The organism is Pseudomonas sp. TH04, assembly GCF_016651355.1.
Classification (GTDB): domain Bacteria; phylum Pseudomonadota; class Gammaproteobacteria; order Pseudomonadales; family Pseudomonadaceae; genus Aquipseudomonas; species Aquipseudomonas fluorescens.
Genome location: NZ_JAEKEA010000001.1, coordinates 5,773,749 through 5,831,419 on the forward strand (window position 1 = coordinate 5,773,749; position 57,671 = coordinate 5,831,419).

46 protein-coding genes, 1 tRNA gene and 1 pseudogene (2 of these 48 cut by a window edge) are annotated in these 57,671 nt (G+C 61.4%); 27 read left to right on the plus strand and 21 right to left on the minus strand.

Going from position 1 to position 57,671, the window contains the following annotated elements; all coding sequences use genetic code 11:
- The 9 genes from thrS to JFT85_RS26135 form a co-directional block, all read left to right on the plus strand.
- Positions 1 to 17, plus strand: partial view of a threonine--tRNA ligase gene (gene thrS / locus JFT85_RS26095; protein ID WP_053257053.1) — the 3' portion only. It extends 1,906 nt beyond the left edge of the window; the window shows 17 of its 1,923 coding nt (coding positions 1,907–1,923); its start codon lies beyond the left edge, outside the window; the stop codon is at positions 15 to 17.
- Positions 17 to 568, plus strand: a complete 552-nt coding sequence (infC, locus tag JFT85_RS26100) for a translation initiation factor IF-3 (protein WP_169875357.1) — start codon at positions 17 to 19, stop codon at positions 566 to 568. The genes thrS and infC overlap by 1 nt, the downstream gene beginning before the upstream one ends.
- A gap of 60 nt (positions 569 to 628) precedes the next feature.
- Entirely contained in the window at positions 629 to 823 is a 195-nt protein-coding gene (gene rpmI / locus JFT85_RS26105) for a 50S ribosomal protein L35 (protein ID WP_002553160.1), read from the plus strand.
- Positions 824 to 853: 30 nt separating this feature from the next.
- Positions 854 to 1,210 carry a 50S ribosomal protein L20 gene (rplT, locus tag JFT85_RS26110; RefSeq protein WP_053257052.1) on the plus strand — a complete coding sequence of 119 codons (357 nt, stop codon included), beginning with the start codon at positions 854 to 856 and terminating at the stop codon, positions 1,208 to 1,210.
- Positions 1,211 to 1,319: 109 nt separating this feature from the next.
- Positions 1,320 to 2,336, plus strand: a complete 1,017-nt coding sequence (pheS, locus tag JFT85_RS26115) for a phenylalanine--tRNA ligase subunit alpha (RefSeq protein ID WP_034099107.1) — start codon at positions 1,320 to 1,322, stop codon at positions 2,334 to 2,336.
- A gap of 26 nt (positions 2,337 to 2,362) precedes the next feature.
- A complete protein-coding gene (gene pheT / locus JFT85_RS26120; RefSeq protein ID WP_201230682.1) occupies positions 2,363 to 4,741 on the plus strand; it encodes a phenylalanine--tRNA ligase subunit beta in 2,379 nt (792 codons plus the stop codon).
- Between the two features lie 3 nt (positions 4,742 to 4,744).
- Positions 4,745 to 5,047, plus strand: a complete 303-nt coding sequence (ihfA, locus tag JFT85_RS26125) for an integration host factor subunit alpha (protein ID WP_002553164.1) — start codon at positions 4,745 to 4,747, stop codon at positions 5,045 to 5,047.
- Positions 5,028 to 5,384 carry a MerR family transcriptional regulator gene (locus JFT85_RS26130; RefSeq protein ID WP_003174972.1) on the plus strand — a complete coding sequence of 119 codons (357 nt, stop codon included), beginning with the start codon at positions 5,028 to 5,030 and terminating at the stop codon, positions 5,382 to 5,384. The genes ihfA and JFT85_RS26130 overlap by 20 nt, the downstream gene beginning before the upstream one ends.
- A 90-nt stretch (positions 5,385 to 5,474) precedes the next feature.
- Positions 5,475 to 5,551: transfer RNA gene (locus JFT85_RS26135), tRNA-Pro, on the plus strand.
- 68 nt (positions 5,552 to 5,619) lie between these two features.
- Here the strand turns inward: JFT85_RS26135 and JFT85_RS26140 are convergent.
- The gene (locus JFT85_RS26140) at positions 5,620 to 6,249 is read right to left on the minus strand and encodes a CatB-related O-acetyltransferase (RefSeq protein WP_053257050.1); all 630 of its coding nucleotides are present in this window, start codon (positions 6,247 to 6,249) and stop codon (positions 5,620 to 5,622) included.
- A gap of 178 nt (positions 6,250 to 6,427) precedes the next feature.
- Between JFT85_RS26140 and JFT85_RS26145 the strand changes: the two genes are divergently transcribed.
- The 11 genes from JFT85_RS26145 (at position 6,428) to JFT85_RS26195 (ending at position 20,219) form a co-directional block, all read left to right on the plus strand.
- Positions 6,428 to 8,833 carry a TonB-dependent receptor gene (locus JFT85_RS26145; RefSeq protein WP_201230684.1) on the plus strand — a complete coding sequence of 802 codons (2,406 nt, stop codon included), beginning with the start codon at positions 6,428 to 6,430 and terminating at the stop codon, positions 8,831 to 8,833.
- A gap of 170 nt (positions 8,834 to 9,003) precedes the next feature.
- On the plus strand, positions 9,004 to 9,918 hold the full coding sequence (locus tag JFT85_RS26150) for a Fe(3+) dicitrate ABC transporter substrate-binding protein FecB (RefSeq protein ID WP_371850817.1): 915 nt from the start codon (positions 9,004 to 9,006) through the stop codon (positions 9,916 to 9,918).
- Between the two features lie 2 nt (positions 9,919 to 9,920).
- Positions 9,921 to 10,910 (plus strand): iron-dicitrate ABC transporter permease FecC, encoded by a 990-nt coding sequence (gene fecC, locus JFT85_RS26155; RefSeq protein ID WP_053257047.1) that lies wholly within the window; start codon positions 9,921 to 9,923, stop codon positions 10,908 to 10,910.
- Positions 10,907 to 11,875, plus strand: coding sequence for a FecCD family ABC transporter permease (locus JFT85_RS26160; RefSeq protein WP_201230686.1), 969 nt, complete (start codon positions 10,907 to 10,909; stop codon positions 11,873 to 11,875). The genes fecC and JFT85_RS26160 overlap by 4 nt, the downstream gene beginning before the upstream one ends.
- 4 nt (positions 11,876 to 11,879) lie before the next feature.
- Positions 11,880 to 12,671, plus strand: coding sequence for a Fe(3+) dicitrate ABC transporter ATP-binding protein FecE (gene fecE / locus JFT85_RS26165; RefSeq protein WP_053257045.1), 792 nt, complete (start codon positions 11,880 to 11,882; stop codon positions 12,669 to 12,671).
- A 406-nt stretch (positions 12,672 to 13,077) separates the two neighbouring features.
- Positions 13,078 to 15,471, plus strand: coding sequence for a TonB-dependent receptor plug domain-containing protein (locus JFT85_RS26170; RefSeq protein WP_069551297.1), 2,394 nt, complete (start codon positions 13,078 to 13,080; stop codon positions 15,469 to 15,471).
- A gap of 25 nt (positions 15,472 to 15,496) precedes the next feature.
- Positions 15,497 to 16,468 (plus strand): amino acid ABC transporter permease, encoded by a 972-nt coding sequence (locus JFT85_RS26175; RefSeq protein WP_201230688.1) that lies wholly within the window; start codon positions 15,497 to 15,499, stop codon positions 16,466 to 16,468.
- On the plus strand, positions 16,461 to 17,234 hold the full coding sequence (locus JFT85_RS26180; RefSeq protein ID WP_069551296.1) for an amino acid ABC transporter ATP-binding protein: 774 nt from the start codon (positions 16,461 to 16,463) through the stop codon (positions 17,232 to 17,234). The genes JFT85_RS26175 and JFT85_RS26180 overlap by 8 nt, the downstream gene beginning before the upstream one ends.
- An 18-nt stretch (positions 17,235 to 17,252) precedes the next feature.
- A complete protein-coding gene (locus JFT85_RS26185; protein WP_069551295.1) occupies positions 17,253 to 18,179 on the plus strand; it encodes an ABC transporter substrate-binding protein in 927 nt (308 codons plus the stop codon).
- A 10-nt stretch (positions 18,180 to 18,189) separates the two neighbouring features.
- The gene (locus tag JFT85_RS26190) at positions 18,190 to 19,773 is read left to right on the plus strand and encodes a flavin monoamine oxidase family protein (RefSeq protein ID WP_073637864.1); all 1,584 of its coding nucleotides are present in this window, start codon (positions 18,190 to 18,192) and stop codon (positions 19,771 to 19,773) included.
- 11 nt (positions 19,774 to 19,784) lie between these two features.
- Positions 19,785 to 20,219 (plus strand): RidA family protein, encoded by a 435-nt coding sequence (locus JFT85_RS26195; RefSeq protein ID WP_073637863.1) that lies wholly within the window; start codon positions 19,785 to 19,787, stop codon positions 20,217 to 20,219.
- Positions 20,220 to 20,271: 52 nt separating this feature from the next.
- On the opposite strand, the gene JFT85_RS26200 is transcribed toward JFT85_RS26195, so the two are convergent.
- Both JFT85_RS26200 and JFT85_RS26205 read right to left on the minus strand, forming a co-directional pair.
- Positions 20,272 to 21,429, minus strand: a complete 1,158-nt coding sequence (locus tag JFT85_RS26200) for a hypothetical protein (protein WP_201230690.1) — start codon at positions 21,427 to 21,429, stop codon at positions 20,272 to 20,274.
- Positions 21,430 to 21,567: 138 nt separating this feature from the next.
- Entirely contained in the window at positions 21,568 to 22,125 is a 558-nt protein-coding gene (locus tag JFT85_RS26205) for a hypothetical protein (protein WP_201230691.1), read from the minus strand.
- A 138-nt stretch (positions 22,126 to 22,263) separates the two neighbouring features.
- On the opposite strand from JFT85_RS26205, the pseudogene JFT85_RS26210 reads away from it, so the two are divergent.
- Positions 22,264 to 22,515, plus strand: a pseudogene (locus JFT85_RS26210) (Hcp family type VI secretion system effector); the annotation flags it as partial.
- A gap of 113 nt (positions 22,516 to 22,628) precedes the next feature.
- Here the strand turns inward: JFT85_RS26210 and JFT85_RS26215 are convergent.
- The 9 genes from JFT85_RS26215 to JFT85_RS26255 all read right to left on the minus strand — a co-directional run bounded on the left by JFT85_RS26215 (position 22,629) and on the right by JFT85_RS26255 (position 36,483).
- Positions 22,629 to 25,139: a fimbria/pilus outer membrane usher protein gene (locus JFT85_RS26215; protein ID WP_053257036.1), complete on the minus strand. Its 2,511-nt coding sequence runs from the start codon at positions 25,137 to 25,139 to the stop codon at positions 22,629 to 22,631.
- An 85-nt stretch (positions 25,140 to 25,224) separates the two neighbouring features.
- The gene (locus JFT85_RS26220; protein WP_053257035.1) at positions 25,225 to 25,956 is read right to left on the minus strand and encodes a fimbrial biogenesis chaperone; all 732 of its coding nucleotides are present in this window, start codon (positions 25,954 to 25,956) and stop codon (positions 25,225 to 25,227) included.
- Positions 25,957 to 26,030: 74 nt separating this feature from the next.
- Complete coding sequence (locus JFT85_RS26225) at positions 26,031 to 26,633, minus strand: fimbrial protein (protein ID WP_053257034.1); 603 nt, start codon at positions 26,631 to 26,633, stop codon at positions 26,031 to 26,033.
- A 195-nt stretch (positions 26,634 to 26,828) separates the two neighbouring features.
- Positions 26,829 to 27,476, minus strand: coding sequence for a response regulator (locus JFT85_RS26230; protein WP_053257033.1), 648 nt, complete (start codon positions 27,474 to 27,476; stop codon positions 26,829 to 26,831).
- A 23-nt stretch (positions 27,477 to 27,499) separates the two neighbouring features.
- Positions 27,500 to 30,673 carry a hybrid sensor histidine kinase/response regulator gene (locus JFT85_RS26235; RefSeq protein ID WP_073637858.1) on the minus strand — a complete coding sequence of 1,058 codons (3,174 nt, stop codon included), beginning with the start codon at positions 30,671 to 30,673 and terminating at the stop codon, positions 27,500 to 27,502.
- Positions 30,674 to 30,756: 83 nt separating this feature from the next.
- Positions 30,757 to 31,950: an EAL domain-containing response regulator gene (locus tag JFT85_RS26240; RefSeq protein ID WP_053257031.1), complete on the minus strand. Its 1,194-nt coding sequence runs from the start codon at positions 31,948 to 31,950 to the stop codon at positions 30,757 to 30,759.
- Positions 31,937 to 34,735, minus strand: coding sequence for an ATP-binding protein (locus JFT85_RS26245; protein ID WP_073637857.1), 2,799 nt, complete (start codon positions 34,733 to 34,735; stop codon positions 31,937 to 31,939). The genes JFT85_RS26240 and JFT85_RS26245 overlap by 14 nt, the downstream gene beginning before the upstream one ends.
- Before the next feature lie 57 nt (positions 34,736 to 34,792).
- Complete coding sequence (locus JFT85_RS26250) at positions 34,793 to 35,773, minus strand: fimbrial protein (RefSeq protein ID WP_053257029.1); 981 nt, start codon at positions 35,771 to 35,773, stop codon at positions 34,793 to 34,795.
- Between the two features lie 23 nt (positions 35,774 to 35,796).
- On the minus strand, positions 35,797 to 36,483 hold the full coding sequence (locus JFT85_RS26255; RefSeq protein WP_242486557.1) for a fimbrial biogenesis chaperone: 687 nt from the start codon (positions 36,481 to 36,483) through the stop codon (positions 35,797 to 35,799).
- A 206-nt stretch (positions 36,484 to 36,689) separates the two neighbouring features.
- On the opposite strand from JFT85_RS26255, the gene JFT85_RS26260 reads away from it, so the two are divergent.
- A complete protein-coding gene (locus JFT85_RS26260; protein ID WP_069551287.1) occupies positions 36,690 to 37,211 on the plus strand; it encodes a chemotaxis protein CheY in 522 nt (173 codons plus the stop codon).
- Positions 37,212 to 37,218: 7 nt separating this feature from the next.
- Here the strand turns inward: JFT85_RS26260 and JFT85_RS26265 are convergent, their stop codons facing one another.
- Both JFT85_RS26265 and JFT85_RS26270 read right to left on the minus strand, forming a co-directional pair.
- On the minus strand, positions 37,219 to 38,424 hold the full coding sequence (locus JFT85_RS26265) for a DUF1835 domain-containing protein (protein WP_201230693.1): 1,206 nt from the start codon (positions 38,422 to 38,424) through the stop codon (positions 37,219 to 37,221).
- Positions 38,425 to 38,691: 267 nt separating this feature from the next.
- Complete coding sequence (locus JFT85_RS26270) at positions 38,692 to 39,768, minus strand: aldo/keto reductase (protein ID WP_201230695.1); 1,077 nt, start codon at positions 39,766 to 39,768, stop codon at positions 38,692 to 38,694.
- Between the two features lie 132 nt (positions 39,769 to 39,900).
- On the opposite strand from JFT85_RS26270, the gene JFT85_RS26275 reads away from it, so the two are divergent.
- Together JFT85_RS26275 and JFT85_RS26280 are read left to right on the plus strand one after the other, a co-directional pair.
- The gene (locus JFT85_RS26275) at positions 39,901 to 40,578 is read left to right on the plus strand and encodes an ABC transporter ATP-binding protein (protein ID WP_187601342.1); all 678 of its coding nucleotides are present in this window, start codon (positions 39,901 to 39,903) and stop codon (positions 40,576 to 40,578) included.
- Positions 40,575 to 41,366 (plus strand): ABC transporter permease, encoded by a 792-nt coding sequence (locus tag JFT85_RS26280; protein WP_053257023.1) that lies wholly within the window; start codon positions 40,575 to 40,577, stop codon positions 41,364 to 41,366. Before JFT85_RS26275 ends, JFT85_RS26280 begins: the two co-directional genes overlap by 4 nt.
- A 3-nt stretch (positions 41,367 to 41,369) precedes the next feature.
- Here the strand turns inward: JFT85_RS26280 and JFT85_RS26285 are convergent, their stop codons facing one another.
- Positions 41,370 to 42,422 carry an L-idonate 5-dehydrogenase gene (locus tag JFT85_RS26285; protein WP_073637855.1) on the minus strand — a complete coding sequence of 351 codons (1,053 nt, stop codon included), beginning with the start codon at positions 42,420 to 42,422 and terminating at the stop codon, positions 41,370 to 41,372.
- A gap of 13 nt (positions 42,423 to 42,435) precedes the next feature.
- Positions 42,436 to 43,209 (minus strand): glucose 1-dehydrogenase, encoded by a 774-nt coding sequence (locus JFT85_RS26290; protein WP_069551282.1) that lies wholly within the window; start codon positions 43,207 to 43,209, stop codon positions 42,436 to 42,438.
- 134 nt (positions 43,210 to 43,343) lie between these two features.
- Between JFT85_RS26290 and JFT85_RS26295 the strand changes: the two genes are divergently transcribed.
- Entirely contained in the window at positions 43,344 to 44,216 is an 873-nt protein-coding gene (locus JFT85_RS26295) for a LysR family transcriptional regulator (RefSeq protein WP_073637853.1), read from the plus strand.
- Between the two features lie 38 nt (positions 44,217 to 44,254).
- On the opposite strand, the gene JFT85_RS26300 is transcribed toward JFT85_RS26295, so the two are convergent.
- The gene (locus JFT85_RS26300) at positions 44,255 to 45,724 is read right to left on the minus strand and encodes an efflux transporter outer membrane subunit (RefSeq protein WP_201230696.1); all 1,470 of its coding nucleotides are present in this window, start codon (positions 45,722 to 45,724) and stop codon (positions 44,255 to 44,257) included.
- Complete coding sequence (locus tag JFT85_RS26305) at positions 45,724 to 46,518, minus strand: helix-turn-helix transcriptional regulator (protein WP_053257019.1); 795 nt, start codon at positions 46,516 to 46,518, stop codon at positions 45,724 to 45,726. Before JFT85_RS26305 ends, JFT85_RS26300 begins: the two co-directional genes overlap by 1 nt.
- A gap of 486 nt (positions 46,519 to 47,004) precedes the next feature.
- Here JFT85_RS26305 and JFT85_RS26310 point away from each other — a divergent pair, with 486 nt between their 5' ends.
- The gene (locus tag JFT85_RS26310; RefSeq protein WP_201230697.1) at positions 47,005 to 53,274 is read left to right on the plus strand and encodes a non-ribosomal peptide synthetase; all 6,270 of its coding nucleotides are present in this window, start codon (positions 47,005 to 47,007) and stop codon (positions 53,272 to 53,274) included.
- Positions 53,275 to 53,329: 55 nt separating this feature from the next.
- Here JFT85_RS26310 and JFT85_RS26315 read toward each other — a convergent pair whose 3' ends face one another.
- The 3 genes from JFT85_RS26315 to pmrG all read right to left on the minus strand — a co-directional run bounded on the left by JFT85_RS26315 (position 53,330) and on the right by pmrG (position 57,393).
- On the minus strand, positions 53,330 to 54,847 hold the full coding sequence (locus JFT85_RS26315; RefSeq protein ID WP_053257017.1) for an ArnT family glycosyltransferase: 1,518 nt from the start codon (positions 54,845 to 54,847) through the stop codon (positions 53,330 to 53,332).
- A gap of 26 nt (positions 54,848 to 54,873) precedes the next feature.
- Positions 54,874 to 56,529 (minus strand): lipid IV(A) 4-amino-4-deoxy-L-arabinosyltransferase, encoded by a 1,656-nt coding sequence (arnT, locus tag JFT85_RS26320; protein WP_053257016.1) that lies wholly within the window; start codon positions 56,527 to 56,529, stop codon positions 54,874 to 54,876.
- 189 nt (positions 56,530 to 56,718) lie between these two features.
- Positions 56,719 to 57,393, minus strand: coding sequence for a lipopolysaccharide core heptose(II)-phosphate phosphatase PmrG (gene pmrG, locus JFT85_RS26325; protein WP_053257015.1), 675 nt, complete (start codon positions 57,391 to 57,393; stop codon positions 56,719 to 56,721).
- 274 nt (positions 57,394 to 57,667) lie between these two features.
- Here pmrG and JFT85_RS26330 point away from each other — a divergent pair, with 274 nt between their 5' ends.
- Positions 57,668 to 57,671 carry the 5' end (the start) of an ABC transporter ATP-binding protein gene (locus tag JFT85_RS26330; RefSeq protein WP_053257014.1) on the plus strand. Its footprint extends 665 nt past the window's final position, so the window shows 4 of its 669 coding nt (coding positions 1–4); it begins with the start codon at positions 57,668 to 57,670; its stop codon lies off the right edge, out of view.

The window sequence follows — 57,671 nt, forward strand, 5'->3', positions numbered from 1 at the left end:
GCCCAGATTCGGAGTAATTATTATTAAGCGTGAAATGAGACAAGATAAACGAGCTGCACCGAAAGCCCCGATCAACGAGAATATCTCGGCACGCGAGGTTCGGTTAATTGGCGCTGACGGCGAGCAGATTGGCATCGTCTCGATTGATGAAGCGCTTCGTATTGCTGAAGAGTCCAAATTGGACCTGGTGGAAATTTCCGCCGATGCAATCCCACCCGTTTGCCGGGTGATGGACTACGGCAAGTCGATCTTCGAGAAGAAGAAGCAGATTGCTGCAGCGAAGAAGAACCAGAAGCAGATTCAAGTAAAAGAAATCAAGTTTCGTCCAGGGACGGAGGAAGGGGATTACCAGGTAAAACTGCGCAACCTGGTACGTTTCCTGAGTGATGGGGACAGGGCCAAGGTATCCTTGCGATTCCGCGGCCGTGAGATGGCCCACCAGGAGCTGGGGATGGAACTCCTCAAGCGGGTTGAAGCTGACCTGTTGGAGTACGGTTCTGTCGAGCAGCATCCTAAGATGGAAGGACGCCAGCTGATTATGGTCATCGCCCCGAAAAAGAAGAAGTAATCAACAGGGCACGGCAGGCCTTCTGATTATGTTTATCAACTGAATGCGGAGTATCCGAACATGCCAAAGATGAAGACTAAAAGTGGTGCTGCTAAGCGGTTTCTGAAAACTGCTAACGGTATCAAGCACAAGCACGCTTTCAAGAGCCACATCCTGACCAAAATGTCGACCAAGCGTAAGCGTCAACTGCGCGGTAGCAGCTTGCTGCATCCGTCTGACGTGGCAAAAGTCGAGCGCATGCTGCGCCTTCGTTAATTTTTGGATCAAGAATAGAGGAAGTAACTCATGGCTCGTGTAAAGCGTGGCGTCATTGCCCGTAAGCGTCACAAAAAAATTCTGAAACTTGCTAAAGGCTACTACGGCGCGCGTTCACGCGTATTCCGTGTTGCCAAGCAAGCGGTAATCAAGGCAGGCCAATACGCCTACCGTGACCGTCGTCAGAAAAAACGTCAGTTCCGCGCTCTGTGGATCGCTCGTATCAACGCTGGTGCACGTGTTAACGGTCTGTCCTACAGCCGTTTCATCGCTGGCCTGAAAAAAGCGTCCATCGAAATCGACCGTAAGGTTCTGGCTGAACTGGCCGTGAACGATAAAGCGGTGTTTGCTGCGATTGTCGAGAAAGCTAAAGCCACTTTGGCTTAAGTACCCCCGACAGTCACCCTGGGTTGCTCCTGCAACCCAGGGTGGTAAACGTCATAAATAGGGGAAGAGCCTTCAAGCTCTTCCCCTATTTTGTATCTGGAGTCTGTACATGGAAAACCTGGACGCGCTCGTTGCTCAAGCTCTTGAGGCTGTGCAAAGCGCTGAAGATATCAATGCCCTGGAGCAAATCCGGGTTCACTACCTTGGCAAAAAGGGTGAATTGACTCAGGTGATGAAGACCCTGGGGAATTTGCCGGCTGAAGAGCGTCCGCAAGTCGGTGCGCTGATCAACGTCGCCAAGGAGCGTGTCACAGAGGTTCTCAATGCGCGCAAGGCGTCGCTCGAGGAGGCCGATCTTGCGGCCAAGCTCGCCGCCGAGTCCATTGACGTCACCTTGCCTGGCCGTGGCCAGGCCTCGGGCGGTCTGCATCCGATCACCCGGACTCTGGAACGTATCGAGCAGTTCTTCACCCATATTGGCTACGGCATTGCCGAAGGCCCTGAGGTCGAAGACGACTATCACAACTTCGAGGCGCTCAACATCCCAGGCCATCACCCGGCCCGGTCGATGCACGACACCTTCTATTTCAACGCGAACATGCTGTTGCGCACCCATACCTCGCCGGTACAGGTCCGCACCATGGAAGCGAACAAGCCGCCGATCCGCATCGTCTGCCCAGGCCGTGTGTACCGTAGCGACTCGGATATCACCCATTCGCCGATGTTCCACCAGGTCGAAGGCCTGCTGGTTGATCGCGACATCAATTTCGCCGACCTCAAAGGCACCATCGAAGAATTCCTGCGGGTGTTTTTCGAGAAGGAGCTGGCGGTACGTTTCCGTCCTTCGTTCTTCCCGTTCACCGAGCCATCCGCCGAAGTCGATATGGAGTGCGTGATGTGCAGCGGTAAAGGCTGCCGCGTCTGCAAACAGACCGGCTGGCTGGAAGTGATGGGCTGCGGCATGGTTCACCCCAACGTGCTGCGCATGTCCGGGATCGACCCGGAAGAGTTCTCGGGCTTTGCCTTCGGCATGGGCGTTGAGCGTCTGGCCATGCTGCGTTACGGCGTGAACGACTTACGTCTGTTCTTCGACAACGACTTGCGGTTCCTCGCGCAATTTCGCTAGTCGTAACGAATCTTTAGGAGAGCAGGATGAAATTCAGTGAACAATGGCTGCGTGGCTGGGTAAGCCCGCAGGTAGATCGCGACGAGCTGGTTGCTCGTCTGTCGATGGCCGGCCTTGAGGTCGATAGCGTAACGCCGGCCGCCGGTGTTTTCAGCGGCGTGGTCGTGGGCGAAGTGCTCAGCACCGAGCAGCACCCTGATGCTGATAAATTGCGGGTGTGCCAGGTCAGCAATGGCACCGAAACCTTCCAGGTCGTATGCGGAGCGCCAAACGTGCGCCCGGGCCTGAAGATTCCGTTCGCCATGATCGGCGCCGAACTGCCCGGCGACTTCAAGATCAAGAAAGCCAAGCTGCGTGGCGTTGAGTCCAACGGCATGCTCTGCTCCCAGGCAGAACTGCAAGTGGGCGAGGGCAACGACGGCCTGATGGAGCTGCCGGCTGACGCACCCGTAGGCCAGGACGTTCGTGTCTACCTGGCGCTGGAAGACGCCAGCATCGAGGTCGACCTGACCCCGAACCGTGGCGATTGCCTGTCCCTCGCTGGCCTGGCCCGTGAAGTCGGCGCGTTGTACAACGTTCCGGTCACCCGCCCCGTGGTTGCCGCAGTCGCTGCCGTGCACGAGGAAGTGCGCCCGATTGAAGTGCTGGCGCCCAACGCTTGCCCACGCTACCTGGGCCGTGTGATCCGTAACGTCGACCTCTCCAAGCCAACCCCGCTGTGGATGGTTGAGCGCCTGCGTCGCGCCGATGTGCGCAGCATCGACGCTGCCGTCGACATCACCAACTACGTGATGCTGGAGCTGGGCCAACCGTTGCACGCGTTCGATCTCGCCGAAATCAATGGCGGTATCCGCGTGCGCATGGCCGAAGAAGGCGAGAAGCTGGTCTTGCTCGACGGCCAGGAAGTCAGCCTGCGCGCTGATACCCTGGTCATCGCCGACCATTCCCGCGCCCTGGCGATTGCCGGCGTGATGGGTGGCGAGCACAGCGGCGTGTCCGCGACCACTCGCGATATTTTCCTCGAAAGCGCGTTCTTCGATCAGATCGCCATCGCCGGCAAGGCGCGTTCTTACGGCCTGCACACCGATGCTTCGCATCGTTACGAGCGTGGCGTGGACTGGAAGCTGGCCCGTGAAGCCATGGAGCGCGCCACTGGCCTGCTGCTGGAGATCACCGGTGGCGACGCCGGCCCGATCACCGAAACCGTCAACGAACAGTACCTGCCGTCCGTTGCCCCTATTACGCTGCGCGCCAAAAGCGTCGAGCAAATGCTCGGCCTGGTGATCGAGCCTGCGCAGATCGAGCAATTGTTGTCGGCACTTGGCCTTGGCATTTCCGCTGGCGCCGAAGGGCAGTGGCACGTTGAAGTGCCAAGCCATCGTTTCGATATCAGCCTTGAAGTTGATCTGATCGAAGAGCTGGCCCGTCTGTATGGCTATAACCGTCTGCCGGTGCGCTACCCGCAAGCGCGCCTGGCACCGCAACCCAAGGCCGAAGCGCGTGCGCACCTGCCTGAGTTGCGTCGCCTGCTGGTTGCCCGTGGCTACCAGGAAGCCGTGACCTATAGCTTCATCGATCCGAAGCAGTTCGAACTGTTCAACCCAGGTGTCGAGCCGTTGCTGTTGGCTAACCCGATCTCCAACGACATGGCCGCCATGCGCTCGTCGCTGTGGCCAGGCTTGGTCAAGGCACTTTCGCATAACCTGAACCGTCAGCAGGATCGCGTACGCATGTTCGAAAGCGGCCTGCGTTTCGTCGGCCAACTCGACGGCCTGAAGCAAGAGCCGATGCTCGCCGGTGTGGTGTGCGGTAGCCGGCTGCCGGAAGGCTGGGCACAGGGCCGTGACGCCGTGGACTTCTTCGACGTTAAAGCTGATGTAGAAGCGGTATTGGGCTTTGCCGGTGCACTGAACGACTTCACGTTCGTGCCAGGCAATCATCCAGCGTTGCACCCGGGCCAGACTGCGCGTATCGAGCGCGAAGGGCGCTTGGTGGGCTTCGTCGGTGCGATCCACCCCGAGCTGTCGAAAAACCTCGGTCTCGACCGCCCTGTGTTCGTTTTTGAGCTGGTGCTGGCGGAAGTGGCGTCGGGCAAAATGCCTAAATTCAGCGAGTTGTCGCGCTTCCCTGAAGTGCGTCGTGACCTGGCGCTGATTGCCGACCGTGACGTGGCCGCCACTGCTGTTCTGGATGTAATCCGTGAAAATGCAGGGGAATGGCTGACAGACCTCAGGCTATTTGACGTCTATCAGGGTAAAGGCATTGATCCGCATAGAAAAAGCCTTGCAGTTGGCTTGACCTGGCAGCATCCATCGCGCACTCTTAATGACGATGAGGTGAATACCACGACACAAAATATCCTCACCTCGCTCGAACAAAGGTTGAACGCCACGTTAAGGAAGTGACGTATGGGGGCTTTGACGAAAGCTGAGATGGCGGAACGTCTGTACGAAGAGTTGGGTCTGAACAAGCGCGAGGCCAAGGAATTGGTCGAGCTGTTTTTTGAAGAAATCAGGCACGCTCTGGAAGACAACGAACAGGTCAAATTGTCCGGTTTCGGCAATTTTGACCTGCGGGACAAACGCCAGCGGCCTGGCCGCAATCCAAAAACGGGAGAAGAAATCCCGATCACGGCTCGCCGTGTGGTCACCTTTCGTCCAGGGCAGAAGTTGAAGGCCCGAGTTGAGGCTTATGCTGGAACCAAGTCATAACGACGAGCTACCCGTCATCCCAGGCAAACGCTACTTCACCATCGGTGAAGTCAGCGAGCTCTGCGCGGTCAAACCGCACGTGCTGCGCTATTGGGAGCAGGAGTTTCCTCAACTCAACCCCGTCAAACGCACCGGGAACCGTCGGTATTATCAGCGCCAGGATGTGCTGATGATCCGACAGATCCGCGCGTTGCTTTACGATCAGGGGTTCACCATCAGCGGCGCGCGCCAGCGTATGTCCGGTGATGAAGCCAAAGACGACACCACCCAATACAAGCAATTGATCCGCCAGATGATCTCCGAACTCGAAGATGTGCTGGTGGTTTTGAAGAAATAACCCAGGCTTTTAAAATACTTCCACATTTCAAAAGCTTGCGGTATATTCCTGATCGCTTCGTTGCGAAGCGAACCCAGTAACACGCCTAGTCGGGGCGTAGCGCAGTCCGGTAGCGCACTAGCATGGGGTGCTAGGGGTCGAGTGTTCGAATCACTCCGTCCCGACCATATTCTTCTTTGAAAAAGCCCAATCTGGAAAGGTTGGGCTTTTTCATGCGTCACACTTTCAGGTGGCTTCAGCCAGCCGTGCGTTCGCGCTGTTTGAGGTAGTCCACAAACGGGGTGATGTCCGTGCTGCAGAGCAAAGGCGCGATCGCGCAGACTTCGGTTTCCGACCATTCCCACCAGGCGGATTGCTCAAGGAGCAGGCGGGTGGGTTCGTCAAAGCGCCAGCGGATATGTTTGGCGGGGTTGCCGCCGACAATGGCATACGGCGCGACATCCTTGGTGACGATCGAGCCGGCGGCAACCACCGCGCCATTGCCGATGGTCACGCCTGACAGAATCTTCGCATGCGAGCTGATCCAGCAGTCATTGCCGATGGTGACGTCACCTTTGCTGCCGCCGAAGTCGGTGATGTGGGCGAGGCTTTTAACCTTGGCCGGGAACGGGTAGCAGCTGAGCCAGTCAGTGCGATGGTGACCACCCAAATACACTTCGACATTGCCGGCAATCGAGGTGTAGGCGCCTACTCGCAGGGTTGTGCCCTCATGCCAGTCATGAACCTTCAAGTCTCCGTAGGTGCCGATGCCAAAACTGTAATCGGGGTAACGGTTGCGCAGTTTTTGCGTAGAGCGCTCCAGCGGGGAGAGCGCGCGTAATGCCTTGCGCGCTTTATGTTCGCGCCATTTACGCAATAGCTTCATGGGGTGAGCCTTCTTGCAGAGATTGAAATCAGGCGACATCGTGAGGAATGGGTGCCGTCTATGCAAGACGAAGGTGGAGCCGTTTATTGATCTTCTGAAAATAGTCGTCGAAGCCTGTCCCTTTTTTTCACCTCGCCTGTCATTCCAGGCAAGTGAACAAAATCGAGAGCTTCCCCCAATGCCCGCAGTCTCACCCTTGCGCTTGCGCCCGTTGCTGAACCTCAGCCTGATGCTGAGCCTCTGTGCCAGCCCGTTATTTGTCCCGATCAGCTATGCCGAAGACGGCACTCAGCGCCGCAGCTATGAGGTGCCGGCCGGTAGCCTGAGCGCCGCATTGACCCGTTTTGCCGGGCTCGCCGGGGTCAACCTGTCGGTGGACCCGGCACTGGTCAGCGGTCGCAGCAGCGCCGGCTTGTCGGGTGAATACGCGGTGGAGGAGGGCTTTGCGCAGTTGCTGGCGGGATCGGGCCTGCAACTGCAAGCGCTGGGCGAGCAGGCGTATAGGTTGGTGCCGGTGCCGGAGGGCGGCAGCCTGCAACTGGCGCCCACGTCGATCCTTGGTATGACGGGGCAGGCCGATGGGGATACCTACGCCGGCGGCCAAGTGGCGCGCCGCGGATCGCAAGGTCTGCTCGGCTCGCGTGACTTTATGGAAACGCCGTTCAGCATGACCACCTATACCGCCGAGGCGGTGAAGAACCAGCAGGCGCGCACCCTCGGCGAGCTGGTTGCCAGCGACCCGTCGGTGCGCACCACCAACCCGGCGGGCGGGCGCTACGAGCAGTTCACCATTCGCGGGTTCAGCCTGTTCAACAGCGATGTGGCCTACAACGGCCTCTATGGCGTGCTGCCGACTTACACCATCGACATGGAAATGGCCGAGCGCGTCGACATCCTCAAAGGCCCGAGCCAGTTGCTCAACGGCATCTCGCCGCGCGGCAGCGTCGGCGGCGGGATCAACGTAGTGCCCAAGCGCGCCACCGACAAGGACATCACCTCGTTGACCGGCACCTGGGCCTCCGGCAGCCAGGCCGGTGGCGCGGTGGATGTGGGACGGCGCTTTGGTGAGGACAACACATTTGGCCTGCGTTTCAATGGCGTGAAGCAGTCCGGTGATACCGAATGGGATCACCAGCGTGTCGACCGTGAAATGGCCGTGTTGGGCCTGGATTTTCGCGGCGAGCGCCTGCGCCTTTCCACGGATATAGGCCACACCGAGCGCGACACCGACGCGCCGCAAGAACGTGTACAAGTCGGCGCCAATGCCAGGGTGCCGAGCGCCAACGATGTGCGCCATAACTACGCACAGCCCTGGAGCAAAGCCCGCACCGATGACACCTTCGGCACCGTTAACGGCGAGTTTGACCTCAGTGACAACGTGATGCTCTATGGCGGTGTGGGCGCGCGTAAGAGCCACCACGACTTCCTGCGTCACGCGGTTTCCGTCACCAACAACGCCGGGGATTTCAGCGTATTGCCACGGGATTTCACCCGCGATGAAAACGTGCGCACCGCCACAGCCGGGGTGCGCAGTTGGTTGCATACCGGAGCTGTTAGCCATGAGATCAACCTGGCGGCCAGCTACTTCTACATGGATTTTGAAAACGGTGGTGCGCGGTATGCGGCGGCGCCGAGCAACCTGTATAACCCGGTAGAAACCCCAACCCCTTCACGGCCAACACGCCTGGATTCCAGGGTCTACACCGAGAACCGCTTCAGTGGCGTGGCGCTGTCGGACACCCTGGGCTTTTTCGACGAGCGTTTATTACTGACCCTCGGCGCGCGCTGGCAGCGGGTGAAGGTCGACGACTGGACCGACAACGTCAAAGGCGATACGGCGTATGACGAGGAAAAAGTCTCGCCATCGGGCGGCATCCTCTTCAAAGCCACCGACAAGTTGTCGCTGTATGCCAACTACATGGAAGGCTTGAGCCAGGGCAAAATCGCGCCTTCGACCTCGATCAATGAAGATGAAATCTTCCCGCCGTTTGTCAGCCGCCAGGTTGAAGTCGGCGCCAAGTACGACGCCGGCGCGTTTGCCGTGACGGCTGCGGTGTTCCGAATCAAGCAGCCGGCCTACGAGACCAACGCCACTACACGGGTGTTCGGCCCCAACGGCAAACGCCAGAACGACGGCGTGGAACTGAGCGTGTTCGGCGAGCCGCTCAAGGGCGTGCGCCTGCTGGGTGGCGTGATGTTTATCGACAGCGAACTCACTCATACCACCAACGGTACTTTCGACGGCAACCGCGCCCCGGCCACGCCCAAGTACAACGTCAACCTGGGCGCCGAATGGGATGTGCCGACGGTAGAAGGTTTGACCCTGACCAGCCGTGGTATCTATTCCAGCTCGCAGTACCTCGACCAGTCCAACGTCAAGGAAATCGACGCCTGGACCCGCCTTGACGTCGGTGCGCGCTATGCCTTCAAGGTCGACGATAAGCAGATCACCTTGCGCGCGAATGTCGAGAACGTCGCCGATAAACGCTACTGGAGTTCGGCCGGTGCTTCGGATGACAGTGAACCGGGCCTCACCCTGTCCACGCCGCGTACCTATTTGTTGTCGGCCACGGTGGACTTCTAAGCACCGGGGCTATGTGGACGCTGGCGCCCACATAGCCCTGGGCACACCCCAGACTCGCCGCGTTAATAAGAATGTTTTTTGATTGCATCGCCGTGATATGGAATAGTACCCGCCGTTTTCCCAGGCCTCTCCCGCCTGGGTGTTTTAACGCCGAGGTCTTTGTCATGCGAATGCTGCGCTCCATCCCGACCCTTGCCGCCTGCCTCCTGGCATTCTCCTCCAGCGTGTTGAACGCGGCCCCCATCGACCTCAATGACGGCCAGCATGCGGTGCACCTGCCGGATGCGCCCAAGCGCGTGGTGGTGCTGGAGTTTTCTTTTCTCGACAGCCTGGCTGCCGTTGACGTCACCCCAGTCGGGGCCGCCGACGATGGCGATGCCAACCGAGTGTTGCCGCGTGTGCGCCAGGCCATCGGCCAATGGACGTCAGTGGGCTTGCGTTCGCAACCAAGCATCGAGGAAATCGCCCGGCTCAAGCCGGACCTGATCGTCGCTGACCTCAATCGTCACCAGGCGCTCTACAGCGACTTGGCGAGCATCGCGCCAACCTTGTTGTTGCCATCACGCGGTGAGGATTACCAGGGCAGCCTGAAATCCGCCGAACTGATTGGCAAGGCCCTGGGTAAAAGCCCGCAGATGCAAGCGCGTATCGCGCAGAACCGTGAGCACCTGAACGCGATTGCGCAGCAGATTCCCGCCGGCGCCAGCGTACTGTTCGGCGTTGCGCGTGAGGACAGTTTTTCCGTGCACGGCCCGGACTCTTACGCCGGCAGTGTGCTGGAGGCGATTGGCTTGAAAGTGCCGTCGGTACGCGCCAAGGCTGCACCAACCGAGTTTGTCAGCCTGGAACAATTGCTCGCGCTGGACCCAGGTTGGTTGTTGGTAGGGCACTACCGTCGCCCCAGCATCGTCGATACCTGGAGCAAGCAGCCGCTGTGGCAAGTGCTCGGCGCGGTACGCAATCAGCACGTCGCTGAAGTCGATGGCGACAGCTGGGCGCGCAACCGTGGTGTATTGGCCTCGGAGCAGATCGCAGAAGACGCCCTCGCGATTCTTAAAGGCGGCCATGCCGTATTGAGCCAATAACCGTGCAGCGCAGTGTCGCGGCGATCAGTATTGTGCTGCTGGGGGCCGTGTTGTTCTGGTGCTCGCTGTACAGCTGGTCGCCGTTTGTGATCACCCCGACCGATGCCTGGAATGGTCTGGTTCACCAAGGCCACACAGGCGGCAATATGGCTTATATCGTCGCCCAGTTGCGGGTGCCGCGAGCAGTGTGTGCGGCGTTGATCGGTGCCTGCCTGGGGCTGGCCGGTGCGCTGATGCAGGGCATCACCCGTAACCGTCTGGCGTCGCCTTCGCTGTTTGGCGTGACAGCGGGCGCAGCGCTGGGGCTGGCGTTGTTTTCGACCGGATTGGTTGCACCGCCGTTCGCCGGCGGTGCGTTGTTGATGACCTGCCTGGGCGGCGCGCTGGCGTGGGTAACGGTATTCAGCCTCGGCGGTGCCTGGTCGCCGACCACTGCGCAAGGTCGGCTGGTATTGGCCGGTGTGGCCGTGGCGGCGCTGTGCGCGGCATTGACTCGGCTCACCGTGATTCTGGTCGAGGCGCAGGCGCAAAGCGTGTTGAACTGGCTGGCCGGTTCCCTGGCGAATGTCGGAGCGGCCCAGGTGCAATTGCTCTGGCCCTGCACGTTGATCGGCGGCCTGTGGGCGCTGTGGTGCGCTCCGCGCTTGAACCTGATCAACCTCGGCGAAGACGCTGCGCGCTCATTGGGCGTGGGTATCGCCAGCCTGCGCCTGCAGGTGTTTGTCGCCAGTTTGTTACTGGTGGGCGCCAGCGTCTGCGCGGTCGGCCCGATCGGTTTTGTCGGGCTGATCGCGCCGAATATCATTCGGCAATTTCTCGGTAACGACTACCGCTGGCTGATTCCGTTGAGCGCAGCATTGGGCGCGGTGATCGTGCTCGGCGCCGACCTGCTCAGTCGCGCCGTGGCCTTTCCGGTGGAAACCCCGGCGGGCGTGGTGACCGCGCTGATCGGCGCGCCGTTCTTTCTGTTCCTTGCCAGGCGTGCCCTATGAGCCGGCCACGCTTGCGCTTATGGCTGCTGCTGGGCCTGTTGCTGCTGACACTGTTGGTGAGCCTCAGTGCCGGTACGGTGTGGCTCACGCCCGCAACCGTGCTGGATCGCCTGGTGGCCCACGACGCCCTCGATTTTGAAGTGTGGAACCACCGCCTGCCACGCAGCCTGATCGCCATCCTGGCCGGGTGTGCGTTCGGTCTGGCGGGGGCAATTGTGCAGGGGGTGATTCGCAACCCGCTGGCCTCACCGGAAATTCTCGGTGTGACGCAGGGTGCAGGGTTGGCGCTGACGGTGGCGATCATCAGCTGGCCGCAACTGCCGATTGCCTGGCTGCCGCTGGTAGCCTGCCTGGGCGGGGCGTGCGGCGCCTTGCTGTTGGCGCTGTACAACACCGGCGTGAGTTTTTCCGGGGTGCGTTTTGCGCTCTCGGGTGTGGCGATTGCGGTGACCTTATCCAGCGTCACCGAGTTTTTGATCCTGTCTCACCCGCTGGACATCAACACCGCGTTGCTCGCACTGACCGGCAGCCTGTGGAGTCGCAATTGGCACCATGTGATGTTGGTGCTGCCGTTTCTGCTGCTGATCCCGCTGGGCCTGTGCCTGGCCAAACCGCTGAACCTGATCGCCCTCGGCGACGAAGCCGCCCACAGCCTGGGCACCGCCCTCGGCCGTACGCGCTGGCTGGCGATGGCCTGCGCGGTGGTGCTCACCAGCCTGGGCGTCGGCGTGATCGGGCCGATTGGCTTTATCGGTCTGGTCGCGCCGCATATGGCGCGGCGCCTGGTCGGCGGGCATCACCACTACTTGCTGCCCGCCGCGATGCTGATTGGCGCGCTGCTGCTGGTGCTGGCCGACACCGTCGGGCGTACGTTGATCGCGCCCAGCGAAATCCCGGCGGGCATTCTCACGGCGGTGATTGGTGCGCCGTATTTTCTTTGGTTGCTGGCACGGTTCAAAGGCTGATGACATGAGTATTCTTCAGGCACGACAGCTCGACATTGGCTACGGTGCAACGCGAATCGTGCAGGGGTTGTCGTTCACACCGCCAGCGGGTCGCGTCACCGCGTTGATCGGCCCCAATGGCTGCGGCAAGTCCACCTTGCTCAAGGCGTTTGCGCGCATCCTTAAACCCACCCAAGGCGAATTGAGCCTTGATGGCCAAGCCTACGCCAGCCTGTCCGCGCGCCAGTTGGCACGGCAAATTGCGTTTTTGCCCCAGGTGCTGCCGGTGCCGGAGGGTGTCAGCGTGCGCCAGTTGGTCGCTTATGGTCGCAGCCCGCACAACTCGCTGTGGGGGCGCCTGAGCGGCAACGATCAAGCCCATGTGAGCCAAGCCATGCAACGCCTGGAACTGGACAGCCTGGCCGACCGCGCGCTGGCGGATTTGTCCGGCGGCCAGCGCCAGCGCGCCTGGCTGGCGATGGTGTTGGCGCAAAATGCGCCGGTGGTGCTGCTTGACGAGCCCACCACCTACCTCGACATCAGCCATCAGGTCGAGCTGCTCGACTTGATGGGCGAACTGGCCGCCGAAGGCAAAACCGTTATCACCGTACTGCATGACATCAACCAGGCCTGCCGCTATGCCGATCATCTGGCGGTGATGCACGGCGGCAAGCTGGTTGCCGATGGCGCGCCTGCCCAGGTGATCAGTGCCGAACTGATGCGCCAGGTGTTCGATGTGCACGTGCAGGTCATGCAGGAGCCGCTGGCCGGTACGCCTATGTGCCTGGTGGAAAAAAGCACCCGTGCCCGTGCCTGATGTGATCGCAAACGCGGCAAGCGGCTTGCCCGCAAATCGCGTTCTGTTCGGCATGAATATTATTTATATGAATAATGTTTTTACAAAAGATGAAAGTGTAGAATATTAGCTTATTACCAAATAGCATTATATTTTTGAAATTCATTCCGTTATGTTTGATCGCAACAGCCTACCCCTGACCTCGGATGGTACCCAGCGTGATTCAGATTCTGCGCGCCATAACCGGGTAATGACCCTGCGGCAGAATCGTTGGAACGGAGTTCAACGTATGTTGCCATTTCAAAGCCCTCGCTCGCCCCACACCTAGTTACAGATCGCTTACACCTCCCTGATAACCGTGCACCTCGCGCCGTCCCGACGACGGCGTGACTGCCCGACTTCGCGATCTGGAAAGTTTGGAGTGGCCATGAAGCACGTTTTACAACCCACCACCGCACTGGCGCTGGCCCTGTTGGCCGGCGCCGCACAGGCCCAGGACGACAGCACCCTGTCCACCGTGGTGGTCACCGGCAACCGTGGCGCCGAACAGCGCACCGTCACCAGCAGCCCGGTGCCGATCGATGTGGTCAGCGCCAAGCAACTGCAAAACACCGGCAAGCCCGGCTTGATGGAAGCCTTGAGCGCGGTCATCCCGTCGCTGACCCTGCCGGAAAAAACCGGCTGGGATGCCAGCGGCATTGCCCGCGCACCCAACCTGCGCGGGTTGAGCGCCGCCGAAGTGCTGGTGCTGGTCAATGGCAAACGTCGCCACACCAGTGCCACCCTGAACATCAACGGCATCAACACCGGCGCGGCGCCGGCAGATCTCGACTTGATTCCCATCAGCGCCATCGACCATGTGGAAGTGCTGCGCGACGGTGCCGCAGCCCAATACGGTTCGGATGCGATCGCCGGGGTGATCAATGTGATCCTCAAGGCCGACACCAGTGGCACCGCCGTGACCCATATCGGGCAGGGTTACGACGGCAAGAAACAGACCGTGCAACAGAGCCTCAACAAGGGGTTTGAAATCGGCGACGGCGGCATCGTGCAGTTGGCCCTGGATGCACGCAGCCAGAATGACGACAACAAGGCCAGCGCCAACGGCTACACCTATGAGCAAGCCTACAACCAGGCCGGCAGGGCCACCTATGGCGGTTACGGTACGCCCAAGACCAACCTGCTGACCTTGGGCTACAACGCCGAGCTGCCGATCGATGACGGTCTCAGCCTGTATTCCTTCACCACGTACTCACGACGCAACGCCGAGCAGGGGCAGAACTACCGCCTGCCCACCATCACCAACACCATTACGACCGGACCGAACGGCTACCCGGCCGGTTATACGCCGACCTGGTTCATCGACGAGGATGATTTCCAGGCCGCAGTCGGCGGCAAAGGCAGCGTCGGCGCGTGGGACTGGGACGTGTCCACCACCTACGGGCGCAACGAAGCGGAGCAGGGCACCACCCACAACCAGAACCCGTCGCTGGGTGAGTACACGCCAAACAGTTTCACCTCCGGCACCTGGATTTCTACCGAGCTGACCACCAACCTCGACTTCAAGCGCGGCTTCGACGTCGGCCTGCAAAAACCGTTGGACCTGTCCTACGGCTTCGAGCATCGACGCGACACCTATGAGGTGCAGGCCGGTGACTATGCGTCTTATGCCAACGGCGGTTATTGCGTGGCACCGGGCAACTGCGCGTCATCCGGGGCCCAGGTCACCAACGGTATTTCACCGGACGAAGCCACCAGCGCCTCGCGCAACAGCCTAGCCAGCTATGTCGATGTGGGTTTCAACCCGCTGCCGGACTGGTACGTGGGCACCGCCTTGCGTTATGAGCATTACAACGAAGGCGTGGGCGCCACCCGCAGCGGTAAGCTGACCACGCGCTACGATTTCACCCCGCAATTTGCCGTGCGCGCCACGGTCAGCAATGGCTTTCGCGCGCCTTCCCTGGCCAACAACCTGTTCAGTGCGCGCTCCACCACTTATGGCGTGGTCGACGGGGTCTACCAGTCGATCAACTACGGTGTGCTGCCGGTGGGTTCGGCGGCGGCCAAGGCCCTCGGCGCTCAAGAGCTGAAACCCGAGCGCTCGACCAATTTCAGCCTGGGTTTCACCCTCACGCCCACCGACCGTTTGAACTTCACCGCCGACGCCTATGTGATCAACCTGCGCGACCGCATCACCCTGACCGGTACCTTGCTCGGGCCGCAAGTCACCCAGGTGCTGCAGAACAACGGCATTAACTCAACCTCCGGCGGCCAGTACTTCATCAACGGCGCCGACACCCGTACCAAAGGCGTGGATCTGGTCAGCAACTACAACCAGGACATTGGCCAGTACGGCTCTTTGAAGTGGACGGCGGCGTTCAATTGGAACCAGACCCGGATCCTCAACTACAAGGCGTCCACCACCATCCTGGGCACCGCCTATGACCTGATGGATCGCCAGGCGCGCAACCTGATCACCGGCGTCCAGCCCAGCACCAAGCTGATTCTCGGCGGCGACTGGAGCCTCGACCGCTTCAACCTCAACCTGGCCCTGACACGCTATGGCACCTACAAGGAAGTCAACGTCTCCGCCGACCGCAGCCTGGACCGACTCTACAGCGCCAAATGGATCACCGACCTCGACCTTGGCTACAACCTCACCAAAGCCCTGAACATCGCGGTCGGCGCCAAGAACCTGTTCGACCTCTACCCCAAGAAACAAGGCGTGCCGAGCAGCACCATGCTCGCCAGCTACGGCACCTATTCGCCCTACGGTTTTACCGGCGGGTACTACTACACCCGGCTGACTTATGCCTTCTAAGGCCGCTACCCGCGAGGAATAGAACATGCCCATTGTCGCCAAAACCTATGACCTGATCGATGAGGTCACCGACTACCCGGTTCGCCAGCGCCGTGTCTCCCCGCCGATCAAGGCACTGCAGGTGGTCCCGGCCCGGCACCCCTGGCGCTGGGCGGGTTCGATCTTCGCCGCGCTGGTGTTGCTCGCCATCGTGCATTCCCTGGCCACCAACCCGCGTTGGGAATGGGCGGTGTTCGGTCAATGGTTCTTCTCGCCGTCGGTGCTGCGCGGCCTCGGCCAGACGCTGTTGCTGACGCTGCTCAGCACGGTGTTCAGCATCATCCTTGGCACTGCGCTGGCCCTGGCGCGGCTGTCCGGCTCGCCGCTGCTGGCGGCATTGGCGTGGGGCTATATCTGGTTTTTCCGCTCGATGCCGGCGCTGTTGGTGCTGATCATCCTGTACAACTTCGCCTACCTGTATGACCACATCGTGCTCGGCGTGCCGTTCACCGCTGTGGTGTTCGCCGAATGGTCGACGGTGGATGTGCTCAGCCAATTCACCGTGGCGGTGCTGGGCTTGAGCCTGATGCAAGCGGCGTACGCGGCGGAGATCATTCGCGGTGGCCTGATCGGCGTCGACGCCGGCCAGCATGAAGCCGCGGCGGCATTGGGGCTGCCGGCCTCGCGCCGGATCTTCCGCATCATCTTGCCCCAGGCCTTGCGCTCGATCCTGCCCTCGGGTTTCAACGAAATCATCGGCCTGGTCAAGGGCACGTCCATCGTCTACGTACTCGCGTTGCCGGAGCTGTTCTACACCGTGCAGGTTATCTACAACCGCACCCAGGCGGTCATTCCGTTGCTGATCGTCGCCACCGTCTGGTACCTGATCATCACCACCGTGCTGACCAGCGCCCAGTACTACGTCGAGCGCTATTTCGCCCGAGGCACTGCGCGCGTGCTGCCGCCGACACCGCTGCAACGCATAGGCCGCTGGCTCAAGGAGAAAACCCATGGGTGAAGCACGCGCCGGGCGCATCCAGATCCAGGGCGTGGGTAAGCGCTTTGGCAACCAGCAGGTGTTGAAAGACATCGACCTGACCATCGACCCGGGCAAGGTCACGGTGATTCTCGGCCCCTCCGGCTCGGGCAAATCCACCTTGCTGCGCACCATCAACCACCTGGAGAAAATCGACAGCGGGCATATCACCATCGACGGTGAATACGTCGGCTACCGCCGCAAGGGCGACCTGCTCTACGAGCTCAAGGAACGCGAGATTCTCAAGCGGCGTATCGACGTCGGTTTCGTGTTCCAGAACTTCAACCTGTTCCCGCACCTCACGGCCTGGGAAAACATCGCCGAAGCGCCGCTGGCGCACAAGCGTTGGCGCAAGGCCGAGGCTCAAGCCAAGGCGTCCGCACTGCTGGCCAAGGTCGGCCTGGCGGACAAGCTCGATGCCTACCCGCGCCAGCTGTCCGGCGGCCAGCAACAACGTGTGGCCATCGCGCGGGCCCTGGCGCTGAACCCCAAGGTGTTGCTTTTCGATGAGCCTACTTCGGCCCTCGACCCGGAGCTGGTGGGCGAGGTGCTCGACGTGATCAAGGGCCTGACCCAATTGGGCGTGACCCTGGTGATCGTCACCCACGAGATCGGGTTTGCCCGCGAGGTAGCCGACCACGTGGTGTTTCTTTGCGAAGGCCAACTGATCGAAGAGGGCCCGCCCGAACAGGTTTTTCGCCAACCCCGACATCCCCGCACCGTGGCCTTTCTCGGCAAGGTGCTTTAGTTCAAGGAGTGACTGCTCATGTTCATCAATACCGCCCGTGTGGCTTTGCTGACGCTTGCTGTCAGTGCCGCGCATACGGCTTTCGCCGCCACGCAACCCGTCGACCTCAGCCCTGACCGCGCACGCATTCATGTGCCACGCAACGAGGCGGCCATCGCGCAAATCCCGCCGGGCTTCAAGTTCGCCCAACCGGGCAAATTCACGGTGGCGGTGTCCGGCGTGGCCGGGCCACCGCTGGCACTGCTGGCCAGTGACGACAAGACCACCATCGGCAGCGAGGCCGACACCGCGCAACTGGTGGCCGACAGCCTCGGCCTGCAACTCAACGTGGTGCAGACCAGTTGGGAGGATTGGCCGCTGGGCGTCAGCTCGGGCAAATACGATGCGGTGATCAGTAACGTCACCGTGACCGAGGCGCGCAAGAAGCGCTTTGACTTCGCCACCTATCGCCAGGATGTGCTCGGCTTTTACGTCAAGAGCACCAGCAAAATCACCGAGATCAAACAGGCTTCGGACATTGCCGGGTTGAAGATCATCGTCGGCTCGGGCACCAACCAGGAAAAGGTTCTGCTGGCATGGAACGAGGCCAACGAAAAGGCCGGCATCAAGCCTGCGTTGTTGCAGTACTTCGACGATCAGGCCGCCGCGCAATTGGCGGTGCAGTCGGGGCGCAGCGATGCGCTCTTCGGGCCTAACTCGGTGTACGCCTATTCGGCGGCGATTACAGGCGGCATCAAGCGTGTCGGTACGGTCAACGGTGGTTGGCCATTGAAGGCGGATATCGCGGTGACCACGCGCAAGGACAACGGCCTGGTCCAGCCTATTCATACCGCCCTGGAGGGCGCGATTGCCGGTGGCCAATACGAACAGGTGCTGCAGCGTTGGGGCCTGGAGGTGGAGCGCGTCGACACGTCGCTGATCAACCCGCCGGGCTTGCCGGACTAGGAGAATCGAGATGGGACTGACACGACGTGAAGCGTTGTCGAGCATCGCCGCGGTCGGCGGCGAGAAGGCTGTCAAGGATGCACTGGCGGTATTGGGTTTGGGCCCCTCGTCACATCGGCGGCCGCAACCGCTGAAACTCAAGGACGGTCTGGGGCAAGGCACTCGCGTGCTGGTGTTGGGCGCCGGGATCGCCGGGTTGGTCACCGCCCTGGAGCTGACCCGCGCCGGGTTCAGCGTGCAAGTGCTGGAAGCCCGTGACCGCGTCGGCGGGCGCACCTGGACCCTGCGCCAGGGTGATCGCGTGGACTACAAGGACGGCCGCACGCAAACCGTGGCGTTTGACCCAGGCCTGTATTTCAACGCCGGCCCCGCACGCATCCCCAGCCAGCACCGCACGATTCTCGATTATTGCAGCGAGTTGGCTGTGCCGCTGGAGGTGTTGGTCAATAGCAGCCATGGCGCCCAGGTGCGCCCGGATCTGCAACAGCCGGCGTTCACCGTCGGCCAGGCGATCAACGATGCGCGTGGGCACCTCTCCGGTTTGCTGGCCAACGCCGTGCAGCGCGATGCACTCGATGATGTGTTGAGCGGCGAAGAACGCACGCGCTTGCTGGCCTTCTTGCAGGTCTACGGCGACTTGTCGCAAGAACTTGCCTATGAGGGCAGCCTGCGCGCCGGTCATCTGGATTCGCCTGCACACCCTGGCGCATTGCCCGCCAGCCGCAGCCCGTTGGCGCTGGAGCGCTTGCTGCATCCCGAGCTGTGGGGCGCCTTGCTGCACACCGAATTCCCCGAGTTCTCGGCAACCATGTTCCAACCGGTCGGCGGCATGGACCGCATCACCGACGCCTTCTACCAGCGCGTCAGCGAGCACGTGCAGTTGGGCGCTCAAGTCCGGCAGATCCGTCAGTTGGAAGATGGCGTGGCGGTGACTTACCACGACCAGCACAGCGGTCGCGAACAGGTGGTGCGCGCCGATTATTTGATCTCGACATTACCGCTGCCGCTGCTGGCCAGACTCGACACCGACTTCAGCGAGCCGGTCAAAGCCGCGCTGCTCAGCACCCGCAGCGACCAGGCGACCAAAGTCGCGTGGCAGTCCCCACGCTTCTGGGAGACCGACTACCGCACCTACGGTGGCCTGTCGTGGATAGAGCACCCGGCGCGCCTGCTGTGGTACCCGAGCAATGACCTCAACACCCGCGAAGGTGTGTTGGTGGCCGGTTACGTCACCGGCGAGGGTGCCGACGTGTTTGGCGCGCAAGCGTTCGCCCAGCAATACGCCACCTCCAAGGAGGCCGTTGAACTGCTGCATCCGGGTTACTCACGCTACCTGCGTAACCCGCTGGCGGTGTCCTGGGAACAGATTCCCTACAGCGAAGGCCCCTGGCTACAACGCGAACACTTTCCGGCCGACGCGAGCCGCCTGCTGGAACAGGCCCATGGCCGTGTGTACTTCGCCGGTGACGGGTTGGTGCAAAGCGGCGTGGGCATCTGGCAGGAATCAGCGGCCAACTCGGCCCGCTTTGTGGTCGCTCAACTGGCTGAGCGGGTTACCCAACAACGACACATTGCGGCCGTGGCCGCGTCTTGAGGAGCAATATCATGAGCGACAGCATTCAACGCACCCGTGTCGGTGATTTCCCGATTTCGCAAACGGTCACTGTGCCGGCTTCCGCCAGTCTGGTCTTTGTCAGTGGCACCTTGCCGGACCTGGCTGACCCGAACGCACCGGCCGGCACGCCGGCGGCCTATGGCAATACCGAAGTGCAGACGGTGTCGGTGTTCAACAAGCTGCGCAAGATCCTTCGTGAGCAAGACCTGGACCTGGGCGATATCGTGCAGTTGCGGGTCTTCCTGGTGGGCGCTGAAGAAACCGCCGGCAAGCTCGACTTCACTGGCTTGCAGCGTGGTTATACGCAATTCTTTGGCACGCCCGAGCAGCCGAACAAACCGGCGCGTACCGCGTTGCAAGTGGTGGCGTTGCCATTGCCGGGGGCGTTGGTCGAAGTCGAAGCCATCGCTGCCCGCACCACGTGATCTTGGCGTGAGCCGCTGGGGGGTGGCAAGCCCGCTCGTTACCCCATAAACATCATGGGGTGGCAGGAGGCTGGGCATCCTTGCCGGGCAGTGGCCAGATGTGTTCGCGGTCTGTTTCCCCGAGCCACACCATGCCGTGCATAAAGGTATCGCGCTCCTGGGGTGTGGTGAGGGGGAAACTGGCGTAGTGCGTGTGCGCCATGACCCGCAGTTCTTCGGCCCATGCCTGCTTTTCCTGCTCACTGTCGAGGTTGCAGCCCTCAAGGACATCAGCCGGCATGAAGGTGCTCAGCTCCATGGGCAGCGCATCACGGGTGCCCAGGCGTGCGTTGAGGGTGGACGTGCAGATTTCTACGGTCAGCCCGGTGATCCCCTTGGCCAGGAGCTTTTTCAGCGGCTTGATCTTGTGGTTGGCGGCGAAGTTCGTCGACTTGAGCAGGGTGTTGTAGTGCGGCTTGAAGTGGTTGATCAGCGCGGCCTCCGCCAGCGTGACCACCTCATCGCGGTTCAAACGCACATTGCGCAGACGTTCGAAATGCGCCGTTTCGTCCTGATCGCTGGCAATCGGTTCGGCATTCAGGTCACCGCCATTGCTGATCATCGTCCGGCCGTGCTCAAACCGATAGAGCAAAATTGAAACCTCCAGCTCCGGGCTGTTGGTCGAGGTTTCAGCGAGGATGCGTTGCAGGGTGGTGTGGTTCAACAGCCGGTCCACCGCCGTGCGTGTGTGCACCTTGCCGATGCCCTGGCCGACATACAGCACGTTCATGTCCCGATGGTCCGCCTCCAGGGCGCTCATCGCGTTCGCCACCACGATATGCGCGGCAGTGGTCATTTGCCGTGAGGTCGACAGAATGATCAGGTGCGTACCGTTCGGCGCCACGAGAACCTGTTCGATCTCATCCTGATCATCCGGCCCGATCCGCGGGATGTCGTATCGGAAGGGCACGGATTGCACGCCTTGCTCGTCCATCACGATAAAACTGCCATAGGCTGCTCGACCGAGCAGTTGCAGGTTGTGAGGGTTGATCAGCACCCGCCGCCGGGCGGTGATCAGGTAGATATTGCTGCCGGCAATCGCTGCCCGAAAATGCGCGTCGTCCTTGGCGCGGTAGAGGTCGGCGGGCGTCAGTACCGAGGGTGGGCTTGAGTAAAGGTGGGTGGCGCCTTCGGCAGAAAACTGGCGAATGATCGAGTCCATATGGGTCATTTTTTCTTCCTTGCGGGGCTGTGCTCAGTGGCAGCGTCGCGCAGCAGTTTGCCAAAGTTGCGACGTCATGGGCACTGACTGATTGGATAGGTCGTCAGCGTTTGCTCCTGGGCGTGTGCCGATGAATGTGTTGAGGGCTTACCGCCCTTTCCAGCGGCCCTGTTTGTTCAGGGTGAGGATGATGCCTTCGCGCTTTTGGCGGATTTCTACCATCTTGTGGCGCAGTTCGCGGCAGCGGTGGCTGTTGAGGATCAGTAGGCCGATCAGAGGGCTAAGCAGAGACATGGCGTATAGAAAAAACGGGGGGCGGTACGCTATCGCGGGCAGCGATATCAGTAAGCAGGTGACGTAGATGCCGACACTGACCCATACCAAGTGGATTCGACCATAGGTGATCTGAGCCTTGGAAAAGAACAGGACAAGGCTTGTTGCAACGCTGCCGAAAAAAAAGAGTCTGACTGCACGTTCTTCCGGCAGGCTCGAGAGAAATGTCACCAACAATAGGAGGGCAGTCATCGCAATCGTAAAACAGCCGGCAAGTAGATCGGCTCCAATTACTAGTGCATAGCGTCTCCTGAACTCCCGTGGATTTTCAAAGTAGCAGTAGGCGTAGGCGTGCTCCTCGGACGTCAGTGCTTTCCATGTTTGATCCTTTGCGGATTTGCCAAGGTCTTTTACCGTTTTGCGCTTGCTCACGGAGTGACTTCCTCGTAGAGACCAATAGCCCATGTCTTTATTTTTTCTGGCATCGAGCTGCTGGCGAAACCCAGGGTTGCAGCCACGGCATCTCTTATGTGATTGGCGGTGGAAAGTTGCATTTCTGTCGCACTTAATCCGCAAGCGAAACTGGTGGTGCGCAAGGCGGGAGGCGCGAGCCCGGTGGAGTATCTGGTGATTACCCTGAAGGAAGTCATGGTGGTGTCCTACAGTACCAGCGCTGAAAACGGCGCCGATGTCCTGCAAGACAGTGTTGCCCTGAACTTCGCCACCGTCGACGTCAGTTACCAGCCGCAGAAAGCCGACGGAGGCAAGGACGGCGGGCCGGTAAAGTTTGGCTGGAATATCCGCCAGAACGTGAAGGCCTGAGGCCTCATCGACCGGTGTCGAGAAGGCGGGCGTATCGGCTGCACCTTAGCCTGAACGGCGCGCCCGCATTGAGCGCCCTGTACGTCAGGTGGAGGGTGCAGATGTCCGCGCCCTCAAGGCGTACACACCAGTGCCTGACGCTCATAGTTCAACGCTTTGTTCTGCGGCGGTAACGCATAGGTTGCGTTGCATTGCTGCTCGCCCCACTTGATGATCAACGTGCCCTGATCCTGTTCCACCAATGCCAGCGCATTCCCGTTCGGATCCGCAATCGCCAGTTGCTTGCCATTGGCGTCCTCCAGCGAAGCCCCGAACGACAGCGGTTTATGCTGTGCATCGTACAACTCAAACAACACCCGGCGTCCGGTACTGCCACTGTAGCGCGCCACCACGACGGCGCCACGGCGCGGTACCAGTTGCTGGGTGGCATTGGTGATTTCCACATCGCCGCCCAGGTCGCGGGTGTCCAGGCTGATCCAGTTGACCCGATAAGGTTGGGCCGTGGGGATTACCGCATAGCCGTTGTAGCCGGTTTCGACGCCGCTGTAGCTGCTGATCTTCGCCCCGGCGATGCCCGGCACCTCGGCCAGTGCGAAGGTCTCACTGACGGTTTGTCCCAGGTTGATGCCGCCCGCATGGGCCACCACGGAACCCGCAAGGTTGAGGTTCTGCGCGTTGTAGCCCTGGCCCTGGCTGTAGCCGACGCTGACATCCGCCACCGAGGTGCGGCTGTTGATATTCACCGAACCGGAGTCACCGCTGGTGTCGCTGTGGCCCGCCTGCACCGAATAGAACGTGTCGCTGGTATCGGCGACGTAGCCGTTGAGACCCGCCTGCGTCGTGGTGTCGCCATGCTGATGGCTGGTGGTGACAAACGCTCGGGGGGCGCGGGCCTGGCTGCCCAGCGGGAACGAGACGGACAAGTTCACCTGCGTGTCGCTGCTGGGCTCGCCCAAGGTGACGATTTGCTTGGTGCGCGTCACGCCAACGTTGTAGCTCATGTCGCCCCAGTTGCCGGTGTAGCCGGCGGATAAACTCTGCGACCCGCCGCGGTTCCAGTAACGCTGGTCGCTGGCATTCACATACAGGCTGCCGAGCGCATTGTTGCGTCCCAGGCTCTGGTTGATGGTCAGGTCGGTCCGGGTTTTCGAATGCCCGGTCCGCACGCGCACGTCTTCGCTCATGTCTTCCACATGGTCGGTGAGCGTGCGGTAACCCTCGGTGGAGTAGCGGTAGGCGGCCAGGGTGAAGTTGGTGTCGGTGCCGGCAAAGGTCTTGGCGTACAACGCACGCACGCTGCTGCCCTGGGTGGTTTGCCCGCGGGCTTTGCTGGACGAGTGGGTGGTATCCAGGGAAAAAGCGCCGAACGCGGTGTTCTTGCCGGCGCCGATCGACAGCGCGCTGTAGTCGTCACTGGCTTGCAGGCCGACGATACCGCTGAGGTTGCTGGTCAAGCCGTACGCCAGGGTGCTGCTGATGAACGTCGGGCTCGCCAGGCCATCGGCGTTGCTTTTGAAGGTACCCGCCGAGACGCTGTATTTGATCTGGCCTTCACGCACCATGATCGGCAAGCTGGAAAATGCCTGCATCGTCACACGCCGGCTGCCGTCGGCTTCGATCACGGTGATTTGCAAGTCGCCGTTGGAGCCGCTGGGGTAAATGTCGTTGATCTCGAACGGGCCGGGCGCAACGTTGGCGGTGTAGAGGATGTAGTCGTTCTGGCGAATCTCTACGGTCGCGTTGGTCTGCGCCACACCACGGATCACCGGTGCATAGCCGCGTTCGCTGTCGGCCCGCATGCCGTCATCGGAGGCGAGTTTCAGGCCGCGATAACGCACGCTGTCGAACAAGTCGGTGTCGGAGAAGATCTCACCGGCGCTGAACTGGCCCTTGATCGCGGTCACGTCATGCTGCACGTAGGTGCGGTTGCTGGTGAAGGTGTTCGAACGCCCGGTGCCGTTGCTCATGTTCGATTCGTTGCGCAAGCGCCAGGCACCCAGGTTGATGCCGTTGCGCAAGCCGAGGTTATTGGCGATGCGGGTTTTATAGTCACCGGCCGTGCGGCTGCTGTTGAGCTGGTAGTTGATGAAGGCGGCGGGAACGCCGTCGTCCCACAACTGCGGGTCTACATAACCGCGCAGGCCGCGCTGCATGGCCACTTGCGGAATGCTGGCGAGCAGGCGCAGGCGGCTGCTGTCGTAGCGCACGCTGGCGTCTTCAATCAACTCGGCGAGGGCGTAGCAGGCTTGTGGCTGCTGCGGGTCGAGTTTGCCTTCGGCCTGCAAACGGGTCATGTCGATACCCAACTGCTTGAGCAGGTCGAGGGTGAGGCAGGCCTCGACGCGAGCGTTTTTCGGGTTGCGCTTGAAGTCGATATCGCGCCGGCCCACCAGTACTTCGTTGCTGTACAGATCAACCCGGTAATTACCCGGCAGTACGCTGTTGGCCGAGAGCAATTGCTGCAAGTCGACCGGCGACTGCGAGCCTTGCAGGAAGGTGGTGTTGAAGGTTTCCGCAGCCTCATCGGCCATGGCCCACACGGGCAAACTGGCGGCGATCGCGAGCGACAGCGTCTTCAACTTCAGTGCGCCCCGTGCGGGCCTGTTGCTGGAAAGAAAAGACATGCGAAGACCTGTGACATCCCTGATTGGCGAACAGCCGGGCACGCAAACACGCACGCGAAGTGAGCCTGTGGGTTAGAGAAAAGGCTTAGGGTTTGAGGCGCGCTTCAGTAGCGTGCGAGGCAACGCCTGACACAGCGGCGGTGTAGTGGTTCTGCGCGCCATAGTCATTGATGCTGGAAAACGACAACTGCACTGCGCCGCTGGCGATTGGCGCACTGAGCGGGAACTGTTTTTCCTCGCCGGGCGCAATCATGGTGGAGTCGCTGGCCAGTTGCGCCTGCACTTTGATGTCCGCCATGGACACGTGGTACAGCGTCGGGTTTTTCACCTGCAACAGCGTCTGGCTGCCGTGTTTGGCCAGCGTCCATTCGAGCTGTGCAGGTGCTTGCAGCGCGCTGCCGGTGAGGCCGGCAGGGCGGTAAAAAATCTTGATGCGTTGGCGGATCGCCAACTGCAAGGTGTTCTCGGTTTCGCTGGCCTTGGGGATTTCCTGCACGTTGAGCCACACCACCGACTCACGGTCCGTGGGCATGCCTTTGCCTTCGTACAGAATACGCAGCAGTTGTTGTTCCTTGGCGAATACCCGCGCCAGTGGCGGGGTGACGGCAAACGGCGCACGGCTGCCGCTGGCGTCGTTCATGTCGACCCAGGATTGAATCAACACATCCTGGTTACCGTTGCGCACGGTGATGTTGGCTTCCTTGTGGTCGCCATCGAATACGATACGGGTGGCATTCAGTGAAATGCTGGCGGCGGCCTGGGTAGCCATAAGCATGCCCAGCAGCCCCAGGCATGCGGCGATAGAACGAGGCAGCATGAGGGTTATCCGGTGTAGTCAAGAAAAATGGCGAGGCCGCAGGGCCTCGCACGTTCGGTGCGCGGGGCGCCGAGTTATTCGTATTGCAGGATGAACGGCAGGGTTGCGTCACCGCGACCGGCCGTGGAGGCGTTGGTTGCAGCGGTAGTGACGTAGGCGGCTGCGAAGCTCAGGGTGGCGTCGCCGCCTGCAGTGCCGGCGCCGTGCATGGTGCTTTCAATGCGCGCGGTGCTTGGCGAGCTGAGGTCGATCAGGCCGCCTTTGCTGTCGAGCAGGGCGATACCGACGTTTTGTGCAGTCGCCGAACCTGGGTTCAGGGCCAGTACTTTTTTGCCGGTGACCAGGCCCGAACCGCCGTTGTTGGCGTCGAAGATCATCGCGACTTTGGTGCCCTGGTTGCAGTTGACGTTCAGGTTGAAGTCTTTGGCGGTGACGCGACCGGCAGTTGGGTTTTCCGCGGTGCCCATGTCTTTGATCGACACGTTGCCCATGTCCACCGAAATGGTACGGTCGGAGTTCGCGCCGTCAACCGAGCACGCGTCGTTGTTGATCACGCCGGTGAAGGTGATTTTACCGCTGCCGCCCAGGGTTGGCGTCGGTGCAGGATCAGCGGCAAAAGCGCTGCCGGAAGCGGCGATAATGGCCGAGGCGATAACAGCCAGGGAAAACTTCTTCATGGTGATGTCCGTTAGTGTTAGTTGGAAAATGCTGTTGTTGAACTGCGAGGAAAGAGTAAGCGGCGAGGCGGCGGGCGCGAATAAGACGATTCTTATAAGCGTGGAGGCGGGCAGGTTAGTTACGCTTTTGAAGGGGCGGGAAGCCAGCAAATAAAGGGCGAAGCCATTATCCAGGAATGGCTTGCAAGTAAGTGGTTAGTTGAAAATGTTACGCGCCAGGCAATACGCAAGAAGGTCCTGGTCGCTGCTCACTTCAAGTTTGCGCATGGCCGATATTTTTTGTGCGCTGATGGTTTTGGAACTTCGGTTCTGGCTGCGCGCAATATCACTCACGCTCATGCCGGAAATAAATAAGCGCAGGATCTCGAACTCTTTGGGCGACAAGCTGGTGAAGCGCTCGTCGATCGCCGTCAGGGTCTCGATCACTGACGTCTTGGGCGGTTCCAGGCTGCGATAGGCGCTCTGCTGTGCAATCGCCTTGAGCGCCAATTGAATCTCGGTGTGCAACTGGCTTTTCTGAATGATGCCGACCACGCCCAGCTCCTGCAGGCGCGTGAGTATCAGGTGGTTGGAAATCATCGTCAGGATCAGGATCTGTACCTGTGGGAAATGCCGTTTGAGGTATTCCACCAGCTTCAGGCCATCGCCGTACGGCGAGTCGCCCGGCATGTTGTAATCGGTGATCACAATGTCGGCGCCCTGGCGCTGCAACAGCTCGATCAGGCCGGCCGAGCACACGGCTTCGCCGACCACTTGAAAGCGCGTGTCGCGCTCCACCAGTTCGCGAACGCCAAGCAACACGATCGGGTGATCGTCCGCGATTACCACGTTGAATTTTTTCATAAAGGGCCGTCCGTAGTGCCAGTTCAAGTAAGTGAAGTGTGCCCGGGCTGGAGAGACTCCAGAACGGCCGACAGACGCTGCATCACAGTCTTCACCTTGAGCTCAAGCGGGGTGTCGAGGCTGCCGCGGTTAAGCGCGCTTTCCAATTCGATGCAGGCCTGGGCCAGGCTCAGCGCCTGCACTGCGCCGAGGGCACCGGCGGTCGAATGCAGCAACTGGCCGAGGCCGTGGGCATCACGCTGCGCCAGCGCCACGCCGATGCGCTGCAAGTCATGCTGCACGCTACTGATGAACAGCGGGCGCATCTTGTCCGACAGCTGCACGCTGTCGTCGAATACCGCCGCGACAGGCGCGAGCGGCGGCTTGACCTTGCACAGCTTGACCAACTGGCCGCGCAGGGTTTGCAGGCTCAAGGGTTTGACGATCCAGGCGTTCATGCCCACTGCCAGGCAACGCACGCCTTCCTCGCGCATCGCATTGGCGGTCACGCCGATAATCGGCAATTGCGGGTCATGCTCGCGCAAGGTCCTGGCCAGTTCATAGCCGTTCATCAGCGGCATATTCACGTCGGTCAGCACCAGGTCGAAGGCCTGCGGTTGCCACAGTTGCAGCGCCTGTTCGCCGTTGGCGGCCAGGCTCACCGAGCAACCGAGCGCTTCCAGCTGTTCCTTGATGATCGCCTGGTTGACCGGGTTGTCCTCGGCCACCAGGATGCGCAGCCCCAACTGCCCGGCGCTTTGTGGTCGCGCTGCCGCAGGTTGCTCATGCTTGCCGTGCTGCGCCAGTGAGACGGTGGCGGCGATGCTGCGTATGTCGTGCATATCCACCACCCAGCCTTGCGCCGTATGCAGCGGCGGGCTGTGTGCACCCGGCAGGCAGAGCACACGTTGACCGGCCCAGGGTTTGGCGGACTCGTTGGGCAACAGGTCCACCAGCACCGCCTGGCGGCTGTCCTTTTCGGGGCTGGTCGCCGCCAGGGCGGCCGCAATGCCCAGGCGGTTGAGCCAGTCACTCATCGACTGCGCCAATTCGCGCACCGGTGCCTGTACATACACCGGCGTCGCGCTGGGTTCGATCTGCGGCAGGTTGGTCAGCGTGCCGCAACACCGTGGCAGGCGCATTTTCAGGGTAAAGCTGCTGCCCAGGCCGGGCTCGCTGACCACGCGGATTTCTCCGTCCATCATCTGCGCCAACCAGCGGCAAATCGGCAGGCCCAGCCCGGCGCCGCCTTCGCTCGCGGTGTCCGGCGCCTGGTAAAAAAGATCGAACAGCTTGGCTTGCTGCGCCTCGGGAATGCCGACGCCGGAGTCGGTGACTTGCCATTCCAGCTCAACGTTGTCGGCATCCAGCGCCATGACCCTGACGCGGATCACCACGCGTCCGACATCGGTGAACTTGATGGCGTTGCTCACCAGGTTATTGAGGATCTGGCGGATGCGCATCGGGTCACCCATCACGCAGTCCGGCAACTGCGCGTCGATGCAACTGTACAGTTGCAAACCCTTGCGCTGGGCGGAGGCCGTGTAAGTGTGGAGAGTGTCTTCGAGCAGGTCCAGCGGGCAGAAATCCACGGCTTCTATCGCCATTTGCCCGGACTCGATTTTCGACACGTCCAGCACATCGCTGATCAGCTGAAACAGCGTGCCCGACGAACGCTGGATGGTGTGCAGGTAGGTTTTCTGGTGCGCGTCCAGGTCCGTGAGGCCGAGCAATTCCAGGGTGCCAAGCACGCCATACAGCGGTGTGCGGATTTCATGGCTCATGGTCGCCAGGAACAGCGTCTTGGCCTTGTTGGCCGCATCAGCGGCGTGGCGCGCTTCTTCCAACGCCTGGGCGTCTTCGATATGCAGAGTGATGTCGTTGAACGCATACAGGCGCACGTTCTCGGCCTGATAGCGGGTCGACACAAAGCCGATTTGCAGGTGCCGGCCTTCGATTTCCAGGTGCGTCTCGCCACTCTCGGCGCTGTCGTGGGTACCGGCCATGGCCGCCACCAGGCGTGCGCTGCCCGGCCACTGTTGCGCGCGCTGGTTTTCGATCAGCACTTTGCCGTCACTGCGCCGCACCACGCACAGGCCGGTGGGCGCGGTGTCGATGATCACGCGGCTGAACGCGACACTTTCGGCTATGTGTTCGTGGGCCAGGCGCGCTGGGGTGATGACCTGGCGCCGGTACCAGCGGCTGCCGGCCCAGCCCAGGGCAATCAGGCTGCCGAAGAGCAGGGCCAGGGTACTCAGCGGCCACAACGCGGAGTGGAAGAAGTGCGAGTAGTTCAGGCCATACACCGCGCTCCACGGTTGCTGACCCGCTTGGGTTATCTTGAATTCGAAGCCATTGGCGGTGATGTGCATGCCATCGCTGAGTGGCGCTTCGGTTTCTGGCCCGATCAACCGCGTGCCGTCGGGGGCAATCAGGGTGAAGCGATCAAACGCCGAGTGGTCGAGGGCGCGCTGCACATCGTCGGCCAGGGCCAGGTCGAGCAAGGTGCCGATCACCACCTGGCCCTGGCCATCCAGAGGCAGGCCGATGTACGCCAGCAAGTGTTCGGACTCGGGACCGGCCTGCCAATACACGCGATCCTGCTCCAGCGGTTGCGGCGTTTGCTCCAGGGTGTTTTGCACGGCGTTGACCACCGCCACCAGGTTGCCGGTTTCCTCGGTGCTTTCCCGACGCTGGTAGCCCACGGAGGGAACGGTGATGGTGTAGTTCGCCTGGCGGTTGAGCAAAAAGGTTTGCGGCGCCTCGTACGGTGACGAGGACCAGAAGGCGCTGTAGTAGCTGGTCAGGTGCGCGCCCAGGGCAAAAATCTGCGGCCTGGCGGCGGCGCTGACTTGCTGCTCATCGAACTTGGCGCTGAATGGCACTGAAAACGAATACTTCTGGCCTTCATAGAGCGTACGGCGGTTGTCGACCATGCGGCTTTTCAGGCTGACCTGAACGTTGGTGGCACGCAGCAGTTCGGCCTGGATGCCTGGATGCGTCAGGCTCCTGAGGTACGACTCTTGCTCCTGCAGGTTTTCCATCAGCCGCGCGAAGTGAAAAAGCGTTGCGCCGTAACGGGTTTCGATCCCTCGTTGCAGTGACCAGTAATTGGTGAGGACCAACAGCAACGCGATCCCGATCAGCACCATCAGGCCTTTGTTCAGGCGCAACGAGCTGCGGGTAAAGGCTTCGAGGATCGCGTTGTTGTGCTTCATCAGAGGTTTCCGCAGGCGCAGGATAAATCGGCACTGGATGGAGCTTACTCCTTACTATGGAACAGATAATCCATGGCCACCAGCTAGTGAGATGTCGCGGGGCCATCATTGTTCAGTAATTGCTGAAATTGGTCCGAAGAGACCGCATGGGAAATCAGGAAACCCTGTACTTGATTGCAGTCGATTTTGCGCAGCAGGGCTAATTGCTGAGGGGTCTCGACGCCTTCGGCGACCACGGTGAGCCCGAGTTTGCGGCCCAGCGCGATGATGCTCGCCAACGCCTGGGCAATGCCTTCGTTGTCGTGACTGCCCTGGACCAGCGCCTGGTCGATCTTGAGTTCGGTAAACGGCGTCGACACCAGGTTCAGGTACGAGCTGTAGCCTTTGCCAAAATCATCCTGGGACAGGCCGAAGCCCTTGATGCGCAGACGGCAGGCACCGGCATAGAAATTACTGATGTCCTGCGGCACCGAGCACTCCATCAATTCGAAACAGATCATCCCCGGGATGCCATCGTGGTGCAGCACGAACTCCAATAAACGGTCAGCCAGGTCGTGACTGTTGAGCAGGTGAGTGGGCAAGTTGATGGAGACCGGAATTTCATAGCCGCGCTGGCGCCAATGCTCTTGAGCGTGGATGGCTTGTTTAAGCACCAGCCACAACAGCCGTTCCTCCAGTTCAAATGCCTTGATCGCCGGCAGGAATGCGGCAGGCAGCATCACGCCTTGCTCCGGGTGCATCCAGCGCACCAGGGCTTCAGCAGCGACAATACGGCCGTTGGCCAAGGATTTTTTCGGTTGGAACCAAGCCTGGAACTGGCCGCTGCTCATGGCCTGAACCAGCGTGTGACGGTCGATGTCCATGTGTTCGGGTAATTCGGGGGAGGGCTTGCGTACCTTGTTCCTGAGCTGTTCCACCAGGCTGCGCAAGGCATCGGCGGCAACCGGTTTGGAGATCAGCCCGATCACTTCCACGTCGAGGTTTTTCGCCACCAGGCTGGCCGCCATCAACATGCGCCGCGACGCCGCACTCATGATCGCCAGTGCCGGTTTGCAGCGCAGGCTGGCCAGGCACTGAATAAACTGCACGCCGTCCATGCCGGGCATCAGCAGGTCGGTCAGAACCAGATCGAAGTCGCGCTGGCGCAGTCGCTCCAGCGCTTCTTTGCCGTCCTCGGCGGTCTCGAGCATGAAATCCCCCAACTCACTGAGCAAGTGCTGCAGGTAGATGTGCTGCAGGGGATGGTCCTCAACAATCAAAATACTAAGGGGCTTCATGAGTGTTCCGTGCATAAGGCGCCAGGGAGTTGAATAGAGCCCGCAACGCAAAGGGTTTGACCAGACAGTGGTTCATGCCGGCGGCCAGGCACAGGTCGGCCTCGCCGCGCATGGCGTTGGCGGTGGCCCCGATAATCGGCAACGGTGAGCCCAGGCGGCGCAGTTCGCGCGCCAGTTCATAGCCGTTGACGTGGGGCATGTTCACATCGGTCAACACCACGTCGAAGTTGCCGGCGGTGTACAGCTGCAACGCTTCCTGACCATCGGCCGCCAGCTCCACGGTGCAGCCGAGTTCTTCGAGTTGGTCACGCAATATCAACTGGTTGATGATGTTGTCTTCGGCCACCAGCAGGTGCAGGTTGAGTTTGTTCAGGTCGCGCTGGCGCGTTTGTTCACCGGCACGCGCCACCCACAGCCCTTGTGCCTGGCTCACGGCCTGGTGAATCGCACCCAGATGGTTGAGGTTGACGTGCCAGGCGCCGGCTTCGGCTTCCACGGCGGTAGAGGCGTTGCTGCTCACGTGTATCACCGGCCCCGGCCACTCCGGCACCAGCAACGGGTCGACGCTGCCGGGATGCACTTGCAGCAGCAGGTGGTTGTCCGGCAGCGTCGGCAGACCGGTCTGGGCCCGCGCGCCCCAGCGGCGCAACCAGCCGCTGACGGAGTTCGCCAACTCCGGGATCGGCGAGGCCACGTAGATAGTCTCGGCCAGCAACGCGGGCATCGGCGTGGTGGGCGCTTCCTCCAGCGGCAGGATCAGGCTGAAGCTGCTGCCCAGGCCGAGTTCGCTGACCATACGGATATTGCCGTTCATCAATTCCGTCAGGCGCTGGCAGATCGGCAGGCCCAGGCCGGTGCCGGCGACCACGTTGGTGTTGCCTTCACTCTGGTAAAACGGTTCGAAAATCATCGCCTGGTCTTCCTGGGCGATGCCTTTGCCGGTGTCCGAAACCTGCCACAGCAGGCTGGAGCGTTCGCCATCGCGGCCCAGCACTTTGACCCGCAGCACTACGCGCCCGTAGTCGGTGAATTTCACCGCGTTGTTGAGCAGGTTGTTGAGAATCTGGCGGATACGTGTCACGTCGCCGATCAGCCGTTCCGGCAACTTCGGGTCGAAGCAGGCATACAGTTGCAGGCCCTTGCCTTGGGCGGCTGCGGCATAGCCCTGGATAATTTCGTGGACCAGGTCCAGCGGTGAGAATTCGCTCAACTCCAGGGCCAGTTGCCCGGCCTCGATCTTCGACACATCCAGCACATCGCAGATCAATTGCAGCAGGGTCGACGACGAGCCCTCGATGGCGTGCAGGTAGTCTTTCTGTTGGCTGTCGAGTTGGGTACGTGCCAGCAGTTCCAGGGTGCCCAACACGCCATACAGCGGCGTGCGGATTTCATGGCTCATGGTTGCCAGGAACAACGTCTTTGCGGCGTTGGCGGCATCTGCCGAATGCCGCGCCTCTTCAAGCGCCGCCTCGACCTGCTTGCGCGCGCTGATGTCGCTGAACGCGCAAAACAGCACGTCCTCGCCTTTATAGCGGGTCGGTGCGCTGCTCAGGTACAGGTGGCGGCCGTCGATGGTTTCAAAGTAGTCACTGCGTTCGGACGGGCCGTTGGCAAAGGCTTGCTCGATCCAGCCGGCGCGCAATGCTTCGCGCTCCGGGCCGTTGCCCAACCACTGCTGGGCCAGGGTGTTTTCCAGCACCACCTGGCCGTCGGTGCGGCGCAGCACACAGAGCGCGACGGGCGCGGTCTGGATCACATCACGGCCGAATGCTTCGCTTTCGATCAGTGCCTGGATGCGATGGATCGAGGGAATAATGAAACGCTGGTCGACCCGGCGCATCACCAACCAGATCAGCATCAGGCTGAACAGGCAGAACAGCAGCGAACCGAGCAGCTGTTTCCATAAGCCGGTGACCACTGCGCGCAGGTCGATGGAGTACATCAGTTGCCACTCCGAAGACTTCAAGTGCTTGCGGATCACCAGGTGGTCGGGCAAGAGGCCGCTGCCGACAAAACCGAAGAAGCTCTCTTCGTCGGGTTTCAGGTGTTGCCGGCTCAGTTTCGTATCAGGGCTGTTGGTGAAGACCAGCATGCCTTGGGAGTTGAGCATCATGAACGCCCCGGCGCTCTGGTCGCTGAGAGTCAAGGACACCTCACGGCTCTCCATTTCCAGGCCGAGCCAGCCGGAATTGGCATCACGGTCGTCCAGGCGAATGAAGATGTACAGGTGCGAGTGGTGTTCGGTGTTGTCGCTCAGCCATAGCTCGTTGAGCGTGGCCGGGTCGCTGTGTTGCAGGGCCTTGAGGCGGTTGAGCATGCACTTGGAAATCGGCAATACCTGTGCAGTCGCGTCGTACAGCCGCGTCACCTGCGGGCTGGGGTCGGGGCTCACATAGAGCAGGTTCAGTTGCTTGGCCTTGAGGTAGTCACGCATGCGTGCGGTCAGCCAGATGCTCCATTGGTTGCCGGGTGAATTACCCAGCTCCAGGTGTTGTTCTTCCGGCGAGGACGGGTAAAGCCGCGACTGCTTGCGCACCGCCGACAGGCTCAGGCTTTCGAGCAGGGCCTGGCGGTTGGTGAAAAAGGTATGGGCTTCGGCGATGGCGCTGCTCATGTAGCCGCGGCGCTGGGAAATGTCGTTATTGAAGGTCGAGAGCAGAAAGGTATAGACCCCGCTCAGGATGCCGACGAGCAGCACGGTCGCAAAAATACGAAGCAGCCTTCTGGCTGCTTCGGGTCGGGAGAGGACGGGGTTGATCTGGAGCAGATAACTTTTCAATCGCATCGGCAGACTTTAAGCGCGGGCCGTTGCGCCTGGCATAAGACGATCCTTAAAAATCATCTACTTGTAGTACATATCCACCACCACGGCGGCGTCGAACGCGCCGGGTTTTGGCAGGGTGCGCCATTTCAGGTCGGCGCGGAATTCATCGTGGCTCTGGCCCAGCCCCATCAGTTGCTGCAGGGTGAACCAATCGTTGAACGGCAATGGCTGGTCGCTTTCGGCGCGGGACAAGGAGATGCCCACCGAATTGTTGTTGTCCGGCACCAGCAACCCGTTGATCACGCTGCCGCCTCCCGAGGTGCTGGCGAAGCGGGCGCTGACGGTGTAGGGCGTGTCGCAGCCCTTGCGCAGGTTCAGACTGAAGTTCGCGCTGCTGGCGACTTCACCGATTGAAGCCTTGCGCGACGGTGTGGGGAATTTCACCACGTTAGGGGTGATGGTCAGTTCGGGGGTGCAAGGCACGAAGCGGATGCCGTTCATGCCGGTGACCACGTAGTTGAAGTTGCTGTTGGGCCTTGAGTTGAGCCCGCGCACGCCGTCCAGTTGGAAGACGCGGTACGAGGTCAATGTACTGGCTTGGCCACTCGGTGGCGTGGGGTCGTACTTCTCGATGAAGACACTGAAGTTGAGGGTAAAGCGCGCCTTGTCCCAACCGATGCAGTTGGAGGTGCAGCCCCGGTCGGAAAAGAACCCGGTGCCGACCTTGCCAGTGCTTTGGGTAATCGGCTGGTTGTTGTAGCGGATACCCACGCGAATGCCCGTGCCGATGCTCACGCCGGCCGGGTTGACGTAGAAATACACCTCTTCGCGGCCGACGTTGTAGTCGTCCTTGCAGATCACATTGGTCGAGCGTGGGCCCGACTCCCAGATAATGCTGCCGTTGGGGGCGTCGGCGGCGACGGCCAGCGCGGTGCCCAACGCTTCCTGGGTGATGATCGAGCCGGTGCCGTCCTCACGGCACGCCAGCGCATGGCTGGTGGCGGGCAGGGCCGCGCAGACCCACAGCAGTATTGGTAAGCAGCGTTTGGTCAGTGACATAGGTGTAAATACCCCGCGATCTATCACTTGAGCGCCGCGCTATGGCGGGCCTGCAAGCCGATATCGGTGATTTCGGTGAAATGGAGGGTGGTGCCCTTGGGCAAGGCGCTCGGTGCCGTCAGGGTTTTGCTCTCATGAGGTTTGAGCAGCAGGTAATCGCTGAGCGTCACGCTGTCGGTCTGTACGTTCACCAGCGACAGGTGAAACGCGCTGGGGTTGCGGACCGTGAGGGTGTGCCCGTCAGTGCTGCTCCAGACCAACTGCTGCACCGCCTCGGCCGAGCCGCCCTTGAGCGCGGGCGGCCGATAGAACAGCTTGAGCCGTTGGCGTATCGCAAACTGCACGCTGTCAGGGTCTTCCGGCTTGAGCGGAATCTCCATGATGTTGAGCCAGAACAGCGATTCGCGGTCAGTGGGCAAGCCTTCGCCGGCATACAGGATGCGCAGTGGGTGATGCTCCCCCGCGCCCAGTTGCACCAGCGGCTCGGTGGCGGCAAACGGCACCGCGCCGCCGCTTGAGTCGTCATCGCCGGTGATCCAGGTTTGCACCACCACCTCGCGCGATGCCTGGTTGATCACGTTGATGCTGGCGGCCTTGTCCTGGCCGAAATAGATCAAGCGCGTGCCTTCGATTTTCAGTGCCGCGCTGGCGGGCGGCGGCGCGAGAACCAGCAGCCCGCAGGCGATCAGCACCATTCTGAGTAAAAACATGAGCACAGACGAATTCCATGGCAGCGTGAGAGGACGCAGGCCATGGTAGGGGCGAGGTGATGCGAGGGCTTTCAGGCGATTCTTAAAAGTGGACCGGTGCGCCCGGTGACCGTTTCAGAATCGCCTTAAAGTCAGGTTTCCCGCTGACGGTTACCGTGTTCAGCGTTGAATGATCGACGCTGATGCCCAACTGTCAGGTTTACCCTATGTCCAATAAAGCGTTACGCCTTCTGATTGCTGATGCAGACTTGTTGCAACGGATCAAGATCGAGAAAATGCTCAACCAGCTGGGCTATCACCGTATCGCCCCCTTGAGTTCGTTCGAGGAGTTGCAGGCGTTGACGCGCTCAGGTTGTGTGGCGTTCGACTTGTTGATCATCAACACAGCGCTGGTGCGATCCAGGCACGTCAACCTGTTGAAGTATTGCCATGACAACCCGCTGATTCGCCACACGCTGATCTATGACGGGCAATGCGCGCAGAGTTCGGTGGTGTCGGTATCGGTGAGCCAGACGCTGCACCTCTCGCTGTCGCAGTCGCCGGACTTCAACTCACTGCGCCGTTGCATGGAAATTGTCGACCCCGACCATAGCCTGCCGGCCGTTGAGCGTCCGGTACTGCGCGCCGTCGACAGCCGTACCCAGCCACCCTCGGTGGGCCCGCGCGCGATCCCTTTGGGCGACCCGGCGGTGGTGGCGTGCGCCGTCGGGTTATCGCCCAAGCGGTAAGCGGGTGTCAGTCACGCCAGATGGGCAGGCAATTGCTGCCCAGCGTCCAATGCGCTTGGCCGGGTGTGAGGCACACGCCTCCGACCCAGCGCGAATGGCCGGCGTGGTCGAGCCAATACGCATCCCCGTCCAGCACCTGCGCCCCCAGCGGCGTCAATCGCAGCTCGCGGCGTGGCCATTCGCGCTCGGTTCCGGTTTCGATCAGCAAGGGATTCGGCCCGTCGATCAACGGCCGCAGCAGTGCATGAAACATCATGTCGCCCAGGAATGGCAGCGGCTCGCGCTTGGCCATCAGTTCGGCAAACACTCTGCCGAAGGGCACCGGTCCAACTTCGGCGATGTACCCTAACGACAGGCGCTCGGTGAGCGACAGGCCGTCCACAAAACCTGGCAGTTCCTGCAACTGGCGCAGTAGCGCTGGCGCGAGGAACGGCAGCGATGCGTGCGGACTATGAGCCAGTTCCGCGAGCTTGACCGGTGAGCTGTCGCAGTACGCCGACCAGGCCTGTTGGGCCAACTGCACTGCCGCGTCATTGATCACGCGTCGCTGCGGCCATAGCCACGCCAGCACATCGGGTGCCAACTGGCCAATGCCGATAAAGCGCTCGACGCCGGGAATACGGTCAACTTCAATCAACTCCAGCCTGGGCGGTGCCTGCTCAAGACCGGCCAGTGCGCGGATCAGAAACAGCTGGTCGTAGGCATCCGCCTCGCACCACAGCACGCTGTGGTTGGCGCTGGCCAAGGCGTCCAGTTGGTTATATTCATCGTCGACACGGCGCGCTGCATCCATGTAGTCCAGCGCAAACGTCTGGCTGATAAAGGCACTGCGCAAGGCGCGGAAATCTTCGCTGGGCAGGTCGCGAACCGGCCCCATGCACAACGGGTCGGTGAGCATCCGGAACTGCCCTTTGAACCCCGCCAGTTGCAGGCTGTGGGCTATGTCACTGCCACAGCGCCAGTGGGTGGTGCGGGCTTCATCGCAGGCCTCGAACATGGGGTGGCGGGCGGCGAAATCGAGGGCGTCGACATGGGCCTTGAGTTTGGGCCAGCTGCTGAAACCGAGCTGTCTGGCAACCTGCCATTGGGCCTGCGACAGGGTGGCGCCGGGGTCCTGGCTTTTCAGCTGTGCCAATAGCTCCTTGGCGCGCTTGCGCTGCTGCGCAAGGTTAATACGGCCGTCATGGGGCGAGGATACGGGGCGTGGCGACATACGATCTCCTTGTACAAACCTTTTCCGCTTTAAGGTTGGGAGTCGTAGTAATGAGGTGGTGCTTGAGTGTCTTGGGCGCAGCCCTTTCCGCGGAAGGTGGCGTAGAGAGCGCCAGGCGGGAAATATAGGCAGGATTGCTGTTCAGTGCAATTCAAAACTGTGGGAGCGGGCTTGCCCGCGATTGCGCAGTCTCAGTCACCAGATTCGCTAACTGATCCACCGCTATCGCGGGCAAGCCCGCTCCCACATTGGGATTTGCGTGACCGTTTACTTATCTTTTCTGGCATCCATGGTCTTTTGATGTTCCGCCAGGAACGGTTGCTCCGCCGGATCAAAGCGATCAATCCCGGCGGTAAACCGATGCCAGTACGGGTACAGCGGCTGTCGGCGCGTTACGGCCTCGATACGCGAAGATTGCGCCTCGGTGAGTTTCAGCTCAGTGGCCGCCAGGTTGTCGCGCAGGTGCGCTTCGGTGCGGGCGCCGACGATCAGCGAAGTGATCCCCGGGCGGTCCTTGAGCCAGGCCAGGCAGGTACGCGCCACTGACACGCCATGCTCATCACCCACGGCGGCAAGGGTCTCGATGATATCCAGCGCACGCTCCGGGTCATGCACATAGGGTTCCGGCCAGCCGCTGCCCTGGCGGGTGTTGGCCGGCGGCTTGTGCCCGCGCCGGGTCGAGCCGGTCAGCAGGCCTTCGCCCATCGGGCCCCACACCAGGGTGCCGATGGACTGGTCCAGCGCCATCGGCAGCAATTCGTACTCGGCTTCGCGAGATTCGGGGGTGTAGTAAATCTGCTGAGTGATGGGTTTGAGCATGCCGTGCAGCTCGGCTTTGCCCAGGGTTTTCATCATCTGCCAGGCGGTGAAGTTGCTGGTGCCGAAGTAGCGAATTTTCCCGGAGCCCACTAACAGGCGCAGGGCTTCGAGGGTTTCCTCGATGGGCGTCACGCCGTCCCAGTTATGCAGCTGGTAGAGGTCGATATGATCGGTGCCCAGCCGCTTCAAGCTGGCTTCGCAGGCGCGGATCAGGTGGAAGCGCGATGAGCCGGAGTTGTTCGGGTTTTTGTCCACGGGGCTGCGGCCCTTGGTGGCCAGCAGGATGTCGTGACGTTTGTCACCCAAGGCTTTACCGACGACTTCCTCAGCCAACCCGTGGGAATACAGGTCGGCGGTGTCGACCATATTCACCCCGGCGTCAAACGCGATGTCGAACATGCGCTTGGCCTGGGGCACGTCCACCGCGCCGCATTTTGCAAATTCGGCGCGCCCCCCAAATGGCACGGTGCCGAGGATGATTTCGGATACCAGCAGGCCCGAATGGCCCAGTTGACGGTATTGCATGTCGCCTCCTGTTTTACGTTGCACGTGAACCTGTGAACGACAGGGGTGGCGATAGTTTGAATTTTTTCATGAAAACTTCCTGCGCGTGCCTCACCATGGCACCCAACACGGTTTAAGAGGAACCCCGCGTTCATGAGCGCACTGATAGAAACCCGCGGCCTTACGCGCAGGGACGAGCGCCGCCAGGTGGCGTTGCTGCAACCCACGGACTTCTGCTTGAACCGCGCCGACCGCGTGTCCATCACCGGCTCCTCGGGCTCCGGTAAAAGCGTGTTCCTGCGGGCGCTGGCATTGCTGGATGCGCCCACCAGCGGGCAGATCCTCTGGAACGGCCAGCCCATCACCGACGCGCAGATTCCCCACTATCGCAGCCACATCAGCTACCTCTCACAACGCCCCGCGCTGATCGAGGGCACGGTCGAAGACAACCTGCGTTTCCCCTTCAGCCTCAAGACGCTGCGCACGCGCAGTTTTGATCTGCCAGCGGTCACCACGCTGCTGGGGCACGCCGGTAAAACGCCGGACTTCCTGGGCAAAAACGCCGCTGACCTGTCAGGCGGTGAGTCCCAGGTCGTCTCACTGATTCGAACCCTGCAACTGAACCCTGAAGTGCTGTTGCTGGACGAACCGACCGCGGCCCTCGACCCGACATCCTCGCGTGATGTCGAAGCGCTGATCACCGCCTGGTATGCCGCCGATAATGCCCGCGCCTATGTCTGGGTGTCCCATGACCTTGACCAGGCCCAACGCATGAGCGCCCTCCACCTGCACATGACTGCCGGTGCGCTGAGTGGAGCGGCCCAGCCATGAACTATCAAAACCTCACCGCGCTGGACATGGGCATCGCCGCCTCGCTGATCCTGATCAACGGCGCGCTGTCATTGCTGCTGCGCCTGGGTCTCGGTCGCCAATTGCTCTGGGCGGCGGTGCGTACGGTGGTGCAATTGTTGGCCATCGGTTACCTGCTGGGGTGGGTATTCGAGTTCGCGTACTGGTATGTGGTGCTGCCGTTGATGTGTGCGATGACCTTGATTGCCGGGTTGTCGGCGGCGGGGCGTGGGCGCAGGACCTATCGCGGGCAGCGGGTCGACAGCATCCTGTCGGTGTGGGGCAGTTCCTGGTTGGTGACGGCGGTGGGTTTGTTTGCGGTGATCCGCATCCACCCGTGGTACGAGCCGCAGTATGCGATCCCGATTTTGGGAATGATCCTCGGCAATACACTGACCGGTGTGTCCCTGGGGATAGAACGCATGACTCAGGAACTGACCTCGGGGCGCAACACCATCGAGATGATCCTGGCCCTGGGCGGTTCGCGTTGGGAAGCGGCGCAGGAAGCCATCCGCCAGGCGGTGCGCGCCGGGATGATCCCGACACTGAACCAGATGACCGTGGTGGGCATCGTCAGCCTGCCGGGCATGATGACTGGCCAGGTGCTGGCCGGGGAGAGCCCGGTGGACGCGGTGCGCTACCAGATCGTCATCATGTTTTTGATCGCCGCGTCGTCGGCGCTGGGCACGGTCGGTGCGGTACTGCTCACCTACCGGCGGCTGTTCTCCAGGAGCCACCGGTTTTTGCGCGACCGATTGGAAGAGCGCTGACCGTCAGCCCGCGTCGGGCACACCAAAGTCCAGCACCACTTTCATTGCCTGAGTCTTGTCCGCGGCCAATTCAAACGCCTGCACCGCGTCGCCAAACGGCACGGTGTGGGAGATCACCGGGCGCACATCCACGATGTGGCGATTGAGCAAGTCCACCGCCTGAGCGAATTCGCTGTGGAAGCGGAAGGTGCCGCGTAATTCAATCTCGCGACTGACCAGCACATTCAGTGGCAGCGACACATCACCCCCCAGCCCGACCGTCACCAGCACACCGCGCGGGGCGATGCACTCCAGGCCGTTGCGCAGGGCCTGGGCACTGCCGGAGACTTCGAACATGACATCGAAATAGCCCTTTTCAGCGCTGTAGCGCTTGAGCGCATCGTTGCCGTCAGCCAGGTTGTGCAGGCGCGAGGCGCCCATTTTTTCGGCGCAGGCGAGGGCGCTGGCGGACAGGTCAACGGCGACGATCTCAGCGGCACCGGCGGCGCGCAGGCTGCCGATCAGCAGGTTGCCGATCGGGCCGCAGCCGGTCACCAGTATGCGTTTGCCGAACACCGTGCCGGCGCGTTGGATCGCATGCAAACCCACCGACAACGGCTCGGCCAACGCACCTTCGGCGAGGCTGACGTGGTCGGCCAGGCGATGGGCCTGATGCGTCTCGATCACCAGGCTTTGGCGAAACGCGCCCTGGATATGCGGGAACGGCATGGCGCTGCCGTAGAAGCGCATGTTCAGGCAATGGTTGGGCAGGCCTTGATGGCAATACCGGCAACCGCCGCAAGGGCGCGATGGTGAAACGGCAATGCGTTGACCGACCTTGAACGAACCGGCGTCACTGCCCACGGCGTCGATCACCGCCGACACTTCGTGGCCGAGCACCATCGGCTCGCGCAGGCGCACGCTGCCGAAGCCGCCATGCTGGTAATAATGCACATCCGAACCGCAGATACCGCCACGGGCTATGCGTACGCGCAGTTGATCGGGCGCGAGGGTTTGCGGTTCATCCTGGGGATCGACCCGCAGGTCTTTCGAGGCGTGACAGACGATAGCGTGCATAAGGTTCTCCGGTTTACAGCGAGGCGGTGATGCCACCGTCGACATACAGGATATGGCCATTGACGAAGCTGGCTGCGTCACTGGCGAGGAAGACGGCGGCGCCGGCCAGTTCGGCCACCTCACCCCAGCGGCGGCTCGGCGTGCGCTGCACCAGCCAGTCGCTGAATTCGGGGTTGGCGACCAGCTGTGCATTCAGCTCGGTCTTGAAATAGCCGGGGCCAATGCCGTTGACCGTCAACCCATGGGGGCCCCAATCGATGGCCATGCCCTTGGTGAGCATTTTCAGTGCACCTTTGCTCGCCGCATACGGTGCGATGCCCGGACGGCCCAGTTCACTTTGCACCGAGCAGATATTAATGATGCGCCCACGTTTGCGCGCGATCATCGCCCGCGCCACGGCCTGGCCCACCAGGAAAGCGCTGTCGAGGTTGGTGCTGATCAGCTCGCGCCAGTGTTGCTCGCTGTAGTCTTCCAGCGGCCCACGGCGTTGCATGCCGGCGTTGTTGACGAGGATGTCCAGCGGGCCAAGGCGCTCTTCAATATCGGCGACGGCGGCGTGGATGGCCGCGCTGTCGGTGACATCAAACGCCTGGGTGTGCACCTCCAGGCCTTCCAGCGTCAATATGGCGGCCGCCTCCGCTAAGGTGCTGCGGTTGCGCCCGTTAAGCACCACTCGCGCACCGGCCTGGGCCAGGCCACGAGCGATGGCCAAGCCGATACCGGCGCTGGAGCCGGTGATCAGGGCAAGCCGACCGTCGAGGCGGAACGTTTCCAACACGTTTTGCATGGGGTTGTCTCTCCTGGCGCGCTTATGGTGATAAGCGTTTGATCCACTGGCGCTTACTTCATCCCAGTGTAGGGTGCAGGTCCAATGTTCATTTATGATCGCCTGATCAATATCGGTGATAACCAGGAGGGCGGATGGAGCTCAAGCACTTGCGCGCGTTTGTGGTACTGGCCCAGGAGCTGCATTTCGGGCGGGCGGCGGCTCAGTTGTCGATCGTGCAACCGGCGCTGAGTATGCAAATAAAACTGCTGGAAAGTGGCCTCGGCGTGCGCCTGCTGGACCGCAACCGCCACTCGGTGACGCTGACCGACGCGGGGCGGGTGTTTCTGCCGGAAGCCCAGGCCACCTTGCACCAGGCGGCGCGGGCGGCCGATACGGCACGCGCGTCCAACCGCGGCGAAATCGGGCGGGTGCGCTTGGGGTTTGTGTCTTCGGTGTTGCCACAGTTATTGCCCGAGTTAATCCGTGCGGTGCACCAGCGCTACCCGCGTATCGAACTGGAGCTCAAGGACATGCCCGGCCCTGATCAAGCGGCCGCCTTGAAGCATGGCCAGCTGGACTTCGGCCTGATGCGCCTGCCGGCGGCCCACCCCGGCGTGCACACCCGCGCGGTGCTGCGCGAGCATTTTTGCGTGGCGTTGCCCATCGATCATCCACTGGCGGCCCAGGATTTCATCCGGCCTGGCGACCTGCTCAAACTGCCGGTGTTTATCCTGGCACGGCGTTACGCGCCGGGGTTCTATGACGAGTTTATCCAGGCCCTGGGCATCCCGCTGGCGATCGCCAGCGAACTGGGCGAGTTCACCACCATGCTCGCACTGGTGTCCGCCGGGTTGGGCATCGGGGTGTTGCCGCAGCAGGCGGCGCGGGCGTTGCCTGCCAATTGCGTGTCGCGGCATTTGCAGCTGGGCGGCTTCCAGGCCAGTACCGGGTTGGCCTGGACCGAACTGGACAGTGCGGTGAAGAGCACCGTGTTCAATCTGATCGTGGAATTGTTTGGCGAGTGACATCGGCTACCCACCGGGGTGCTAAGCCGCGGCGGATTTCAACCGGTTTTTCCGTCGTTACCCACAGATGACGCCGGGGGCGTACCGGCTGCGGCAGTCGGGGTTGAGTTGACGTTCCACGCGCCGCCCAGCGCCGTATACAGGTTCACCTCGGCGACCAATTGGGCCAAGCGGTCGACGATCAGTGCCTGCTGTGAACTGAACAGCGAGCGCTGCGCATCAAGAAACGTCAGGTTGCTGTCGACGCCGCTGCGGTAGCGGTGTTGGGCCAGGTCGTAATAGGCCTGGTTGGCCGCGACGAAATCCCGTTGCGCCTGCAGTTGGTCATTGAACGTCTGGCGCGCGGCGAGGCCGTCGGCAACTTCCTGGAACGCGGTCTGGATGGATTTTTCGTACTGGGCCACCGTAATGTCTTTCTGCAATTTGGCGTAATCAAGGCTGGCACGCAGGCTGCCGGCGTTGAAGATCGGCAGATTGATTTGCGGTTGGAAGGTCCAGGTGCCGGTGCCGCCCTTGAACAATCCTGACAGTTCGGTGCTGGTGCTGCCGGCGTTGGCCGTGAGGGTGACCGACGGGAAAAACGCTGCGCGGGCCGCGCCGATATTGGCGTTGGCCGCTTGCAACTGGTACTCGGCCTGGAGGATATCCGGGCGCCGTTGCAACAGGTCGGACGGCAAGCCTGCGGGCACGCGTGCCACCAGGTCATCGGCCAGTGGCCGCGACGGCAGGTGCTCATCCACCGGGCCGCCAACCAGCAACGCAAGGTTGTTGAGGTCCTGGGCGACCTGGCGTTCATAACGGGCCACGCTGGCACGGGTACTTTCGACGGCCGTGCGGGCCTGTACCACGTCCAGCGCCGACGCCTTGCCCGCACTTTTGCTGCGGCTGGTCAGTTGCCAACTGTGATCGTTGGCCGTCAGGGTGTGCTGCGCCAGGGCCAGCAGCTCCTGGTCGGCGCGCCAGGTCAGGTAGGCGTTGGCGACATTGGCGACCAGGCTTAGCTGAGTGCTGCGCCGGGCTTCTTCGCTGCCCAGGTAGGTGAGCATCGCCTGCTCGCTGAGGCTGCGCACGCGGCCAAACAAATCCAGCTCATAGGCGCTGAGCCCTAACGTGGCCGAATAGTTGGAGGTGATCGCCGACTTGCCGGTGCCGGTTACACCGGCCGGCAACTTCTGGCGCTTGCCGGCACCTGTCGCGGACACCGCCGGGAACAGGTCCGCACGCTGGATGCGGTACTGGGCCTGGAACGCTTCCACATTCAGCGCGGCCACCCTGAGGTCACGGTTGTTGACCAGCGCGCTGCCAATCAACTGTTGCAGGGCCGGGTCGTGAAACAGTTGCTGCCAATCCGGCTTTACCGCTACGGCGTTGACCTGCGCCAGGCGGTAGACGCCGCCTTGGGGGTACTGCGCAGGGGTCGGCGCCGCAGGCCGTTGGTACTCGGGGATCAGCGAACAACCGCCGAGCATCCAGGCCATACCGACGCTGGTGAGTGTCCATTTGTTCATCAGGCGCCAACCATCCATTTGGCCAAACCATGCCGCCCACTCACGCCCAACTTGGCGGCGGCGCGCTTGAGGTAGGTTTCGATCGAGCTGTTTTTTACGCTGAGTTTTTCGGCTATCTGCGGCACGGTGCCGCCGGTCAACAGGCCCAGGCAAACTTCCTGCTCGCGCGCCGACAGGGTGATATCGCTGAGGGACAAACGCGTGTAGAACTCGCGCTGCAACTGCGATTGCTCGAGCAGATTCTGGGCCGGCTCGGACTCGGCGTGCGGCACCAGACGCAGCAGGTGTGCATGCCGCTCCATCAAGGGCAACAAGGTGTCCGACAAGCATTTGAGAAACGACAACTGCGCCAGGGAAAAGGCTGGCTGGGTGGGCGAGCGATAGAACGAAATCACACAGCGCCGGTTGCCCTGACGCGATACCAGATTGCACTGGTGCGAACTGCCACGCGGGTGCGCGCTGTTGGCATTGGCTTTCATCTGGATCAGCAGCGGGTCTTGCATGCGCAGCATTTCCCGCAACAGCGGATGATCATTCAGTGCATGCACGGTCTGCGGCGCAGACACGTCCTTTTGCAGCCCGGCGCTGCCGAGCAGCTTGATATCCAGCACGCTGTCGCGCAGTTCGTCCAGGGTCCATTCACTCAGGTCGACCAAGTGCATCGGTACCCATTTATCCACCAGCTGCAGCATGTTGGCGGCGAAGGTTTCCTGGCCGCTGTTTGAAATCAACTCGCCCATTTCTGCATAGAAATGCGGGCTCTGCGTGTCACCGATACTGCGGGTCAGACTCATAGCCATCTCATCCTTGATGTCGAAAACCGTCAACGGACGCCCTGGGTCTGTGTGGGGCGATCCGTACTTCTTGAACGTAACTCGGCGTTCGAGATTTCATTTAGCCATAGCGATTTATCCTACGTATGTAGCGGAAACGAGGGACACAACCTGCCATAAAATCCACGTCATTAATTCGACGCTTCTGACGGTGGATTCCGCCCACGAAAAGCCATGAACGAATTTTAGGATTGTTTAAATCATTGATATTTAAATAGAAATTAATTCAGCTAAATACGCTGGAGAAAACCGCAGCGGCCACATATAGCCAATTTCCTACAAGGCTTTAATCGTTCCAGCAGTGAACCATCAGCCAAGCCCGCTGCTGCCGCCTCGGATGTCCGGGTTTAGGGTGACAGACAGGTCCTGACCCCCATGCTCAAATCCGGCAATTTCGGCGTAATGGGCCCCTGCGCGGCCAGTGCCTGACCCCATGAGAAGGATCTTATGAAGCATTCCACCAGCCTGCCGCCCAGCTTCCCCCTGACTGCCGCCCAACAGGACATCTGGCTCGATCAACTGCGGGTGGGCAACTCGCCGCTGTACAACATTGGTGGGTATGTCGACTTCGCCGGCCCAATCGTGCCGGAGCTGATCCAGCGCGCCATCGAGCTGCTGGTGGCCAAGCACGATGCGTTGCGCACTCAACTGCACAGCGACGCGAACGGCTTGCCCCGGCAAACCTTCGCCGCCGCGTTGAAGGTGCAGGTGCCGCAGCATGATTTCTGCGCGTTGCCCGATCCGCAGGCTGCCGCCCAGGCCTTGATGCAAGCGCAAATGGCGCGGCCCTATGCCATGGCCGGTGAACCGCTGTTTCGCTTTTTCCTGGTCAAGCTCGACGACGATCATTACCGCCTTGGCACCCAGGCTCATCACCTGATCCTCGACGGCTGGGGCTTCGGCCAAATGCTGCAATCCCTGGCTCGCCTCTACACCGACCTCAATCAGGGGCGCGCACCGGAGCCGCATGCGCCGTCCTATATCGACTTTATCGACACCGACCAGCGCTACCTCCAATCCGCCCGTTATGCCCGCGACCGGGCTTACTGGCTGGACAAATACCAGGTATTGCCGGAGCCATTGTTGGCACCTCGGCACACTGCCCAGGCGCCGAGCAACACCCTGGTAGAACCGTTCCCGGTGGCACTGCTCAACCGCATGGAGCAAGTGGCCAACCGTTACCAGGCCTCGGCATTCCATGTGCTGCTGGCCGCGCTGTACGTGTATTTCACCCGCACCAGCCAGCGCGATGAGTGGGTGGTGGGGTTGCCGATTCTTAACCGTTCCAACGCGCGTTTTCGCTCCACCGTCGGGTTGTTTACCCAAGTCAGCGCGGTGCGGTTTCAGTTTGCTCAGCAACTGCCTTTCAGCGCACTCGTGCGTGGCGTGCGTGATCAGCTCAAGCAGGACTTTCGCCACCAGCGTTTCCCCTTGAGCGAAATGAACCGTGAGCTGGGCCTGCGCAGAGCCGATCGCGGCCAGCTGTTTGACCTGTCGGTGTCCTTCGAGCAAGACGACCATGACCTGCGTTACGGCCAGGTCCAGGCTCGTGCGATCAAGGTGTCCAACCACCATGAAGCATTGCCGATTGCCATCCACCTGCGCAGCAACCGTTACCAGGACACCGCGTGCCTGCATTGCGTATACAACGAGGCGTATTTCACGCACGACGAGGTACAGGCGTTGGCGCAGCGCTTCACGAGTCTGCTGGAACAGGGGTTGCAGAACACGGCGTTGACGGTCGCCGAGTTTTGCCTGGTGACGCCCGAAGAACAGGCCCAGTTGCAGCAGTGGAATGCCACTGCGCAGCCCAATGCCACACCGCAAACCCTGCACCGGCGCATTGAAGCGCAGGCCTTGCGCGCACCCGACGCGATCGCGGCGGTGTACCAGGGGCAGCAACTGACCTATGCCCAACTCGATCAGCAGGCCAATGCCCTGGCGCATCAACTGCTGGAACACGGCGTACAGCCGGATGATCGCGTGGTGATTGTGGCCCGACGTGGGCTGGACACCTTGGTCGGGCTGCTGGCCATCCTCAAGTCCGGCGCCTGTTATGTGCCGGTGGATCCGGCCCATCCCGCCGAACGCCTGAACTACCTGCTGCACGACAGCTCACCGGTGGCGGTGCTGACCCAGCATGACCTGCTGCCGCGCTTGCCCATGCTGGACGTGCCGGTGATCCGGCTGGACCAGCAAACCGGCGCCCTCAGTGACAGCCCGCGTGTGGTGGTCACACCGTCAAACCTTGCCTATGTGATCTACACCTCGGGCTCTACGGGGTTGCCCAAAGGTGTGATGGTCGAGCACCACTGCGTATCGAACCTGGTGGACTGGCACTGCCGGGCGTTCAACCTGCACGCGGGCAGCCACACCGCCAGCGTGGCCGGGTTCGGCTTTGATGCGATGGCCTGGGAAGTCTGGCCAGCACTGTGCGTGGGGGCCACGCTGCACCTGCCGCCAGCTCACGACGGCGGCGAAGACATTGACGCGCTGCTCGATTGGTGGCGTGCGCAGCCGCTGGACGTGTGCTTTCTGCCGACACCGGTGGCCGAGTACGCCTTCAGCCAGCGCCTGGAGCATCCGACCCTGCGCACCTTGCTGATCGGCGGCGACCGCTTGCGCACGTTCAGCCGGGCGCAGACCTTTGATGTGATCAATAACTACGGCCCCACCGAAGCCACCGTGGTCGCCACGTCCGGGCGTGTCGAGGTCGGCCGACCGCTGCATATCGGCGCGCCGGTCGCCAATGCCACGGTGTATTTACTGGATGAACAGCAACGGCCGGTGCCCATCGGTGTGGCGGGGGAGTTGTACGTCGGCGGTAAGGGCGTGGCGCGTGGTTATCTGAACCGCCCGGAACTGAGTGCCGAGCGCTTTGTGCACGACCCTTTCAACCCCGGCCGGATGTACCGCACCGGTGACCTGGCGCGCTGGATGCCCGATGGCACTCTCGAATACCTGGGCCGTAATGATGACCAGGTGAAAATTCGCGGCGTGCGTATTGAGTTGGGAGAAATCGAGGCCGCACTGGCCAGCCATCCTGCGGTCAAGGAAGCGGTGGTGCAGTATCGTGAAGGTCAACTGTTGGCCTGGTTCATTGCGCAGTACAGCGTCGACATCGAAGGGCTGCGCGCCCATCTGCAAGCGACGCTACCGGATTACATGCTGCCGGCCGCGTACGTGAAGCTGGAGGTGCTACCCCTGACCGCCAACGGCAAACTCGACCGCAAGGCCCTGCCAGCACCCACGCAGGCGGCGTTTGTCACGCGCTTGTTCGAGGCGCCGCGCGAGGGCGTGGAAACCCGACTGGCGCAGATCTGGGCCGAGCTGCTGCAGGTGCAGCCGATCGGGCGGCATGACCATTTCTTCGAGCTGGGCGGGCACTCGCTGTTGGCGGTGCAACTGGTACAGCGCATGCGTCAGGCAGGCTTGCATGCCGACGTGCAGGTGCTGTTCGGCCAGCCGACGCTCGCCGCGCTGGCAGCGGTCACCGGTGGCAGCGATGTGCACGTGCCTGCCAATCGGATTCCGCCGGGTTGTACCCAGATCACGGTCGATATGCTCGCACTCGCCGATCTCGACGCGCCCAGCCTTGAGTGCATCGTCGCCGGCATCCCCGGTGGCGCCGCCAACGTGCAGGAAATCTACCCGTTGGCGCCCTTGCAGGAAGGGTTGCTTTACCACCACATCACTGACGAGCGCGACCCCTACCAGCAACATGCGATGTTCAGCTTTGCGCGCCGCGAGCAATTGGACGCGTTTGCCCAGGCCTTGCAGCAGGTGATCAACCGCCACGATATCCTGCGCACCAGCCTGGTGTGGGACGCCCTTGAACAGCCGATGCAAGTGGTGTGGCGCGACGCCCGATTGCCGATTGGGCCGCTCAGTGAAGAGCATGCGCCGCTGGACTTGCGCCAAGCCCCGCTGATGGCGGTGGATTATGCCGAAGACCCGCACCACCAGCGCTGGCTCGCCAGGTTGCGCTTCCACCACCTGGTCAATGACGCCACGTCGATGACGGTGCTGGCGGACGAAATTCGCGCGCACATGCTGGGTCAACAGGCGCAGCTTGCGGCGTCGGTGCCGTATCGCAATGTGGTGGCGCAGAGCCGCTGCGCGGCGCGACAGGCCGCTCACGAGGCGTTCTTTCGCGAGCAATTGGCGACTGTCGACGAGCCGACCCTGGCCTTCGCTATGCAGGAACACCAGGTTGATCGGGCTGAGATCGAAGCCTTTGAATGCCCGATAAACGACGCCCTCAGCCAACGCCTGCGCGGCCAGGCGCGTGCCCTTGGGGTGAGCGCCGCGAGCCTGTTTCATTTGGCTTGGGCTCAGGTACTCAAACAGGTGTCAGGGCGTGACGACGTGGTGTTCGGTACTGTGCTGCTCGGCCGTTTGCAGGCGGGCGAAGGCGCCGACCGTGCCCTGGGCATGTTCATCAACACCTTACCGTTACGCCTGCGCCTGGCCGGGCAAAGCGTGGTCGACGCGCTGAGCGACACTCACACGCAGCTGAGCGCCTTGCTCGCGCATGAACAGGCGTCTCTGGCGCTTGCCCAGCGTTGCAGCAGCGCGTCACCGCTGTTCAACAGCTTGCTCAACTACCGACACGCCAGCGCCGACAGGGATTTCAAGCTGGTGCCGGGCGTCGCGTTGCTCAGCAGTGAAGCTATCCTCAGTTACCCGCTGATGGTCACGGTGATTGATGGTGCAAGCGGCTTTGACCTCAAGGTCATGGCGCCGCGCAAGGTCGGCGCCGAACGCCTCTGGGGTTATCTCGATACTGTGCTCAACGGGCTCGTGGACGCGCTTGAACACACGCCGAAAGCGCCCTTGCGCGAGGTGCCGGTGATACCTGGCAGTGAGTTACGCAGGCTATTGGTGGACTTCAACGCGACCGAAACCGACTACCCCGACAACCTCACCGTACACGCATTGTTCGAAGCGCATGCGCGGCAGATTCCACATGCCATCGCTGTGCAGGCCGGCACGCGGCAACTGACTTATCGCGAGCTCAACGAACGCGCCAATCAGTTGGCCTTCCACCTGCGCGAGCGTGGCGTGCAGCCCGATTCGCGGGTAGCGCTGTGTGTCGAGCGCGGCCTGGATCTGGTGGTAGGGTTGCTGGCGATCCTCAAGGCGGGCGGGGCCTATGTGCCACTGGACCCGGGCTACCCCCGCGAGCGCCTGCTTTACATGCTTGAAGACAGTCGCCCCGTGGCATTGCTGGTGCAGGCGGCTACCCGCGATCTGCCAGGCGACGTGTCGATCCCGGTGCTCGACTTCGACCGCTGTGCCTGGAGCCAGGCGCCGACCGGTAACCCATTGGTGCCAGGCTTGACCGTCGCCAACCTCGCCTATGTGATGTACACCTCCGGCTCCACAGGTACACCCAAGGGGGTGATGGTCGAGCATCGCGGCCTGGGCAACCTGATGCAGTGGGCTTCCCGGCTGTGCCCGAACGCCGAGGGCGGCGCGTTGCTGCAAAGGGCGCCGTTCAGCTTCGATGGCTCGGTGTGGGAGCTGTTCTGGCCGTTGACCAACGGCATGCGCCTGGTACTGGCGAGGCCTGATGGTCATCGCGACCCGGCCTACCTGGCACAGGTGATTCGTGAGCAGCACATCAGCGTGATTAAGTTTGTGCCCGCGATGTTGCAGCAGTTCCTCGAACTGGAGCAGTCGGCGCTCTGCACCAGCCTCACTGACGTTTTGTGCGGCGGCGGTGAACTCTCCGAAGCCTTGGCCCGTGGCGTACAGGCGCGCTTGCCCAACGTGCGATTGCACAACGTCTATGGCCCCACCGAAGCAACGGTGGACAGCAGCGCCTGGACCCTGGAGCCCGGTGCGCCGGTGCCCACCCGGCAACTGCCGATCGGGCGGGCGATCAGCAACACCCGTCTGTATGTGCTGGATGACAACGATGCTCCGGTGCCAATGGGCGTCAGCGGCCAATTGCATATTGGCGGGGTCGGCGTGGCTCGCGGCTACCTGGGGTTGGCCCAGATGACTGCCGAGCGTTTTATCGACAGCCCGTTCGTGGTCGGCGACCGTCTGTATCGCACCGGCGACCTGGTGCGTTACTTGCCGGACGGCAACCTGGAATTCCTCGGGCGCAATGACTTTCAAGTGAAGTTGCGCGGCGTGCGCCTGGAACTGGGTGAAATCGAGTCACGCCTTGCGGCGCACCCGGCGTTACGAGAGGTGGCGGTGTTGATTCGCGATGAGCGTTTGGTGGCGTATTTCTCCCTGCGCGGCCAAGCGCCGAGCGTGGAAGCCTTGCGCGCCCATGTGCTGAAGCAATTACCCGAATACATGGTGCCGGCGGCCTTTGTGCAGCTTGACGCATTACCCCTCAACCCCGCCGGCAAACTCGACCGCAAGGCACTGCCGGAGCCAGGCGTGGAGTCGGTGGTGAGTCGTGCGTATGAAGCACCGGTAGGCGAAGTGGAAACGTTGATGGCGGGTATCTGGGCCGACGTCTTGAAGTTGGAGCGGGTAGGGCGCCATGACCACTTCTTCGAACTGGGCGGGCATTCCTTGCTGGCGGTAAACCTGGTGGCGCGCCTGCGCAAGGCCGGGCTGGCGGTGGATGCGCGAACCCTGTTCAGTCAGCCGACACTGGCGCAGTTGGCCGCGTGCACGGTGGCGCAGGTGTCACGCGTAGAGGCGCCTCAAACCGCGATCCCCCAACTGAACCGCCGTCGCCGGATCTGAGGCCTGGACGCGGCTGAGCCGGGCGTGGGGCTTCGCCGCGCTAGCCAGGTGTCAGTCAGCGTGGTGTGGGAATAAACGCCACGCTGCCGCCCGAACGCTTCTGGAACATCCGCTCGCCATTGTCGGGTTGAGTCGTGATCACCGTGTGATCGTTACCCAGGTAGGCCAACGGCGTCGGGTCTTCCTTGGAATACTGCGCGACGATAATCGTGTGCTGCGGGTCGAAGTGCTGGCCGCTGGTGTGTTCCAGCCAGGCCATCAACGCTGCGCTGTCGCCCTGGCGTGGGAAGTCCTGGGTTTCACTGACGTAGTAGAACGGTTTGCCGCCGTTCTGCAGGTACATCGGCAGCTTGTTGTCGACTTCCACCAGCACCATCTGCCATTGGTTCCACGGTGCGTGCTTGACCGCCTCGGCTTGTACATCCTCGGCGAAGCGGGTTACCCCGCCATTGCCGGTGGTCCAGGGGTAGATCACACCCAGCACCAGCATTAAAAAGCCCGCGGTAATCCCAAAGCCTTTTTGCCAGCGTGGCCAACTGGCGGTTTTTTTCTCCAGGCGCTCACTCAACCACCAGGCGGCCAGCAACTGCGCGAAAGGCACCAGTGGCAACACGTAATAGCTGCGGCGGCTGCCACTGGCGGTGAAGAACACAAACAGCAGGCCCAGCCCCCATACCAGCCAGCGTACGTTGGGTGGCGTCTGGCGCCAGTGGCGCACAGCCAGCCACAAGCCGAGCAACCAGCACGGCGCCCATGGCAGGGTGTAGGCAGGCAGGTAGATCAAGTAGGTGTAGATCGGCCCCATGTGGTCAAACGGGTCGAAGAAACGTACGACGTTTTCCTTGAACACCAGTTCGAGGCCGCTTTCGCCGTAGGTCGGTGCGCCATAGAAGTGGGACAGCACAAAAGGAATCGCGTAGAACGCCGCAGCGATCAGCATGGCCAACAACAGCCGCAGGTTGAGGTGACGCTTGTAGCGGTGTTCGCTGAGCAGGTGCGGTAACAGCACCAGGCCCGGCAGCACAAAGCCGATCAAACCTTTGAGCAGTGACGTCGCGGCCAGCAGCAGGAAAAATACCGTGTAGCGCCCCAGCCGGGTGTCATCCGGCCCGCGCCAGTACCACCAGACAGCGGCCAGCACACCACATACGGTGAGCACATCGGCGGTGGCTACCCGTGCCCAGAACAGAAAGTAGAAGGTGGTGGCCAGCATCCAGCCGGCAATCAGCCCGGTGCCTTTGCGAAACAAGCGTTCGCCAATCAGATAGACCAGCCAGATACTCAGCCAGGCCCCGATGACCGATGACAGGCGCAGTGACCACGGGCCGAGCCCGCCCATCACGTTGGCAAACGCGGTGATCAGCCAGTAAGAGGGCAGCGGTTTGTCGTAATAGGGCGCGCCCTTGAGGTACGGGTCGAAATAATCACCGCTCTGCAGCATCTGCAAAGCGATGTTGGCCCAGCGGGTTTCCGGCCCCCACAAGTCGCGACTGCCCAGGCCCAGCAGCAGGAGTAACGCCGAGACGCCCAGCAGCAACACCAGGGCGCCGCGTTCGGTTTTCCAGAAGCTCATGGGCTTTTCTCACGGCAGACGTAACGTTAAGGAAGCTTCGGATAGATGATCAGTAACAGGGCGCCCTTGCGATACCGCTTGCCCCCCGCTGGTAACTGGCCTTCTTCACGGTGTTCGCTGGTGCTCTTGACCCGCATCAGCACGCCCACAGAACCTTGCTGGCGCGCCTCGGCAAGCCAGGTCTGGACGCTGTCCAGGTCGACCTTGCGCTGCACCGAATCGGCATACGTCAGGCCATAGCGCAGTTCGCCTTCGGTGTCATAAAACGACACTTGCGGCCGACGCAGACGCCAGGACAATGCCGACGCCGAGCCCAGCTCGTTGCTTAGCAGAGCATGGGTTTGTTGCAGTTCATCCAGATGCTCAAGCACGAACTGATCCGGCATCTCGGTATCGGTGATCATGGCCGGCATGCCTGCCGGCAACAACGCGACCAGCAAACCAATGCCCAGCGCCGGCATCGCCCATAAGGTCAGCGGGCGAACCGCTTGCAGCAGGTTGGCCAGGATCCAGGCCAACAGCACGATGAAGGTCAGGGACAGGCTGAACATCTCGGCGTGACTGTTGCCGTACACCGGGTTGCTCATTTGCAGGTAGATCAACCCCACCATCGCCACCAGGCCGAGCACGGCGTTAGCCAGGCCATTGATCAGGATGGTGCGGGTCTTGCCTTGTTTGATCAGGTCAGTCAGCGCATGGCCCATCAGCAGCGCCAGGGGCAACAGGCACGGCATGATGTAGGTCGGCAGCTTGCCGCGGCTGAGGCTGAAGAAGGCCAGGGGCAGCAGCATCCACAGAGCGATGAAGACGATCGGCGGCTGGGCTTTTTCTTTCCAGGTTTTGCTCAGGGTGGCTGGCAACAGCCCGGCCCATGGCAAGCAGGCCACGACCATGATCGGCAGGAAGAACCACCATGCGCGCGCGTGCTGTGCATTATCGGCTGCGAAGCGGCGGATGTGCTCATGCCAGAAGAAGAAGCGCCAGTAGTCCGGTTCCTGCAAGTGAATGGCCAGGACCCACGGTACGCAGACCAGTGCCGCGACCACGATTGCCAACGGGCCATACCGCAACAACTCGCCCACGCGACGCTGCCAGAGTATGTACGGCACCGCGATCAGCACGGGCAACAGCCAGGCCAGAAAGCCCTTGGTCAGGAAACCCATGCCGCACGCCACGCCCAGCACTGCCCAGGCGCCCAAGCGGCCACGCGAGGTGCGGCTGTCCAGCGCAAACCACAGCGCAACCAGGCTGAGGTTGACCCAGAAAGTGAACTGCGGATCGAGGTTGGAATACCCGGCCTGGCCGGCCACCAGCCCGAAACTCATGTAGAGCAGGGCGCAGGCGAAGCTTTTGCGTGGGTCGTTCCACACGCGGCGGGCGATGAGGTAGGCCAGCACGACGCTCAGCCCGGTGGTCAACGCCGAGGCGATGCGCACGCCGAACAGGTTTTCGCCGAACACCGCCTGGCCCAGGGCGATCAGCCAATAGCCGGCGGCGGGTTTTTCGAAATAGCGCACACCCATGAAATGCGGTGAGATCCAGTTGCCACTCAGGAGCATCTCCTGACTGACCTGGGCGTAGCGGGTTTCATCCGGGATCCACAAGCCGTGCAAGCCCATGGGCAACAGGTAAAACACCGCGAAGGCCAATAGCAAAAGCGGTAGGGGTTTCAATCGGGTCATGAAAACGTCGCTCCCTGACGTTTAATGGCTGAATAGGAGGGCGTGCAAGTATTAACGTAAAGCATCACAAAGTTCACTAAGTGGCTGAAAGTATTCATGACGTCCTGAAGTAACGGGCGCAGCTAAACATGCCAGAAGAGGGCTGTCGCCTTGCTGAACATGAATGTTGCGAAGTGTGTCGAAAAGTGTCTAGAGCTTCTTCAGGGCGTTAGCCCAAGCCACGCTGTTGATTTTTCCCAGTGTTTCGAACTTGCCGTTAGCCAGCACCCGCACAAACAAGGCACTGCCATACTCGGAAAACCGCGCACGGGGGAAACCCAAGGCTGTTTCGAAGTCGGAGATACAGCCACTGTGAGTGACAAACACCAGGTTGCGTCCCGGTTGTTTGTGGCTGAGGAGTTCTTCGCCAATGGCTTTGCCGCAAATGGTTTTTTCGTTGGTGGTCAACTCGGCCTTGCCGAACATGAAGTGCGATGTCTGTGCCGTACGCAAGGCCGGGCTGGCAATCACGTCGCTGTTTTCCATGCCCAGGACCTTGAAGGCCTTGCCCACTTCTTCTGCACGCTGGGTGCCCAGAACGGTGAGGCCTTCAGGCGCCGCGAAGCACGGGTTGGCCGAACGGTCGCAGCGCTCTTCATGACGCACCAATACGATCAATTCGCCATTGCGCCATGCAGGTATTACTTGTGAGTTCAGCAGGCGATCGCCAATACCCAAGTCACGTGGCGATGCAGGCCACAGCATAAAACCGGCGAGCAGCAGCACGATGACTGCAAGGCCTGCCCACCACTTTTTGAAGCCTTTGAAATAGCCACGGCGCACGCGCGGTTTGGTCAAGGTAAGGTCAACCACATCATTCACCATGGGCACTGTAGGCAGTGTTTTATTAAGTAGGCGCAACGCATCGACGCAATCCCGTAGGGGAATGAGAGGCTGTCATAGGGCTGCTGTCTTTTCGCTGAACATCTCGCGGTTATAAAAAGTCGCGGCTGGCAACTAACAAGTTGCCGAATTTCGACGCTTGGAGGGCAATTTAGAGGGGCAGGGGTGGGCAAGCAGTGAAATCCATGTGAAAAATTTGCGTAGGGCTGACGGTCAGCCGTTATTCTCGTTCGGAGTCCTTCAAACGAGCGTTCTTATGT

Excerpts from the sequence above, each read along its gene's own strand:
- rpmI (WP_002553160.1), top strand. The coding sequence starts at position 629 with ATGCCAAAGATGAAGACTAAAAGTGGTGCTGCTAAGCGGTTTCTGAAA.
- rplT (WP_053257052.1), top strand. The coding sequence starts at position 854 with ATGGCTCGTGTAAAGCGTGGCGTCATTGCCCGTAAGCGTCACAAAAAA.
- pheS (WP_034099107.1), top strand. The coding sequence starts at position 1,320 with ATGGAAAACCTGGACGCGCTCGTTGCTCAAGCTCTTGAGGCTGTGCAA.
- pheT (WP_201230682.1), top strand. The coding sequence starts at position 2,363 with ATGAAATTCAGTGAACAATGGCTGCGTGGCTGGGTAAGCCCGCAGGTA.
- ihfA (WP_002553164.1), top strand. The coding sequence starts at position 4,745 with ATGGGGGCTTTGACGAAAGCTGAGATGGCGGAACGTCTGTACGAAGAG.
- JFT85_RS26130 (WP_003174972.1), top strand. The coding sequence starts at position 5,028 with ATGCTGGAACCAAGTCATAACGACGAGCTACCCGTCATCCCAGGCAAA.
- JFT85_RS26140 (WP_053257050.1), bottom strand. The coding sequence starts at position 6,249 with ATGAAGCTATTGCGTAAATGGCGCGAACATAAAGCGCGCAAGGCATTA.
- JFT85_RS26145 (WP_201230684.1), top strand. The coding sequence starts at position 6,428 with ATGCCCGCAGTCTCACCCTTGCGCTTGCGCCCGTTGCTGAACCTCAGC.
- JFT85_RS26150 (WP_371850817.1), top strand. The coding sequence starts at position 9,004 with ATGCTGCGCTCCATCCCGACCCTTGCCGCCTGCCTCCTGGCATTCTCC.
- JFT85_RS26160 (WP_201230686.1), top strand. The coding sequence starts at position 10,907 with ATGAGCCGGCCACGCTTGCGCTTATGGCTGCTGCTGGGCCTGTTGCTG.
- fecE (WP_053257045.1), top strand. The coding sequence starts at position 11,880 with ATGAGTATTCTTCAGGCACGACAGCTCGACATTGGCTACGGTGCAACG.
- JFT85_RS26170 (WP_069551297.1), top strand. The coding sequence starts at position 13,078 with ATGAAGCACGTTTTACAACCCACCACCGCACTGGCGCTGGCCCTGTTG.
- JFT85_RS26175 (WP_201230688.1), top strand. The coding sequence starts at position 15,497 with ATGCCCATTGTCGCCAAAACCTATGACCTGATCGATGAGGTCACCGAC.
- JFT85_RS26180 (WP_069551296.1), top strand. The coding sequence starts at position 16,461 with ATGGGTGAAGCACGCGCCGGGCGCATCCAGATCCAGGGCGTGGGTAAG.
- JFT85_RS26185 (WP_069551295.1), top strand. The coding sequence starts at position 17,253 with ATGTTCATCAATACCGCCCGTGTGGCTTTGCTGACGCTTGCTGTCAGT.
- JFT85_RS26190 (WP_073637864.1), top strand. The coding sequence starts at position 18,190 with ATGGGACTGACACGACGTGAAGCGTTGTCGAGCATCGCCGCGGTCGGC.
- JFT85_RS26195 (WP_073637863.1), top strand. The coding sequence starts at position 19,785 with ATGAGCGACAGCATTCAACGCACCCGTGTCGGTGATTTCCCGATTTCG.
- JFT85_RS26200 (WP_201230690.1), bottom strand. The coding sequence starts at position 21,429 with ATGACCCATATGGACTCGATCATTCGCCAGTTTTCTGCCGAAGGCGCC.
- JFT85_RS26215 (WP_053257036.1), bottom strand. The coding sequence starts at position 25,139 with ATGTCTTTTCTTTCCAGCAACAGGCCCGCACGGGGCGCACTGAAGTTG.
- JFT85_RS26220 (WP_053257035.1), bottom strand. The coding sequence starts at position 25,956 with ATGCTGCCTCGTTCTATCGCCGCATGCCTGGGGCTGCTGGGCATGCTT.
- JFT85_RS26225 (WP_053257034.1), bottom strand. The coding sequence starts at position 26,633 with ATGAAGAAGTTTTCCCTGGCTGTTATCGCCTCGGCCATTATCGCCGCT.
- JFT85_RS26230 (WP_053257033.1), bottom strand. The coding sequence starts at position 27,476 with ATGAAAAAATTCAACGTGGTAATCGCGGACGATCACCCGATCGTGTTG.
- JFT85_RS26235 (WP_073637858.1), bottom strand. The coding sequence starts at position 30,673 with ATGAAGCACAACAACGCGATCCTCGAAGCCTTTACCCGCAGCTCGTTG.
- JFT85_RS26240 (WP_053257031.1), bottom strand. The coding sequence starts at position 31,950 with ATGAAGCCCCTTAGTATTTTGATTGTTGAGGACCATCCCCTGCAGCAC.
- JFT85_RS26245 (WP_073637857.1), bottom strand. The coding sequence starts at position 34,735 with ATGCGATTGAAAAGTTATCTGCTCCAGATCAACCCCGTCCTCTCCCGA.
- JFT85_RS26250 (WP_053257029.1), bottom strand. The coding sequence starts at position 35,773 with ATGTCACTGACCAAACGCTGCTTACCAATACTGCTGTGGGTCTGCGCG.
- JFT85_RS26255 (WP_242486557.1), bottom strand. The coding sequence starts at position 36,483 with ATGTTTTTACTCAGAATGGTGCTGATCGCCTGCGGGCTGCTGGTTCTC.
- JFT85_RS26260 (WP_069551287.1), top strand. The coding sequence starts at position 36,690 with ATGTCCAATAAAGCGTTACGCCTTCTGATTGCTGATGCAGACTTGTTG.
- JFT85_RS26265 (WP_201230693.1), bottom strand. The coding sequence starts at position 38,424 with ATGTCGCCACGCCCCGTATCCTCGCCCCATGACGGCCGTATTAACCTT.
- JFT85_RS26270 (WP_201230695.1), bottom strand. The coding sequence starts at position 39,768 with ATGCAATACCGTCAACTGGGCCATTCGGGCCTGCTGGTATCCGAAATC.
- JFT85_RS26275 (WP_187601342.1), top strand. The coding sequence starts at position 39,901 with ATGAGCGCACTGATAGAAACCCGCGGCCTTACGCGCAGGGACGAGCGC.
- JFT85_RS26280 (WP_053257023.1), top strand. The coding sequence starts at position 40,575 with ATGAACTATCAAAACCTCACCGCGCTGGACATGGGCATCGCCGCCTCG.
- JFT85_RS26285 (WP_073637855.1), bottom strand. The coding sequence starts at position 42,422 with ATGCACGCTATCGTCTGTCACGCCTCGAAAGACCTGCGGGTCGATCCC.
- JFT85_RS26290 (WP_069551282.1), bottom strand. The coding sequence starts at position 43,209 with ATGCAAAACGTGTTGGAAACGTTCCGCCTCGACGGTCGGCTTGCCCTG.
- JFT85_RS26295 (WP_073637853.1), top strand. The coding sequence starts at position 43,344 with ATGGAGCTCAAGCACTTGCGCGCGTTTGTGGTACTGGCCCAGGAGCTG.
- JFT85_RS26300 (WP_201230696.1), bottom strand. The coding sequence starts at position 45,724 with ATGAACAAATGGACACTCACCAGCGTCGGTATGGCCTGGATGCTCGGC.
- JFT85_RS26305 (WP_053257019.1), bottom strand. The coding sequence starts at position 46,518 with ATGAGTCTGACCCGCAGTATCGGTGACACGCAGAGCCCGCATTTCTAT.
- JFT85_RS26310 (WP_201230697.1), top strand. The coding sequence starts at position 47,005 with ATGAAGCATTCCACCAGCCTGCCGCCCAGCTTCCCCCTGACTGCCGCC.
- JFT85_RS26315 (WP_053257017.1), bottom strand. The coding sequence starts at position 54,847 with ATGAGCTTCTGGAAAACCGAACGCGGCGCCCTGGTGTTGCTGCTGGGC.
- arnT (WP_053257016.1), bottom strand. The coding sequence starts at position 56,529 with ATGACCCGATTGAAACCCCTACCGCTTTTGCTATTGGCCTTCGCGGTG.
- pmrG (WP_053257015.1), bottom strand. The coding sequence starts at position 57,393 with ATGGTGAATGATGTGGTTGACCTTACCTTGACCAAACCGCGCGTGCGC.